Genomic DNA, 56,287 nt, shown 5'->3' on the forward strand with positions numbered 1-56,287 from the left:
ACCAGGTCACATCCCAAGGGCCGCGCGCCGTACCGGTCGCCGCCGCGCGTGATGCGGAACCCGCGACCGCCGGGCTGACGAAGGGGTGACGCCGGGGCGGTCTGGACCACGCGCGTGGTCCAGACCGCCGGGGAGCATCAGCGCGGGGCCATGCGCAGCGCGCCGTCCATGCGGACGACTTCGCCGTTGAGGTAGTCGTGGTCGATCAGCGAGAGGGCGAGCTGCGCGTACTCGTCCGGGCGCGCCAGGCGCTTCGGGAACGGCACGCCGGCGGCGAGGCCCGCGCGGAACTCGTCGCTGACCGTGGCGAGCATCGGGGTGTCGACGATGCCCGGCGCGATCGTCAGCACGCGGATGCCCTGCGACGCGAGGTCGCGCGCGGCCGGCAGCGTGAGGCCGACGACGCCGCCCTTCGACGACGAGTAGGCGACCTGGCCGATCTGGCCGTCGTAGGCCGCGACGGAGGCGGTGTTGATGATGACGCCGCGGGCGTCGTCGGTCAGCGGCTCGGTCTTGGCGATGGCCTCGGCGGCGATGGTGAGCACGTTGAAGGTGCCGATGAGGTTGATCTGCACGACCTTCGCGTAGAGCGCGAGGTCGTGGCGGCCCTTCTTCGACAGGATGCGGGCCGAGGGGCCGATGCCGGCGCAGTTCACCACCGTGCGCAGCGGCACGCCTGAGCCGGCCGCGGTGTCGACGGCGGCCTGGACCTGGTCGGGGTCGGTGACGTCGGCCTCGACGTAGGTGACGCCGTCGACCTGTTCCGCCTTCTCGATCGACGCGGCGAGGTCGAGCGCGAAGACGCGCGCGCCCTTGGCGGCCAGCGCCTTGGCGGTGGCGCCGCCGAGGCCGGAAGCACCACCCGTGACGAGCGCTGCGGTGTCGGTGATCTGCATCTTCAGCCTTTCTGCTGCTCGTGGTGCGGCCCTGCACCGTAGCGACAGGTTAACGCTCGTTCGCACCGGCGCCGGGTGTGCTGCCTCACGCGAGGCCGTTCTTCACTTCTCGCGTGGAGTATTCGGCCCCGCCGTTTTCCGTTAGCGCCCGCTTCAACTCCGAATGTCACCTTCGGCATCATGAGCGCAGCTCGGATCGTGGTGGTGGGGACGGGGTACGTCGGATTGACCACGGGGGCATGTCTCGCGAGCCTGGGGCATCGCGTCACCTGCGTGGACGTGGACGAGGCGAAGGTCTCTCGCCTCATCGCCGGCAGAGTGGACATTCTCGAACCGGGGCTGGCCGAACTGGTCACCGGTGGCATCGCGGGCGGGCGGCTGTCGTTCGTCGTCGGCGCGCGCAAAGCCGTGCAGGAGGCGGACGGTGTCTTCCTGTGCGTGCCGACGCCGATGGGCGCCGGCGGTTCCGCGGACCTGCGCGCGGTGGAGGCGGTGACCGCCGAGATCGGCGACGTGCTGCCCGCCGGCTGCGCGCTGATCACCAAGTCGACCGTGCCCGTGGGTACGTCGCGGCGCATCCGCGCGATGCTCGGCCGCGAAGACGTCCCGATCGTGTCCAATCCGGAGTTCCTGCGGGAAGGCACGGCGGTTTCGGACTTCCTCAACCCCGACCGCATCGTGGTCGGCTCCGACACCCCCGGCGCGGCACGCTGGGTCGGTGACCTCTACGCGGACCTCGGCGCCCCGGTCGTCGTCGCCGACGCGGCGAGCGCGGAGCTCGTGAAGTACGCGGCCAACTGCTTCCTGGCGCTGAAACTGTCCTATGTGAACTCGATCGCCGAGCTGTGCGAGCGCCTCGGCGCCGACATCGACTTGGTGACCGAAGGAATGGGCTACGACCGGCGCATCGGCCGCACGTTCCTCAAGCCCGGCCCGGGCTGGGGCGGCTCGTGCCTGCCCAAGGACACCAGCGCGCTGGTGAAGGTCGCGGAGTCGGTGAACTACGACTTCCGCATGCTCACCTCGGCCATCGACGAGAACATCGCCCAGCGCGACCGCATCGTCGCGAAGATCGCCGGCGCCTGCGGCGGCACCCTCGCCGGCGCGCGGATCGGCGTGCTGGGCCTGGCGTTCAAGGCCGGCACCAACGACCTGCGCGACTCGCCCGCCCTCGCCGTCTCCTCGGTGCTGGGCGCGCTGGGCGCGGAGATCACCGCCTACGACCCGGCCGTCGACGGCGCCATCGACGGCATGACCGTGGTCGACGACCCGTACCAGGTCGCGAAGGACGCCGACGTGATCGTCGTCCTCACCGAGTGGGCCGAGTTCAAGCACCTCGACTGGACCATCATGGCCGACGCCATGGAGGGCGACGACGTCGTCGACACCCGCAACCTCCTCGACCCGCGCACGGTCATCGACGCGGGCCTGTCGTGGCAGGGCGTCGGCCGCCCGCGCGCGGCGGGCCGAAAGCGCGTGACGGTTTCCTAGCCCCTGGTTTACGATCACGGACGCGGCATCGCGTGTCGGTCACCGGCCGGGTGAGACATGGAGGTGCCGGGATGCCTTCTGGAGGCATTGTTCGTGTCCGTTTCCGTTTCCGTTGAGCTCAACCATCTGATCGTGCCGTCCCGGAACAACCGGGAGTCCGCCGAGTTCCTCGCCCGCTTGCTGGGCCTCGAAGTGGGCGAGGAATGGGGACCGTTCATCCCCGTCGAAACCGCGAACGGCGTCCGCCTGGACTTCGCGACGATCCCGCCGCAGGACCTTCGCCTGCAGCACTACTGTTTCCTCATCCCGGAGGCCGACTTCGACGCGTTTTTCGCGCGGCTGAAGGAAACCGGCGTGCCCTACCACGCCGATCCGGCCGGCCGCCAGGCCGGCGAGATCAACCACAACCACGGCGGCCGCGGCGTCTACTTCCTCGACCCGGGCGGCAACGGCATGGAAGTGATCACGCAGCCCTACGAGCCGGACCGCCGCCGCCCCGCTAGCTGGTGACAGCTATTTAGATTGTTGACGTGTGAGCGGCGCGTCGGGTTGATCATGACGAATGTGCAGGATTCCTCCGCCGCGCCGCAACCGCCCTGGCCGAACCGGGCACATCGCTGGCGCCTATCGCTATCTGCGCGAAGCCACCACCGTCCTCGCCTGTGAGGATCCGGACCTGCACCAGGCCTTCTAGCAACGCCGGGCCAGCTGGGACACCCACGTGATCTGTCGGCGCCCTGACCGCCTCGGCGGGCCAGAGCGCACCGGCGTTGGCCGACCGGCCTTACCACGCTGCCGGGATCGGCATCTTCACTCCGTTCAAGAAATTCGCAGGCCAACCCTCACCTGCATTACCCGAATCAGCTGGTGACCGTCGCCGGATCCCGTACGTCTTCCGGGCTGCGGGATCCGGCCACCTGCACCAGCACCGCCCCCGCGAGCAACACCACCGCGCCCACCAGTTGGGTCGCGCCGAGGGTTTCGCCGAGCCACAGCCAGGCCAGGCCCGCGGCGACGAGGGGTTCCACCAGGGCCAGCACGCTCGCCAGGGCCGGGGGCAGATCGCGCAACGCGCGCAGCCCGGCCAGGTAGGGCAGCACCGTGCCGGCCACGGCCAGCACCAGCAGCGCCAGCCACACGGGCACGTGCAGGCTGCCGAGCGTGGCCGTCCGGGTGACCGCCGCCGGCGCGACCGTCCAAGGTGGACTCACCGCGCCGACCACCACGGCGCCGATCGCCAGCCCGACCGCCGTGAGGCCCACCGAGTCGTGGCGGCCGGCGCCGCGTTCGCCGAGGAGGAAGTAGCCCGCCGAGCACACGGCCGCGCCCACGCCGGCGGCGATGCCGAGTGCGTCGAGCCGGCCGCCCTGCCAGATCTGCGCGACGAGCGCGAGCCCGGCCACGCCGAGCGCGGTCCCGACCCACACCAGCGCCGGCAGCCGTTCGCGCCGCACCACGCGGACCCACAGGGCGACCAACGCGGGCGCGAGGTTCACCAGCACCATCGCCACCCCGACCGGTACGCGGTCCACGGCCACGAAGAAGCACAGCTGCACCCCGGCCACGCCGAGCACGCCGTAGCCGAGCACCAGCCACACGTCGGACCCGCGGAAGCGCAACGCCCACGGCCGTACCAGCGCGACGCCGGGCACGAGCACCACAGCCGCCAGCGCGATGCGCACCGCCGTGACCGCGGCCGGTGACCACCCTGTGCCCATCACGGCCTTCGCCACCGGCCCGGACCCGGCGAACAGCACCCACGAAGTGAGACTCAACCCTGTCGCTCTTCCTCGCCCGGTCATGACCGCAGTGTCGCCGCCCGCCGCGCCAGCCGACCAACGATTTTCCGGCGGCCCGAAATTCACCCGACGGAAAACGCCGCCACCGGACGACGATGTGGGTGTGACGGAACCGCGGGTGAGACCGGACCCGGCTTTCGCGCTGCTCGGGCTGTACGAGTCCGCGCTGCCGGAGGTCTACGGGTACCTGCTCGCGCGCTGCGGCGACCGCGTGCTGGCCGAGGAGCTGACGTCGGAGACGTTCCTAGGGGCCGTGGCCGCGTGCCGCAAAGGCGGCGCGCCGCCGGTGAGCACCGGGTGGCTGATCGGGGTGGCGCGGCACAAGCTGGCCGACCACTGGCGCCGCAAGGCCCGGGAGGAACGCGGGCTGCGGCTGGTGCACGAGCCCGACACCCACGATCCGTGGGACACCGAGCTCGACGCGTTGCGCGCACGCCAGGTGCTCGAGTCGCTCGGCGCGCACCACCGGGCCGTGCTCACGCTGCGGTACGTCGACGGCCTGCCGGTCGGCGACGTCGCCGCCTGCCTCGGCCGCACGCTCAATGCCACCGAAGCGTTGCTGACTCGCGCCAAGGCCGCGTTCCGCCACAGCTACGAGGAGAAAGGGGGCCGCGATGACTGAACCGTTCGACGCGCTTCGCCTGCCCCCGACGCCGGTCGACCCGGACCCGGCGTTCGCCAGGGAGCTGCGGGACAACCTGCGGCGCCTCATCCTGAACGGAGCCGAGATGACCACCACCGAAACCCCTGCCGACGCCGCCGTGCGCGCGCTCGCGCCCTACCTCGTCGTCACCGATGCCCGGGCCGCGCTGGACTTCTACGTCGAGGTCTTCGGCGCGCGGCGGCGCTCCGATCCGATCGTGATGGACGACGGCCGCGTCGGGCACGCTGAGCTGGCCATCGGCGACAGCGTGCTGATGCTCGCGGAGGAGTTCCCCGAGCTGGGCAACGTCGTCGCGCCCGAGGGCGGGCCGTTGATCCGCGTGGAGGTGCCCGACGTCCGCGAGTCGGCCCGCCGCGCCGTGGAGCTGGGCGGTGAGCTGCTTCGTCCGGTCGAGGACCGCGGCTACGGGCTCGCCGGCACGATCAAGGACCCGTACGGACAGCGCTGGCTCGTCGCGCAGGCCGGGCAGACGACCAAGCACGCCGCGAAGCCCACCCGCCACGGTGCGGCCATGTACTTCACGTTCCAGGTGCCCGACGACGAACGGGCGAAGGCGTTCTACGGCGGCGTCGTCGGCTGGCAGTTCGCGCCGGGCTCCGTGCCGGGTGCCTGGCGCTTCGAAGGGCCCGGCCTCGAAGGTGGGCTGTGGGGCGGCCCGGGCCGGCAGGTCGGCTGGAAGCTGATGTACGCCGTGGACGACCTCGAAGCGGCCCTGGCCCGCGTCCGCGACCACGGCGGCACGGCCGGTGAGGTGGAGCACCACCCGTACGGCACGACCGCCGACTGCATCGACGACCAGGGCATCGAGTTCTGGCTCTGGGAACAGCCTGCCGAGTGAGAAACCCCATGACCCCGGCGGCTCCCGCGCCCCCGGGCGCACACTCGAACCATGGCCGGGCACTGGACTCCGTGCAACGAAGCTGAGCTGACCGCGGGCTGGCGGCTGTGGCTGGAGCTGGGCTCCTGCACGTGGCCAGGGCCGGACTGGGACGGCACGCCCGCCGAGGCCGTCACCGGGCTGACGCGGCTGTTCGCCACGTGCAACGAGATCCTCGAGGCCTACCGCCGCAGCGGCGGCCCCGACAGCGCCGGGATCATCGGCCTGGTGCGCTCGATGTTCCTCGCCGCCAACTGGACCCTCGAACTCTGGCGCGACGACACGGTCCCGCTGGACGCCGAGCGCGCCGCGTTGCTCCACGGCGACCTCGCGAGCTTCGCCGAACACGCCGAGGCGGTCCGAACGCTGCTCGCCCGGGGCGGCGGCTGGTCGTCGCTCCCGGGCTGAGCGTTCACCGCGGGTCCGGCAGCTTCCGCGCCAGCACCACCACGAGCAACGCGACCGCGGCCAGCAGCGCCATGACCAGCACGAACGCCCCCTCGTAGCCCATCGACCCCGTGCTCAAGCCCGCGAACAGGCTGCCGAACACGGCCACCCCGAGGGCCAGCGCCGTCTGCTGCGTCGTGGTCATGACGCCGCCACCGATGCCGGCGAGGTCGTGGGGTACGCGCGACAGCACGATGCGGAACAGCGTGGTCATCGCCAGGCCGTTGCCGATCCCGATGAGGACCATGGCGGGCGCCAGCTCCCACAGCGTGAGGTCCGGCCACGCCCACAGCGCCGAGCCCGCGAGCACGAGCAGGCCGACCGCCGCGATCACGCCACCGGCGAGCACCACCTTCTGACCGAAGCGCGCGACGAGGTGGCTGCTGACCAGCGACGTCACGAAGTACGCCACGGCCATCGGCGTCAGCACGAGCCCCGAGCCGAGCGGGCCGAGGTGCAGGCCGTCCTGCAGGGTCACGGCGTAGACGAACATGAAGGACCCGAAGCCGCAGAAGAACGGCACCGCCACAACCAGGCCGTGGCGCACGTTGGCCGTGCGCAGCAGCGCCGGTGGCAGCAGCGGCATCCCGCCGCGCGACTCCAGCCGGGTCTCGACGCGGGCGAAGGCCAGCACGGCGAACGGGAACAGCACCAGCAGCACGATCGTCCACCACGGCCAGCCGAGCGCGCCGCCTTCCATCAGCGGCACGAGCAGCGTAAGGAGCGACGCGGCGAGCAGGGCCGTGCCCCAGCGGTCGACGCCGAGCGGGTTCTCCGCGCGGCTGTCGGGCACCGTGCGGCGCGCGACCACCAGCCCGATGAGGCCGATCGGCACGTTGACCAGGAAGATCGGCCGCCAGCTCGTGCCCCACAGGTCGGCGGCCACCAAAGCGCCGCCCAGCAGCTGGCCGACGACGGTGGCGATGCCGCCCGTCGCGCCGTAGAAGCCGAGCGCGCGGGAGCGGTGTTCGCCGGTCGTGCCGGCCTGGATGATCGAGAGCACCTGCGGCAGCAGCATCGCGGACGCCGCGCCCTGCGCCGCGCGCGCCAGCACGAGCGTCGTCGCGTTCGGGGCGAGGCCGCAGACCAGCGACGTCAGCGTGAACAGCGTGAGCCCCAGCAGGAACAGCCGGCGGCGGCCGAACGCGTCGCCGAGCCGGCCGCCGAGGACCAGCAGCACGGCGTAGGCGATGCCGTACGCGGCCACCACCAGTTCCAGGGTCGCGGTCGAGGCGTGCAGGTCGGCATCGATGGTGGGGAGGGCGACGTTGACGATGAAGAAGTCGATGATCGGCAGTGCCGCCCCCAGCAGCACGGTGACCAGGCCGGCGGAGGTGAGTGCCGGTCTCGTCGGCACGCCGGTGGTGTGCACCGGCGTGGTGGTTGTCGTCGTCATGACTACCACGCTCCGACGCTTTTGAAACTGGTACCAGGTGCGCTCTTATCCTGGTAGTGGGACTACCTGGTACCAGGCAACGCGCTGTGCTGAACTGGGAGCATGACCACCGCTGTCGAAGAACGCCTCCGCCGCGGCGAGCTCGGCGCGTTCCTGCGCAGCCGCCGCGCCCGCATCACGCCGGAGCAGGTCGGCCTGCCCCTTGGCGGCCGCCGTCGCACGCCCGGCCTGCGGCGCGAAGAGGTCGCGCAGCTCGCCGGTGTCGGGGTCACCTGGTACACGTGGCTGGAGCAGGGCCGCGACATCAACGCGTCAGAGCAGGTGCTCGGCGCGATTTCGCGGACGCTGCGCCTCGATCCGCACGAGCACTCGCATCTGTTCACCCTCGCGGGCGCGCCCGAACCGCCGGCCGCCAACGAGTGCAACGCCATCACGGCCTCGATGCGCAAGATGATGACGCAGCTCGAGCCCTTCCCCGTCGCGATCCGCAACGCGCGCTGCGACCTGCTCGGCTACAACCGCGCGTACGCGTGGCTCATGGGCGACGTCGACTCGATCCCGTTCGAAGACCGCAACACGCTCGTCCAGTGCCTCCTCAACCCGGACTGGCGCAGCCGGATGCTCGACTGGGAGCAGAACACCCCGCGCGTGGTCGCGTCGTTCCGCGCGGCGATGGCCGAGCACGTGGCCGAACCGTCATGGAAAGCGCTGGTCAAGCGGCTGAAGGCGGAGTCGCCGCTGTTCGAGCAGCTGTGGAACCGCCACGACGTGAACCCGGAGCCGATCCGCACGAAGTGCTACGACCACCCCGACGTCGGACTGCTCAAGTTCAACTTCACGTACCTGTACTCGGGCCGCCGCTCCGAGATCACCGTGTCCACCTACACCCCGGCCGACGAGCAGACGGCCGCGAAGCTGCCGACTTCGTTCGACTAGAAGCGGACCAGCACCCGTCCGTCGTTGTCCTTGTCGGTTTCCACCCGGCGGTAGAGCTTCTTGAGGTGCGGCTGGTTCAGCGTGGCGAGAACGCGCTTCTTCAGCTTGCCGGAGCCTTTTCCGGTGATGATTTCCACGACCTCGACCTTTTCCCGCGCCGCGCGGAAGATCGCGGTTCGCACGGCTGCGTCGATGTCGCGGTCACTCCGAAAGATCGGGTGCAGGTCGACGGTCAGCATGTCCGGCATGTCAGCTCCTCGGGGCGTCGTACGGCACCAAACGTAGCCGGAGTGCCGCTTCCGGACGGACGCGCGAAGGCGCCGTGAACGGTAGTTTTCTGCACCATGCAGGACTGGTGGCGGGCGCGGAACCCGTGGTTCGGACGCGTGTTTCGGACCGTCGTGGTGCTCGTGTTCACGCTCGGAGCCACGAGCGCGGCCGGCCGCTGGCAGCCGGGCGCTCACCTGCTGACCGCGGCGGGTGCCGCGTGGCTGGTCGCGACCGTGCTGACGCTGCTGGTCGTCCACCGTTACCCGCTGCCGGTATTCGTGCTCACGGCCGCGTCGGCGTATGCGTTCTACGCCTCGGCCGAGCCCGGCGGACCGATCATCCTGGTACCGACGATCGCGTTGTTCATGCTCACCCGGCGCAGCGGCCCGGTGGTCGCGGGCTGGACCGGCGCCGGAGTGCTCGTCGCCGGGTACGCGGCACACGTGATCACCACGCGGTCGTTCGCGATCGCGCCTTCGGCCGGGGTGTTCGTGGTGTGGCTGGCGGCGGTGATCGGCATCGGCACCGCCGTGCGCTACCAGTTCGCGGCCCTGGCGGCGCGGCGTGAGCAAGCGGTGGAGCACCGCCACCGCCTGGCCGAGCAGGAGCGGCTGCAGATCGCGCGCGAGGTGCACGACGTCGTGGCGCACAGCCTGGCGATGATCAACGTGCAGGCCGGCGTCGCCGCGCACGTCGCCGATCGGCGGCCTGAGCAGGCGAAAGAGGCGTTGCTGAACATCAAGGCGGCCAGCGCGTCGGCGCTCAACGATCTGCGCGCGACCCTCGCCGTGCTGCGTTCGGGCGAGGACAAGGCACCCGCGCCGAGCCTCTCGCAGCTGGGAGAGCTGCTCGACCACGCTCGATCCGCGGGGCTCGAGGTGCGGCTGCACGGCGACGCCGGCGACGTGCCGGCGCCCGTGGCCGGGGCGGCCTACCGGATCCTGCAGGAGTCGCTCACCAACGTCGTCCGTCACGCCGACGGGGCGCAGCACGTCGACGTCCACCTCGAACGGCGCCCGGGAGCCCTCACGCTCACCGTCCGCGACGACGGTCGCACCACCACGGCCCCCACACCCGGCCACGGGCTGCGGGGCATGAACGAACGCGCGGCCGCCCTCGGTGGGACGGTCCAGGCCGGCTTGGTCAGTGCCGCCGAGGGCGGTTTCGAAGTCCGTGCCGAACTGCCCGTGAAGGGGGAAGCATGACGATCACGGTGGTGCTGGCCGACGACCAGGCCCTGGTCCGCGCGGGATTCCGCGTACTGCTGGAGACCGAAGACGGCTTCGACGTCGTCGGCGAAGCAGGCGACGGCGCGCAAGCTGTGGCGCTCGCGGCCGAGCACAAACCGGACATCGTGGTGATGGACGTCCGCATGCCCGGCACCGACGGCCTCGAAGCCACCCGCCGCATCACCGCCGACCCGGCGCTGGCCGGCGTGAAGGTGCTGGTCCTGACCACGTTCGACGTCGACGAGTACGTCTACGAGGCCCTGCGCTCGGGGGCGAGCGGCTTCCTGCTCAAGGACACCGAGCCGGTGGAGATGCTGCGCGCGTTGCGCGTGGTCGCCGCCGGCGAGGCGCTGCTGGCCCCGACCGTGACGCGCCGGCTGATCTCGGAGTTCGTCGGCCGCCCCGAGCACCGCCGCATCGACACGGCCGCGGTCAAGGAGATCACCGACCGCGAACGCGAGGTGCTCGGCCTCGTCGCCGGCGGCCTGTCCAACGACGAAATCGCCGCTCACCTGGTCATTTCCACCGCCACGGCCCGCACCCACGTCAGCCGGATCATGACGAAGATCGGTGCCCGCGACCGTGCGCAGCTGGTGGTCCTGGCCTACGAATCCGGCCTCGTGACCCCGCGACGCAACTAGCCCGAAGGTGTGAGTTACGCCGTGTCGGTGAACGTCGTCCCACGTTCGGACGCCTTACCGGCAGAGCATCGCCTCACTCAGCGATGTGTTCGGCGGAAGGAGCTCCCATGGCGTGGGAGATCGTCGTGGTCGCCGCGCTGGCCGTGGTCTTCCTGGTCAGACTGGTGCTGCAGCTCAAGCGGGGCTGAGGGCCGCCGCCGCGGCGTGCTGTGGCGGGCGCGGGGCTCGGCCGTGCGGTCGGAGCCCGACTCCTGCGCGAGCGGGGGCCGAGGCTGCGGCTGCGGTTGGGGCTGCGGCCGGCGAGCCGGGGCCGCCCGCGGCGTGATCACGGTCTGCTCCGCGTCGGTCGGCGGAGGCGGCTTCGGAGCACGTTGCGGCGGAGTCGGCGGCGGCTTGGGCACACCCCTGGTCGGCAGGGGCGGCAAGCTGCCGTTCAACGAGCCGGAGACGGAGCCCACCGGCGCGTCACCCGCCCGGTGCCGAGGACGGTCCACCTTCGGGATCTCGATCGTGATCTCGCTGGTGACCTGGATCGGCGTCGGCTTCTCACGCCGGTACGAGAGCTTGCGCGCCAGCGCGTGGCTCGGCCGCTCGACGAACCGGTAGCTCACCTCGACCACGCCGAACACCGCCGGGATCACGATCAGCAACGCGATCGGCAGCGGCACCGCCGGGCGCAGCAGCTGCAGCAGCACGAACGAGACCAGCATGTGCAACAGGTAGATCGAGTAGCTGCGCTCGGACACGATCGTCCAGAACTTCCGCTGCTTGAGCTTCGGTTCCGCCATCATGCCCAGCAGGAACAGCACCACTGCGAACGCCATCGACAGGTTGTAGGCCGTGTCCACCCGGCCGACGTTGATGATGTCGCCGAGCACGTACAGGCTCCACGCCAGACCACCGAACACGCCACCGGCCCACAGCGGAATCTTCTTCGACGTGGTGGCCCAGATGACCTGGCCGATGATCATGATCGGCAGGTAGGACACGTTCACCGCGAACAGGAAGTACTCGGCGGTGAGCTGCCTGCCGCTCAGCATCACCACGAAGATGAACGTGATCTCGATGGCGATGGCCAGCCACACCCACCGGCGCAGCACCGGGAGCAACAGCATCAGGATGACGTAGAACAGGACCTCGACGATCATCGTCCACGCCACCGGCACCAGGACGACCTGCGGGTTGATCAGGTAGTTGACCAGCAGGGAGTTGGTGAGCACCGTCAGCGGCGTCAGCTGCTGCGACTGTCCCGGCGTCGCGGGCGGATGCAGGTGTACCAAGATCAGCAGCGCGGTCAGCAGCACCACGAACACCATCGGCGCGTACACCCGGATCAGCCGGTTCACGGCGAACCGCCGGCTGCCCTGCCGCAGCGCGATCGGGGTGACCACGAAACCGCTGACCAGGAAGAAGAACGGAACTGCGATCTCCCCGATGCCCTGTGTCGACATGTGCATCGGGTCGCTGGTGAGCGCCTCGATGAAGTCGATGTACGGCGCGTGCTCGCCCTTGGCCTTCACCCAAGGATGCGCGATGTGGCTGTAGAAGACCAGCAGCGCACCGAGCCCGCGGCCGATGTCGATGAAGACGATCCGGGTCTTCTTCGCCGGTTCGGTGGGCGTGACTGCGGTCAACGCCCACCCCCCAGCTGGTCGAACCGACTTAGTCCGTAAGGAGTGTAACTAAGAAGCACCGAGTGGTTTCCACGGATGGAAATTTACCCAGCTGAGGCGGGTTCGGGTCGGAGCCACAGCGTCACGAATTCCTTTTCGTTACGCCGGGCGGTGCGAATCAGCTCCCGGTCACCCTGTGGGTAGGTGACGGGCCCTTCGTCGCCGACCTCGATCGGCTGGTAGCCCAGCTCGCGGTAGCGGGCGAGCACCGCATGCGGATCGTCCCCGAGTTCCTCGATGGCGCCCGGGCAGAACTCGCACACGATGTGCGGGCGGTCGCGGCGCAGCACGTCGTCCAGCCCGGCCAGCGCCCGGTGATCGCGGCCCTGCAGGTCGACCTTGATCAGGGTGATCTGCTGCTCGCGCACCTCGGGCACCTCGCCGAGCCGGACCGCGGGCACCTCGATGCCCGGCCCGTCCTCGCTGACCCGGTTGTCGCCGCTGTTGTCGGCTTCCGGATGGGTGAGTCGCACGGTGCCGGCGTGGTCCCAGGCGGCCACCGGCAGGACCGTGGTCAGCTCTACCGCGGCGGCGGGCAGGTTCACCGCGAGGTTGCGGCGCAGGTATTGGGCGTTGAGGGGATCGGCCTCGACGGCGATCACCCGGGCGACGTCCGGGCAGGATCGCATCAGCCGCAGCGTGTGGTAGCCGACGTGCGCGCCGATGTCGAGGATGGCGCCGGGATGCCGGGTCACCAACTCGCACATGAGCTCGGCCTCGCTGTTCTCCCAGGACCGGTGGAACTGGATCCACGGGAGCATGACCTCGTCGATCGGCATCAGCAGCGCGCCCACGTCGCTGACCACGACCTCGGCGCCGCGCGGGATCGGAACATGCGAGAGCCGGGCGGCGTCGCGCAGCGCACCCAGGTCGACCGAAACGCGCTGAATTGCCTCTTCGTCCTGGTCGAGCCGTTGGTCGCGGGCCGAGAAGTCGGCGTGCACGCTCGCCGTGACCGACTCCAGCTCGCCGGTGAAGCTCTCCGACATCTTGCTGACGTCGGCCTCGATGTTGCGCACGGCCAGATCGAGGCCCGGCGTCTGGTCGCGCAGCTCCTCGACGAACGTCTCCAGCGCCCGCAGCCGGCCCTCGACCGAGGTCTTGACGGTTTCCAGCTTGTCGTCGAAACGGCGGCTCAGCTCTGCGGCTCGCTGCGCGTCGTCGAGGCGCGCCTCCACGGACTCCAAGCGGGCCAGCAACCTGCTGGTGGTCTCCTCCGTGGCGTCGCGGAGCTCGCCCATGACCCGGCGTTGATGCACGTCGTAGTGGTCGATGGCACGCAGCACGGCCTTGCGCATCGCGGGCGCGAGCGGCGTCCTCGAGGGCGCGGCCGGCTCCGGCCGCCAGTGCAGCGCCTCTGCGGCCTTGCGCACCGGGGTCAGCGGGTGCTCGGGCTCCTGCGGCCGGTACGCCTGGCGCGAACGCCAGATTTCGTAGGCGCCGCGCAGCTCGCGGTGCATCCACTCGGCGGCGGCCGCCATGGACCGCGTGCGCAGCACCTGCTGGCGCGCCTTCCGGCCGCGCCGCTCGGCCTCGTCCGGATTGTCGGCGACCTCGCGCATGGCGGCCGCGGCCGCCTCGACGTCCGGATCCGCCCACAGGGTGCCCGGCTCGTACGGGTCGTTGCCCTTGCCCACCGGGACCAGCCGGTAGGCCACCGGCCAGCCGGTGGTCGAGTCGAGGAACTCGGTGGTGCTGGAGTAGTCCGTCGAGATGACCGGCATGGCGCGCGCCATCGCCTCGGCCACCGTCAGCCCGAAGCCCTCGCCCCGGTGCAGCGACACGTAGCACGTGCTGCGGTCGTAGAGGTCGTGCAGTTCGGCCACCGACAGGTAACGCTCGATCAGCTCGATCCTCGGATCGCCCACAGCTGCCGCGCGCAGCCGTTCCGCCTCGAACGGGCGCTGCTTGGCGTTGATCGTCTTGATGGTCAGCCGCACGTCGTCGCGGCCGGGGAAGGCTTGCTGGAACGCCTTGATCGTGCCCCACGGGTTCTTGCGCTGCGCGATGCTGTTGAAGTCGAACGCGAACAGGAACCGGACCGGCTCACCGGCCTCGCGGGCGGGGCGGGAGGGTTCACCGGGATCGCGCACCGGAACCGGCACGGTCTTGACCGGGATCGGAGAGTGCTTGGCGATCGCGGTGCGGCAGAAGTCGCTGACCGTCCACACCTCGTCGACCAGACCGAACGCCTCGTGCATCGAGGCGGGGAAATCCTCGGTCTCCCACGCCCACAGGCCGATCCGGTAGCGGTCGTGCCCGACCTCGGGATGCGTGCCGAGCAGCACCCTCGTCTGGTCGGCGTTGACGGCGAGCACGCTCACCGGGAACCGCGGGTCACCGAGGCTCTCGGGTTGATCGAGACCGGTACGGTTGAGGATGCGTTCCTCGACCACCGACGCGATCGGCACCTCGGCGACCTCGATCGCCTCGTGCACGATCCGGCCCATCTCGCCGACACCCAGCTCGGCGGTCAGATAACCGAGCAGGTTGACGCCGAACTCGTCCACCGGCGCGCGGGCGGCCACCGGATGACCGGGCAGCGCCCACTCGGCGAGTTCGCCCTCGCTGATGCCGGAGGTCACGCACCACGCACGGAACTGTTCGGAGTCTTCACCGGTCGGATGCGGGAAGGCGATTCGAAGATCGACACGGGAATCCCAGACGGCGAGCGCCGCCCGGTTCAGCCCGGACGCCGCTTGCGCCGAGTCCTCCGCGCCGGCCAGCCACTCGCGCAGGGCGCGGCCGCCGTCTTCGCCGTAGGCGTGCGGTGGGAGGCGCTTGTTCTTGCGCTCGGCCTTGATCCAGGCCTCGCGGAACACGCGCCGGGCCAGCCTGGGCAGCGGCGTGCCGTCACCGAAACCGGCGAAACCGTAGGGCACCGCTTCCAGCGTCTCGGCGTAACCCGCGTCGCGCAGCGCCGCACCGTAGGCGTCGCACAGTTCGCGCAGTTCAGGGTTGGCCGAGAGCAGCACGCGCGGTTCGCGTGCGCAGTAGTAGGTCAGCAGCCACGGCGTCTCCGGCCGGTAACCGCTGAAGTGGAAGAACCGCAGTTTCGCTCCGCCCGCGGTCAGCTCGCCGTTCTCCTCACGGTTGACCGGGCGGTCGTGCAGGTTCCAGTACGCGACGTTGAAACCAGGGTCGACGAGCACGTGGTGGCCGAAGAGCGCAGGCACGTTGTCCACCCAGCGCTGGTCGGTGAACAGCTGCTGCTCCGGCGCCACGATCGCGTCGTGCCGCAGCCGCTGTGCCCAGAAATCGAGGAAGTCCCCGGAGCCGGGACCGACCCCGATGAAGCCCAGGTTGAAGATCCCGGCGCCCATGATGACGGCCTCGTCGGGCTCCATCCCATCGCGTGGCAGCGGGGACAGCACGTGCGGGGTGAGCACGATGCCGTGCTCCATCGCGAGCTCCGCGATCTCCGGCATCGGCGCGAAGACCCTGATGTCCGGATCGAGGTAGATCGCCACGTCGTACTCGCGGCGCAGCTCGCGCAGCAGGTAGGGCTTGACCGAGGTGGCCAGCTCGGTGACCGAGTACGCCGTGGCCATGCGCAGGTAGTCGTCCCGGTCGATGCCGAACGCGTCCTGCCCCACTACCCGGTACCCGTCGCGCTCGTCCTCGTGGCCGTCGATGACCGCGATGACGAAGTCGTTTTCGGGGTGCTGCGCCAGGTAGGACCTGGCCAGGACGCGGGCCGCGGGCAGGTAGTTGCGCGCGACGATCGTGCACGCGGTGACTGTGCGCGCGTCACCCATTGCTCGGCAGCACCTTCAGCTGAGCAGCGAGGATCGTGTCGAAGTTCGTCCTCGCGGTCTGCAGGCTCCCCGGAGCGGTCACCTCGATCCGGATCACCACGTTGCCGTGCGAGTAGTGGCCACGGATCTGCGCGGGGGAGCTGTCCTTCGCGTCGACCGAGGTGACGAACACGCCGTCCGGGGCGTCGGTGACGCGGGTGGCGTCGTTGCGGATCTGCGTGGCCAGCAGCTTGCTCGCTGCGTTCTGCGCCGCGGCCGGGCTGCTCACCTTGGTCAACATGAGGATCGCCCGGGCCCCGCCGCCGAGGTCGTGCACCACGAACTTCACGTCGCCGGCCTGTGCGGCCTCGTACGTCGACAGCTCGTCGGAGGTGAGGTAATTCAGCGCCGGGATCTGCGAGAAGTTCTTGATGGTGTCGTACTTCTCCGCGGAGCCCGGAATGTCGGCGACCGCCATCCCGTCCGGCGGCTTCGGCGCGCTGGACGACGCCTGCTGCGTCGGCTGGGCGGTGGGCTGCTCGTTGCCGCCGCCGCTGTCGCGGCCCCAGAGCCAGTAGGCGCCGAAGGCGATCGCGGCCAGCACGACCACGGCGCCGACGATCGCGCCGATCTTCTTGCCGTTGCCCGACTTGGGCTTCTCGGCGAAGAACTCGGGGCCCTGGCGGAAGGAGTCGTTGCCGGTGGGGCCGAGCGGAGGCAGCTCGCCACCACCCCACGGCGGGCTCTGGTCGCCCTCGGGCGCGTTCCACGGCTGCTGCTGCGGGAAACCGCCGGCCGGGGAGGCGGGCTGCTGGAACCCGCCGGGCGGGGAGTACTGCGCCTGCGGCGGCTGCTGCGACGGCTGCACGTACTCGGTGCGCGCGGGGTCGGCCTGCTGCATCTGCCAGGACTGCACGGCCTGGGTGCGCTCGGCGCTCGGGTCACCGGCGGGCTGCTGCGGCGCCTGCTGCTGGACCGGCGGCTGCTGCGGCGGGGCCGGCTGCTGCTGGGGCATCCCCTGCGGCGGGCTGACCGGCGTGATGATCTGCGTCGAGTCCGCGCTCGGGGCGGCCTGCTGCGGCGCCGGCTGGTCCTGCTGGCCGACGGCCGAGGACAGCACCTGGTCGCGCCGGATCCGGTAGTCGTCCGCGGACAGCCGCCCTGACGCGAGCTCCTCGTCCAGCCGCCGCAGCTCCTCCTGCCAGGACACCAGGGCCCCCCTTATCTGTCGGCATGGCGACGATCAGTGCGCCACCGCGACCCGATGTGTGTGACGACGTGGACATTGTGCACGGCTGTGACCCCGCGCGACCCCGCGGGTCGACTTCCGTGGCCGGGGCTCGCGTCAGCGGGCGGGCAGGGCCGCCGCGACCTTCGTGCGGATCTGTTCGATCCGCGACCGGAGCACCACCGCGTCGTCCGTGAGCGGCTGCGACACGCCGATGCCGATGGCCACCGGACCGGAGGTGTACCAGAACGCGAGCACGCGCCCGGCCGGGCTGCTGCCCGAGTAGAGGAGGTCCGTCGGCGCCGGTCCGAGCGGCGTGCTGCCGAAGCCGCCCGCCGTGAGGTTCTGCTTCAGCCCCTTCACGAGCTGCGCGGCCTGCGCGGGCGAGGGCGTCGGCACGGCCAGCAGGATCGTGCCGTTGTCGGTGTGCGTGGTGTCGGCGTACGCGTGGTAGACGAGCTCGGACGCGGTGGCGGCCTTCATCAGGTCCGCGTCGGCCTGCGACACGACCTTGAGCTGCACGGCCTTGTCGAGCGACATCGTCGAGTTGTCGGGGTTGGGCGTGCCCGCCAGCTCCGGGAGCTTGTCCTCGAGCGAGGCCTCCTGGCCGCCGGAGGCCGTGGGCACCGGCGGCGGCGAGACCGTGTCGGCGTTGTCGCTCTGGTTCGGCCGGTTGCCGATGTACCAGATCCCGCCGACGACCAGCGCCAGCACGACCAGCACCCCGAGCGACAGGAACAGCCACGTCGGCTTCTTCTTGCGCGGCGGCGCTTCCTCCCAGAGGCGGCGCAGCTCGGGCGTTTGCTGCCGGCCCAGGTCACCCGTGTCGCCGGTGACGGGCAGGTAGCCGGTCGGCCTCGTGTCGGCCGGGCTCGGCGCGGTCGCGAACGACGGCTCACCGTCCTTCGGGCTCCACCGCGGCTTCCGGGTCAGCGACGACCGCGGCGGCCGCGGCGGCTTGGCCTTCTTCTTGTCCTGCTTGTCCGGCTCGGGCTGCGGCTCTGCGGGGACGGGCTCGGTGACCTGCTGCTGGACGGGGTGCCACACCGGCTGGGGCTGGGCTTGCTGCGGCTGGCTCGCCGGGTTGGCGCTGGCCCAGGTGTTCGCGGTGCTCGGAGTGGCCGGCGCCATCGGCGTGGTCTGCGTGGTCGGCGTGGTCGGCGCCCAGCCCTGCTGCGACTGGTTCCACGACACCGGCTCGGCATTCCAGGTCCCCGCGGCCGGGCTCGGCTCCGTCACCTGGGCGGGGAGCTCGCTCGCGCCCGCCCGCAACGGCGAAGCCACCGGCGAGGCCGCAGCCCCACCCGACGCTTCCGCGAGCAGCTCCTCGCGCTTGTGCCGGTGCTCGGCGTGCCCGATCCGGCCCGCGGCCAGATCGGAGTCCAGCCGCCGAAGCTCTTCCTGCCAGCTCATCGCCATCCTCTGCCACTGGTCGGGGCCGTAGTTTTTCATGCACCCGGACCTGCGGGGGTACCGGTTTGTCGACTCGTGATCGATTCGTCGGCGAGATCATTCCGCGCCAGTCGCGTGGCGTCCAGGGTCCAGGGCCGTCCGTAGGATCGGTGTATGTCCTCCGCCCGCGGTGAACTGGCCGCCCTGGCCGTGGACCGGCTCGCCGGCCGAACCGTTCTTCCCGATGACCTGGTCGCCGCGGCGGTGCGGGCGGTCGTCGCGGGGCTCGACTCGCCGACGCTGCCAGAACTCGCTGGGCTCGGGCACGACGACGCGACCGCGCCCGACCTGTTCGCGCAGGTCGTGGCCGAGCTGGGCATCGAGGTGCCCGCCGACGCGGCGGCGGCCCGCTGGCAGCTGCTCGGCGAAGCGCTGGCCGTCCTAGCACGTGGCGACGTGTCGGTGAAGGAGGGTGCCACTGTCGTCTGGGAGCTCGATTCGCGGCTCGACCACCCCGGCGGGCTTGCCGAGATGCGGCGGTGGATCGCGATGCTCGACTCCTGGATCCCCACCGACGTCACGCCCGTCAGCTTCTGCGAGGACCAGATCCTCCAGCAGGCCCGTGAACTTCTCGCCGGAACCTGGCCGCCGATCACCCGTTGAGCGGCAAAAACTGTCGTACACATGTTCTAAAATTGGCCGTGTCCAGGGGAGATGCCGCTCGCACACTGTTCACCAAGTGTGCAGCGCGGGCGGCATCGGCGAAGAGTTCGGACCGGAAGGCGGCTGTCCCATGGCCTACATCACCCTGCCCTCGTTCGTCGGCTACAGCGCGAGCACGGGTCCCACGCGGTCGTCGTTCGTGCGGCGCCAGCGGCGGCTGTACGAGGACCCGGCGCGCGCGGCGTTCAACTACTACCGGCGGGCGGCCAACGCGGTGCGGGCCGGGCGCGCGGCTCGGCAGGACGAGGTGGCGATGCGGTCGCTCGTCCACCACGCGGACGACCGGACGCGGCCGCACTACTCGGCCATCGCGGAGGGCTGGCTGCGCTACCTGGGCCGGCGCGACCCGAAGCTGATCGAGGTCGGCCGGGCGCGCGTGCCGCTGGGGGAGCTTGAGGTGGGCCTCAGCCCGCAGCTCGGCCTGCGCAAGAGCAACGGCGGCCGCTACGCGACTTGGCTCTACTTCAAGGAGGAACCGCTCACGCGTGACGCCGCGCAGCTCGCGCTGTGGCTGCTCACCCAGGGCATGTCCGACATCCTGCCGGGCGGCGAGGCGCTGGTCGTCGACGTGCGGCGCGCGAAGGAGTTCGCGCTCACGGCGCGCGACCGCGAGCGGCTGCGGCCGTGGGCGTTCAGCGAGGCGTCAGCGTTCATGACCCTGTGGGATGCTGCGTGAGGTGACGTTCGGTGACCGGGCGCCCCGGCTGCGCTCGGTCACCGAACCCCAGGCCACGGACACGAGACGCACCCACTCGGGTGACGCTTTTTGCACTGGGCGGCTGTGGACTGGACAATCTCGCCCCCGGACACGAAGCTTTCGACAGTTTTGAGCCGGCCGATGACTTCGAGGTCGATAAGTGAACGCAGCAGCCTGGGAACCGCTCTCAAGAGTGGCCGACGAGCCCGCTTGGTACTGGGTCTACAACAAGCTCGGCTTCTGGCCGAGCACTTTCGCGCACGACTGGCCCGGCTTCCGCGAGCCCACGCCGTCGCGGACGTGGGACCTGTCGGCGGGTGACTTCGACCGCGCGTCGGCGGAGTTCCGGCTCGGGCCGTACGCGGTGGAGGAGCCCGACGTCGCGCGGATCGTGCTGGCGGCGCTGAAGGAGAGCGTGCGCGAGGACGAGTGGCTGTGGGTGCTGCACTGGCAGCACCAGTCGTTCAAGTTCTGGCCGCACCGCATGGCCGAGGGCGCGGCGTGGCCGGTGCCCGTGTTCCCGCGCGGCGACTACCACCTGTTCCTCGCCGAGGACTTCAGCTTCGGCACGCTCGGGCACCCATGGGAGCGCACGCTGTGCGCGTTCGGCGAGCGGCTGCTGCCCGCCGTGGAGAAGCACGGCGAGGGCGTGCTGACCAAGGTCCTGCGCCGCGACGGCCGCCCCAGCGCCCTGGCTCGCTGACCGCCCGTCCCGCCTGGAGAACCGCCCGTCGCGGCGGGCCGACCGGCGCATCGGCGCAGCTTGTGGCGCTGCTACCGTTCGCGACGTGTACGAATACCACGGCTGGGTGACCATCGCGGCGACCACGAGCGGCGACGACAACGCTGCTCTGCTGGAGCGCCTGGTCGATCGCGTCCACCGAGCCGTGCGGGACGCCGGCACGCTGGACCTCGTCGACCTCCGCTGGAGCGCGGGCATGCCGATGCTGCACCTCGGCGGCCTCGACAAGCACGGCGGCGCGATCGCGCCCGAGCTGCTGGAGACGTTCACGCGCGTCGGCGAGCTGGCGCCGGGTTCCTACGGGCTGCTGCACGTCTGGGACGACCAGGATCCCGACCACGACAACGAGTTCCGCGTGTTCCGCATGGCGCGCGGGGTCGTCTGCGAGCACCGCGACGAACACTTGACGCCCGTCGCCCCGACCGTGCTGGACGTCTACGAGCTGTAGGACTGTGCGGTAGCCAAAACGGCACGAACGGCCCCTTCGCGCTTGTGGCACGAAGGGGCCGTTCGCTTCTTCTGCCCGCGGGAGGGCGTTCTGGGTGGGACGCCGTCAGTGGTGGTGGTTCGGCGTCTGCGGGCGGCTGCCCGGCTCCTGGCGCGGCGGCTTCTGGTCCGTGCCCGGGAACACGGGGGCGGGCAGGTTCGCGGCCTCGTAGCGCGACAGCGTGAGCGGGCCGGAGGTGTCGGGCAGCGTCGGCGGCTGCGCCTTGTGGTCGTTGAAGCGGAAGGCCGAGGTCATGTCACCGAAGGTCTTGCGGCGCCAGTCGGAGATGTTCGTCTCGCGCACACCGGTGACCTGCTCGAGGAACTGCAGCGTCGACGTGTGGTCGAACGGCTCGCTGCACACCCAGCCACCCGCGGTCCACGGCGAGATGATGATCGCCGGCACGCGGTAGCCCGCGCCGACCGAGAGGCCGTTGCCCTTGGTGCCGCCCGGCGAGGTCTTGGTGACGAACTCGTGCGGGGTGCCGGCGGGCGGCATCGGCGGGACGACGTGGTCGAACAGGCCGTCGTTCTCGTCGTAGTTGAGGATGAACACGGTCTTGGCCCACACGTCCGGGTTGGACGCGATGGCGTCGATCTTCGAGGCGACGAACGCCGCGCCCTCGGCGGGCGTGTAGTTCGGGTGCTCCGAAGCCGTGGAGGTGCAGATGATCCACGAGACGGTGGGCAGCTTGTCGTTGCGCGCGTCGTACTCGAACTGGCCCTCGGGGCGGTGGGTCAGGCCGTTGACGGCGAGCGGCGAGTCGGCCGGCGCGTTCTTGAAGTTGGCGAAGTTCTCGAGCATGTTGCAGCCGTAGGTGTCGCTCTGCTCGTAGACCTTCCAGCTCACGCCCGCGGCCTGGAGGCGCTCCGCGTACGTGGTCCAGGTGTAGCCGCCGGCGGGGGCGTTGTTGTCGAGGATGGGGCCGCCGTTCTCACCGTCGGGGTCGACGGTGCCGGTCATCCACATCATGCGGTTGGGCCACGTCGGGCCGAGCACCGAGCAGAAGTAGGAGTCGCACACGGTGAACGACTCGGCCAGCGCGAACTGGAACGGCAGGTCGGCGCGCGTGTGGTAGCCCATCACGTACGGGCCGTTCTTGCCGTCGGCCTTGCGGTGGGCCGGCAGCCAGCTGTCCATCTTGCCGCCGTTGAGGGCGTCGTGCTGGACCTGCCAGGCGTGGGAGGTCGAGGGGATCTTCTGGGCGTTGGTGGCGTGCGTGTCGAGGTGGAACGGCAGCGCGTAGCCGGCGGGGTTCTCGGCGTCGGGCTGGTAGAACACGGACTTGCCGTTCGGCAGCTTCTTGGCGTGCGGGTCGCCGAACCCGCGGACGCCGCGCATGGTGCCGAAGTAGTGGTCGAACGACCGGTTTTCCTGCATCAGCAGCACGACGTGCTCGATGTCCTTGATCGAGCCGTGCTTGGGCGCGCCCTGGGCGAGCGCCTTCTGCACGCTCGGCGGAAGGAGCGTGGCCGCGGCGGCGGCAGCGGCGGCCCCGGCGGTGGATCCGAGAAGACGGCGACGAGTCAGTTCGGTCATGGCTGACACCCTGCAGCCACGCCGTCACCCAAAAAGGTGGTTATCTCGGAACGAGTGACTAACACATGATGAAAACAACTGCCGAACTACCCAACAACCCCCAACCACCCTGTTTCCGCTGGTAGAGGCATTACGCCACTCGGCGGTTCCCTTCGGGCCGTTGCTCCGCCTTGCCTCGCGCTGGTGGTCTTCTAACCGTCCGCTTGCCTTCTGCTCTGGTGCCTTGGCCGTCGTCGGGTCACCTCTGCAGGTGGTTTCCGGGTGCCGCTGGACGCACCCCGATCATCGATTGTCACGACGGTCTGAATCGGCTTGTCAAGGCGGGAAAGCGTGCCTTGACAAGCCGATTCAGACCGTGTGGGGGCTGCGGATCGAGGCGCAGGGAGGGGTCAGGGTGTTCCCGCTACTGCGCTGCCGCCCTGCGGTTGGGTGCATGGCAGCCACCGCCGGTTGGGAGCACGCTCGGCCACCGCGCTCAGCCCGAGCGCCTGGCCCGCCGGCCCCGCGCTCCCTTAGCGCCCAGCCCCGCACCGCACCGCACCAACGCAGCCGTCTCACCACTCAACCCGGCCACTGCGCGAAGGTCAGCCACCCGCAACTTGCTCCGGGTACTCGTCTCACCAGCGCGCCTCAACCGCGCAGCGCCTCCGCCCCGCAACTCGCCAGCGCAGGTCTCTCACCACTCACCTCGGCCGCGCAGCGCCTCCCGGCCGCACCTCACCAGCGCAGGTCTCTCACCACTCACCTCGGCCGCGCAGCGCCTCCCGGCCGCACCTCAACAACGCGTCCGTCCCACCACGAGCACTGCGCTCCGCGCAGTAGCTCCCCCCACCCAGCCACGCAGGATCCGTCACCGATGGCACCGCGGGGGTCCGGGGGCTCGGCCCCCGGGAGACATGGCGAGGGCCACCCGGCTCGCGCTTTCCGCGAGCAGAGTGGCCCCTGGACCGAGCGGATGACGGGATTCGAACCCGCGACCCTCACCTTGGCAAGGTGATGCGCTACCAGCTGCGCTACATCCGCGTTGACCGCTTGTTGCTCGGTGTTGGGGTAACTCTATACCGAGGGGTGAGAGCCACTTTCGGGGGGTCCGCCTTGGGCCTTCGCGCGCTGTGACGTGCTTCGACTCGGTGCTTCGGTGTCACATCGGGCGTACAAGGGGTGACGACGGGCTTTTCGCTCCGTATGGTGTCCCCATTCGACCGAGTGGTGAGTCCTTCGGGGGAGGAGGTGCCTTGCCGGATGACCGAGCTGGGCACGGCGCCGCCACCAGCGGCCTCGGAATCCGACGAGCAGGCACTTCTTCAGCGGCTCCGCAATGGGGAAGACGCGGCGTTCGGGCAGCTGTTCGAGCTCCACGCGACGGCGGTGCGGAGATTGGCGCAGAGCCTGGCGTCGGACAGTTCCGAGGCCGAGGACATCACGGCCGAGACGTTCTTCCGGGTGCTGCAGGCGCTGCGGCGCGGCGCGGGCCCGCGTGACTACGTCCGCGCGTATCTGCTGACAGTCGCGCGCCGGGTGTCGTGGGAGTGGCACGGGGCGCGCCGCGACGTGCCGGTGACCGATGACGAGCTGACGTTCCGCGCCGGCGCCGGTGCCGATACCAATGCGCGCACCGCCGAGCACACGTTGATCACCACGGCGTTCACGAGCTTGCCCGAGCGCTGGCGCACGGTGTTGTGGCAGACCGAGGTCGAGGGTGAGCAGCCCGCCATGGTCGCGCCGCACTTCGGGCTTTCGGCCAACGCGACGGCGGCGCTCGCCCGCCGCGCGCGTCAGGGCCTGCGGGCGGCCTACTTGCAGGCGCACCTTTCGGTGAACCGCGGGCCGGAGACGTGCCGTTCGGTCGTCGAGAAGATGGGCGGCTTCACGGCCGGCAGCGTCACAGGTGCCGAAGCCGAGCGGATCAAGGCGCACCTGCTGGGGTGCGCCTCGTGCCGCGCGACGCAGGACGAGCTGCGCGACGTGTGTTCCTCGCTGCGGGCGCACGCCGAGGTGATCGTGGTCGCGGTGCCCGCGCTGGTGGGCATCGGCAAAGCGACGGGCGTCGTCACCACCGTGAAGAGCGTGCTGTTCGGCTCGAAGGTCAAGGTGGGCCTCGCGCTCGCGTCGACGGCCGCCGCGGGTGTCGCCGGGTTCACGACCGGTCCGCTCGTGTTCGGTACGCACCCGATGCAGGACGTCGGGCTCCAGGGCGGCGCGCCGGAGCTGGCATTGCAGCCGCCCGCGCCGCCGGCTCAGCAGCCGCCGCCGCAGGTGCAGCACGGTCCGCGCGTGGCGACCGGCCAGTTGCACGGCGCCGCGCGGCCGCAGCGCTCGTCGGCCCACACCATCGCCTCGCACCTGGGCGTCAACGACGTGCCGAAGATCCCGGGCCGGCCCGTCGCCGGAACCGGTGCCGGGCAGCCGTCCGACAGTTCGCCCCGCGACGACCTCCCCGGCGGCAGCCCGTCGCACTCCCCGATGTCGAGCGAGAACTCCACGGACTCCCGCGCCGACACCGAGCCGGACCTGACGTCGGGCGACCCGTGCGACGACCCGACGATCGACGGCCCCTACAGCACCACGCGGACCTCGTACCCGCCGTCGTTCGTGCCGCCGCCGTCGTTCACGTACGTGCCCCCGCCGGAGACCTACCTCCCGCCGACGGTCACGACCACGCCGACGCCGGGCGACACCGTCCCGGAGAAGCCCGGATCATCCTCGAAGTCCGCTCCGACCAAATCCACGCAGTCCGAGACTCGGTCCGAGACGGACACGACGTCCCAGGACTCGGGAGACGTGACCCCCTCGGATGTCACCGGTTCGGCCGAACCCGATTCACCGTCGGCTCCCTGAGCAGCGAAAACCGGGCAAACCTCGCGCCACGCTCCGTGACCACCTCGCGCTGACGGGCGCCGTCACGGTAGCGTTGAGCGACTCGAGCGTCGCCCGGGAGGCAACAGGATGAACCGGCTGGTGCGCGGCGAAGACGGCCGCGACTGGGTGGTCCGAGCCCAGATGGAGTGGCGTGCGCCCGCCACCGCGGACGATTTCGAACACGACGTGGCCGGCAGCTACACGCCGGGCATCGCCATGCTCCTGGTCACGGCGTTCCTGGCCGTGGTGCTCGTGATCTGGACACCGGACCAGGTGCGCGTGCCGGCGTGGGTGTTCCTCGCGATCCTGCTGGTGCTGCTGTTCTTCCCGTTGCGCTGGATCCTGCGCCGGCCGTGGACGGTCGTCGCCGAGACCGAGGGCGACGTCACGGGCGACCGGCCGTCGGAGCGCTGGGTCGGCACGATCCGGGGCATGTTCACGGTGTCGGGCGAGGTCAAGCGGATCACGAAGACGATCCAGAAGCACTCGCTGCCTGATTTCGACGGACCTCTGCACCCGGTCGAATAGGGCTGTCGAACAGGGCTGCCGGCCAACGGCACCTGGCCGATTCGGGCATCACGAGCAAGACTGGTGCCATGCCCGAGCTGCCCGAGGTCGAAGCACTGGCCCACCACCTGCGTGAACACGCCGTGGGCTCCACGGTGTTCCGGATCGACGTCGCCTCGCTCAGCGTCCTGAAGACGGCCGTGCCGCCCTACACCGAGCTGCACGGTCGCGAAATCACCGGTGCCACGCGCCACGGCAAGCACCTCGACGTGGTCCTCGGCGACCTGCACCTCGTCGTGCACCTCGCGCGCGCCGGCTGGCTGCGCTGGTCCGACCAGCTTTCGCCCACCCCGTTGAAGCCCGGCAAGGGCCCGATCTCGCTGCGCGTGCACCTCAACGCGGCGGCCGGCCCCGGCTTCGACCTGACCGAGGCCGGCACGAAGAAGGGCCTCGCCGTCTGGATCGTCCACGACCCGAACGAGATCCCGAGCGTCGCGCGCCTGGGACCCGACGCGTTGTCGCTCGACGCGTCGCAGCTGCGCGAGCTGTTCGCCGGCAAGGGCACGCGGCTGAAGTGGGCGCTCACCGACCAGTCGCTCATCGCCGGCATCGGCAACGCCTACTCCGACGAGATCATGCACAAGGCCAAGCTCTCCCCGTACGCCACCGTCGGCAAGCTCGACGAGGGCGCGCTGGAGACGCTGGCCGCCGCCATCCACGACATCGAGAGCGACGCCGTGCAGCGCTCCGTCGGCCAGAAAGCCGCGATGCTCAAGGGCGAGAAGCGCTCGGGCCTGCGCGTGCACGCCCGCACCGGCCTGCCCTGCCCGGTCTGCGGCGACACCATCCGCGAGATCTCCTTCGCCGACAAGTCGTTCCAGTACTGCCCCACCTGCCAGACGGGCGGCAAACCCCTGGCCGACCGCCGGATGTCGCGCCTGCTCAAGTAACGCCGGGCCCGGGCTCCGCGAACCGTCCGCACGACGGGTCCGTTCGCGCCGTGGGAGCGCTGGGCCAAACGGACGAAAGCCGGCCCGATGGCCGTCGCAGGGAGTGACCGTGCGGCCCTGGCCCGCCGCTCGGTAGGGTTCAGCCACCCTCGGTCGTCACAACTGGACAGAAAGTGGGGAGCAAGCCTTGCACCCGGTCGGTCGAGCGCAGAGCATGGACGTCGTGTCCGCCTTCCCCCTCGCGCAGGTCGTTCCGTGGGCGCTGGCCGGTGTGCTCGCGGTCATCGTGCTCGTGCTGCTCTTCAAGGTGCGCCGGCCCAAGGGCGTGATCCAGGACGCCGTGCTGCAGGCCGTGCACCGGATGTCGAAGGCCACGCCGAACCTGCGGGCCGGGCTCGACGAAGAGGCCGCCAACCGCATGACAGCCGAGCTGCTCGAAGTGCTCGACTGCCTCGCCGTGGGGATCACCGACAGTGAGGGCACGCTCCTGTCGTGGGCCGGTGAGGCGACCGACCACTACCTCGACCTCGTCGACGACATCGGCACCGCGCTGCGCAAGCACCGCCGCGCCGTCGCCGACCACAACCGGATGCCGTGCAACCACCGCGGTACCTGCAAGATGAAGACCGCCGCCATCGTGCCGATCCTGGTCGAGGGCACGGCGGAGGCGACGCTGATCGTCGTCGGGCGCACGCGCGGCAAGCTCGTGCAGATGGCCGAAGCCGTGGCGCAGTTCGTCTGCACGCAGTTCGAGCTGGCCCGGCTCGAGGAATCGCGCAACCAGCTGCAGCAGGCGGAGATCAAGGCCCTGCGCGCGCAGATCTCGCCGCACTTCGTCTACAACGCGCTGAACACGATCTCCGCGCTCATCCGCACGGATCCCGAAGAGGCGCGCGAGCTGCTTCAGGACTTCGCGGACTTCACGCGCTACTCGTTCCGCACCTCCGGCATGTACACCACGCTGGCCGAGGAGCTGCGCAACATCGACCGCTACCTCACGATCGAGAACGCGCGCTTCGGCGGCCGCCTCGAGGTGCGCATGAAGATCGCGCCCGAGGTGCTGAGCGTGGTCGTGCCGTTCCTGATCATCCAGCCGCTGGTGGAGAACGCGGTGAAACACGGCCTGGCCAGCAAGCCCAGCGGCGGCTGCGTCACCGTGATCGCGCAGGACTACGGCACCGAGGCCCTGATCAGCGTCGAGGACGACGGCATCGGCATGGACCCGCGCGCGCTCACCGACCTGAAGAACGCGCACCGCACCGGCGCCCACGTCGGCCTCGGCAACATCAACCAGCGCATGCGCCAGGTGTTCGGCGAGGACTACGCGCTCACCGTCGACACCGCGCCCGGCGCCGGCATGAAGGTGACGCTGCGCGTGCCGAAGTTCAAGCTCGGCGTGCGCCCGAACATGCCCGACTACTCGGCCGACGTGCCGGCCCAGGGCGGGCCCGAGGACGACGAGGTCGAGCACAACGGTGTGAACGGATCGCGTTCGGGAATGCTGCCTGCCCTCTGACATGGCTAGCCTGGCGGCATGAGCGTTACCGAGAAGCTGACGTCCCGCCTGCCCGTGCTCGGCGACCGTGTCGAGCGCAAGGACGTGGTCGCGGTGGTGAAGCTGCACGGCGTGATCACGCCTTCGCCTTCGCCGCTGGCGCGTGGCTCGATCAACCTGGCGACCGTCGAGTCGGTGCTGACCAGGGCATTCGGCCACGACCGGCTCAAGGCGGTGGCGCTGCTGATCAACTCGCCGGGCGGCGCGCCGACGCAGTCGGGCCTGGTCGCGGAGCGCATCCGCCAGCTGGCCGACGAGAAGAAGGTGCCTGTGCTGGCCTTCGCCGAGGACGTCGCGGCGTCCGGCGGCTACTGGCTCGCGTGCGCCGCCGACGAGATCTTCGCCCACCGCACGTCGATGGTCGGTTCCATCGGCGTGATCAGCGGCGGCTTCGGGTTCACGGGCCTGCTGGAGCGCTTCGGTATCGAGCGCCGGCTGCACACGGCGGGCGCGAACAAGTCGCGGCTCGACCCGTTCAGCCCGGAGAAGCCCGAGGACGTCGAGTGGCTGAAGAAGATGCACACGCAGCTCCATGAGCTGTTCGTCGACTGGGTCAAGGAGCGCCGCGGCGGTCGGCTCACCGACACCGAGGATCTGTTCACCGGCGACGTCTGGCTCGGGCAGAAGGCGCTCGACCTCGGCTTGATCGACGGCCTCGGCTCGCTGCGCCAGATCGTCACCGAGCGGTACCCGGACGCGGAGATCTCCGTCGCCGAGCCGAAGAAGCCATTGCTCGCGCGCCTCGGCATCGGTGCGCCCGCGGCGGCGAGCGCGGTGCTCGACGCGGTGACCACCAAGGCGGCGTGGGCCCGCTTCGGTTTGTGACCTCCGGACACCCGTGCGCGTCCAGTACTAGCCCGGTTGGCCGCAACCGTCGCACGGCACTGTGCCGCGCCCGTGACCAGGAATGGGGCAAAGGGGGCGTCGCCTTTCCCCGACGGGCGGATGAGCCGGACGGGGCTGGACATTGCACTCGGCAATGGGCAGGATGCGACTCACTGTGAGTGCTCATGAAGACACCCGGAAGCTCATCGTCCTGGCGGTGGACGACGAGCTCAACGGGCTTGACGAACTGACCCACGGCCTGAGGAACAACCCGCACATCCACCGCGTCTTCAAGGCGTCGGACGCCTCCGACGCGCTGCGGTTGTTCTCCCACGACGACCCCGAGCTCGTCGCCCGGCGCGCACAGGGCCTGCCGACGGTCGACGCCGTGTTCGCCGACATCGACATGCCCGGCCTGTCCGGCATGGAGATGTCGCGCGTGATCGCGGCGATGAACCCGTCGCCGATCCTGGTGTTCGTCACGGGCCACGCCGAGGAAGCCGTGAACGCGTTCGACCTCGGTGCCGTCGACTACGTGCTCAAGCCGTTCCAGCAGGACCGCCTCGACCGGTCCGTCTCGCGCGTGCGCGAGAAGCTGGCCGCGGCCGCGTCGCCGCCGCCCGGGCAGCGCGCGGGGGAGCCGGTGAAGAACGACGACGAGGTCATCCCCGTCGAGCTCGCCGGCACCACCAAGCTCATCCCGCGTTCGTCGGTGCGGTGGGTGGAGGCCCAGGGCGACTACGCCCGGCTGTTCACCACCGAAGGCAGCCACCTGGTGCGCATCCCGCTGGCCCAGCTCGAGGAACGCTGGGAGAAGGCCGGGTTCGTGCGCATCCACCGGTCGTTCCTGGTCGCGTTGCCGCTGATCACGGAGCTGCGGATGGGCCAGGGCGGCTACCAGGTCGTGATCGGCAACGAGGAGAAGGTGCTGCCGGTCAGCCGTCGGCACACGCGAGCGCTGAAGGACCGGCTCGTCGGCTCCGGCCGCGGCGGCTGAGCCCGTGTCCGCGCCCGACGACCCGTACCACCGCCTGGCCAACGGGGTCCGCGAACCGGACCCCACGCTGGGTCGCGTGCCCGAGGACAGCGCGGTCGTGGAGCCGGTGCCACCGGCGCCCGAGCCGCTGCGCCCGGCCGAGCCCGCGCACGAGAAGCCGAAGCGCCAGCGCGTGGTGCTGGCCGACCCGCGCCAGTCGGCGGGCCGGATGCGGGCGCGCGTGGAGCTGGAGGAGCAGACCAGCTGGGGAAAGCTGCTGGTCCGCGACCTGGTGAAGGTGCAGCTGCGCACGGCCGTGCTGCTCGCGTTGCTAGTGCTGCTGGTGCTCGGCGCGATGCCGGTGCTGTTCTACCTGCTGCCCGCCGTCGCGCGGTTCACGGTGATCGGTATCCCGATCCCGTGGCTCGTGCTCGGGCTGCTGCCGTTCCCGTTCCTGTTCGCGGTGGGCCTTTGGTACAACCGGCTCGCCGAGCGCCACGAGCGCGACTTCGTGGACATGATCGAAAACTGACCGCCGCGGACGGGAAAGCCCCGGTGGCGGGGCATCACCGGCCTGCGGGCTCGTGCGAGGATTCCAGCCGTGCAGCTGAACCCGTGGGCGTTGACCGGCGTCGTGCTGGTCGCCCTCGCGACGTACTACCTCGGGTACCGCTCGTCGCGTTCGGCCACCAGCACACACGATTTCCTCGTCGCCAGGCGAACGGTCCGTTCGCGCCGCAACGCCGCGGCGATCTCGGGTGAGTACCTGTCGGCGGCGTCGTTCCTGGGCGTCGCGGGCATCGTGCTCAAGGAAGGCGCCGACGCCACCTGGTACCCGATCGGTTTCACCGCCGGCTACCTCGCGCTGATGCTCTTCGTCGCCGCGCCGCTGCGCCGCTCGGGCGCGTACACGCTGCCGGACTTCGTGGAGATGCGCCTCGGTTCGCTGGGGCTGCGCCGCTTCGCGACGGCGTTCGTCGTGTTCATCGGCATCCTCTACATGGTCCCGCAGCTGCAGGGCGCGGGGCTCACACTCGCGTCGATCCTGCCCGTGCCCGCGTGGGTGGGCGCGGTCGTGGTCACGATTCTGGTGGGGATCAACGTGATCGCCGGCGGCATGCGCGCGATCACGGTGGTCCAGGCCTTCCAGTACTGGCTCAAGCTGTTCGCGATCTCCGTGCCGACTTTCGTGCTGTGCATGGTGTTCTTCAGCGGCGGCGGCCCCGGCGGCGTGCGCTCGCTCGGCTCGCCGGCCCCGCCCGTGTTCACCCAGGACACCACGGTTTCGGTGCAGACCGACGTGACGGTGAAGGTCTCGACCGAGACCTACTTCTACGCCGACGGCCGCATCGACGACGGCCCCGCGCGCGGCGTGGCGCGCTGGTCGCCGCTGGTCCCGCACACGGTCGAGAAGGGCACCACGCTCAAGTTCGCCGCGGGCACGCCGGTGCCGGTGATCAGCGACGCGCCGGCGTCCAACGACGCGTGGCTGCACCCCGCGTCCGGCAAGATCACCGACCTGCTGCAGACGTACTCGCTGATCTTCGCGCTGTTCCTCGGCACCATGGGCCTGCCCCACGTGCTGGTGCGCTTCTACACCAATCCCGACGGCAAGGCCGCACGCCGCACGACCGTCCACGTGCTGCTGCTGCTCGGGCTGTTCTACCTGTTCCCGACGATGCTGGGCGCGCTGTCGCGGATGTACGTGCCGCAGCTGCTCGTCACGGGCAACACCGACGCGGCCGTGCTGATGCTGCCGTCGGCGATGGTGCCGGGCGTGGCGGGCCAGATCCTCGCGGCGATCGTGGCGGCGGGCGCGTTCGCGGCGTTCCTGTCGAGCTCGTCGGGGCTGCTGGTGAGCGTGGCCGGCGTGGTGTCCACGGACCTGCTTCCGGGGCGCGTCAAGGACTTCAAGGTGGGCACGGCCATCGTCGCGCTGTGTCCCCTCGGCCTGGCGTTCCTGCTGCGCACGGAAGACATCTCGCTGTCGATCGGCCTGACGTTCGCGTTGGCGGCCTCGACGTTCAGCCCGCTGCTGCTGCTCGGCATCTGGTGGCGCAAGCTCAGCTGGCCCGGCGCGCTGGCAGGCATGCTCGTCGGCGGCGGGCTGGTGCTGGCCGCGCTGGGCGTCGACATCGCGGCCGGCTACGCGAGCTTCGAAGCGCCTTGGTACACGAGCCAGCCGGGCCTGATCTCGGTGCCGGCGGCGTTCATCACGACGTACGTGGTCAGCCGCCTGACCCGCTACGGGCGGCCGGAGCTGGTCAACGACATCATGCTGCGCCTGCACGCCCCCGACCCGCTCGGCCTCATGCGGGACCGGGCCGTCGCGCGGTTCGGCCAGGCGGAGGACAAGGCACGCGCCGGGCGGGGCCGGCACCGCAAGTAGGTCACTCGGGGTCACTCGGAGTTGCTCCTCAATCACCCGATCGACGAGGTCGCGTCAGCCTTTCCGGGGCGCAAGATCTTCGTATTGGTCGTGGTGGTGTCGTTGTCGGGAGGGGCGCCGTGGAACGCACCGAAGCGGACGTCGACTGGGAGCACGTGCAGGCGACGCCCGAGTTCCAGCAGCTGCGCCGACGCCGGCGCGGGTTCGTGTTCCCGATGTCGGCGGCGTTCCTGGCCTGGTACCTGCTCTACGTGCTCCTCGCGGACTACGCGCACGCATTCATGAGCGCGCGCCTGTGGGGCAACATCACCGTGGGTCTGGTGCTGGGCTTGGCGCAGTTCCTGACGACATTCGTCATCACCGCGTTGTACGTGCGCTTCGCGAACCGCAAGCTGGATCCCCTGGCCGCGGAGCTGCGCGCCGAGTACGGGGGCTAGCGTCTGGTTCCTCACACGCGTACAACGCCTGGACATGGGAGCATGGAACTGTGGTGAGCCCCGCTGAACTGCCGACCGCCGAGGTCCGTGACCTGCCGACGGACGGCGTCGCCCTGCTGGACGTCCGCGAGGACGACGAGTGGGCCGCCGGCCACGCGCCCGGCGCCGTCCACATCCCCCTCGGCGAGCTGCCCGCGCGCGTCGACGAGCTCTCCGAGCTCCCCGACGACCAGCCCGTCTACGTCATCTGCCGCAGCGGCGGCCGCTCGGCCCGCGCCACCGCCTGGCTCAACGCCAGCGGCTGGGACGCCGTCAACGTCGCCGGCGGCATGGGCTCCTGGGCCCGCGAGGGCCGCCCCATGGTGAGCGAAACCGCGGGCGCCGAACCCGAGGTCATCTGACGGATGCCACCGGCCCAGCCCCCCGTCCCCCCGGGACCCGCCCACCCCGCGGGCCCTCAGGGCGGCGCGGGCTGGCCGCAGTACCCGCCTTGGCAGGGCGAGTCTTCTCCTGACGGCTGGGTGCCGGGGTTCGGTGCGCCGGCCGGCGGCTCAGACCCGCAGACGGGGGTGCCACAGTCCGGGCAGGGCTTTGGTGGGTCGGCTGATGGCGCTGGCTCGCCGGGCGCCTCGGGCCAGGCCGCTGTGCCGGGCTTTGGTGCGCCAGCTGGCCCCAACTCATCTGCGGGCGCTTCGGATCCGTACGCCGGGGTGCCTCAGTCCGGGCAGGGTTTTGGTGCTCAGGCGGCTGGTAGTCCTGGCTCACCTGCTGGCGTCTCGGACTCGCCCTCGGGGGCGCCTTACGGCGCGCCGGTCGATGGTGCCGGCTCGGCCGCGGGCGCTTCGAATACGTACGCCGCGGTGCCCAAGCCCGGGGAGGGTTTTGGTCCGCCGCCGGTCGGTGGTCCTGGTTCACCCGGCGCCTCGGGCCAGGCCGCAGTGCCGGGCTTTGGTGTGCCGGCTGGTGGCCCTAACTCACCCGCGGGCGCTTCGGATCCGTACGCCGGGGTGCCTCACTCTGCGCCGGGGTTTGGTGCTCAGGCGGCTGGTGGTCCTGGTTCACCTGCAGGCGCTTCGGATCCGTACGCCAGGGCGCCTCACTCCGCGAGCGGCGCTGGGCCGGCTGGCCCGAGCCATGCCGGCGGGTACTCGCAGGCTGGCAGCTACCCGGCGCCCGGCGCAGGCGCCTACCCGGCCGAGGCCGGCCATCACCCGGGATTCGCAGCCCCCGCTCAGCAGCCCCAGTACCCGCCGTTGTCTGCCGCGGCCCGCCCGTTCACCGCGGCCCCGCAGGGCCAGGTGCACCGCACCGCGCCGGAGCATCCGTCGCCGCCGCGACAACGTCCGCGCCTGAAGTGGGTCGCCTCGCCCCCGCCCGGCTCGGTCACGCGCCGGCGCGCGGTGGCGGCCACGCCGTACACCGGCCCGCCGTCCTACCCGACCCCGCCGCGCTGGGGCTTCCCGAACCTCGTCTGGCGCCGCCCGACGACCGTGCCCGGCACCGCGTCCGGCGCGGTGCGTGCGATCGACCGCATCCCGGTCCTGGCGCAGAGCCTCAACACCATCCTGTGGACGTTCGTGGTCCTCGCGCTCGCCGCGGCGGGCTCGGAGATCTGGCGCTACGCCCTGCTGGTGCAGAGCCGCGACTCCGCGCTGAGCACGTCGGTGGTCGGCTTCTCCGACGCGTTCGTCGTCACCGCCGGCCTGCTCACCACCATTCTTTCGCTGCTCCCGGCCGGCCTGGCCGTGTGGTGGCTGCTCGTCGCCCGCCACGCCGCCGCCGACGAGGCCGGCGTCGAGCCCGCGCGCCCCGTGTGGCAGGTGCTCGTCGGTGTGCTCGTGCCGATCGCGAACCTGCCCATGGCGCTGTCCGTGGTGGGCGAACTGGAACACGCCGTCCTCCGCCGCCCCCGCGACGAACGCCCCAAGCCCTCCCGCCTCGTCCTGGTCTGGTGGGCCACCTGGCTCGCCAACTGGGTGCTCCTCGCGGTCACGATCATCTGGCGCCTGCGCCCCGGCGTCCAGGCGATGGCCGACAGCGTCGTCCTCGTCGCCCTCACCGACCTCACGGCCGCCGCACTGGCGATCACCACGGCCCTCGTCATCCGCCGCTTCTCCGACCTCCTGATGCCCATCGCCCCCGGCCGCCTGCGCACCCTCCGCGTCCTCAAGATCGACGGCGCCCCCGAACCGGAGCTGCACAACGCCCGCCCAGTCGGGGCTGCTCGCTGAGCGTCGCTGGGCCTTGGTCTCAGCGCGGGGTTCGGTGCTGCATCTGTTGTCAGGCCGACGGCAGTCGTTGAGCCTCAGCCGAGCGCTGGTTCGAGCTGCCCGAACGCCTTCGTTGCCGCGTCGCGCAGTTTGGAGACCAGGTTGTTGTCGCCGGCGTAGGTGAGGTCCCAGGTCTCGTCGAAGAGCAGCCGCAGCACCGAGGTCAGGTGGGCCGCCGTCGTGCGCGCGAGGATGGGGGACTCGGGCTCCGGCAGGACGGCGGCGAGCTGCTGTTCCCGGTCGAGGTGCATCTGCGCGAGCGCGGCCATCAGCGTCACGCTTCCGCGCACCATCCCGACGAACTCGATCCCCGCGAACCCCAGCAGCGCACTCCGCTCGTCGAGCGCCGCGAAATACCCGTCGCGCACTGCCGCGAACGGCGTGCTCGACGGCGCCTGCTGCACCAGCTTCGTCGGCCAGTCGACGAAGTCGTTGCGGATGTCGAAGACAAGGTCCTCCTTGCGCCCGAAGTGGTTGGTCACGGTCATCTTCGCGACGCGCGCCGCCTCCGCGACGTCGGCGATCGTCACCCCCTCGAACCCCCGCGCGATGAACAGCCGCGTCGCCGCGTGCGAGATGTTCTGCCTGGTCTCGAGTTTCTTCTGCTCCCTGAGGCTCACCCGGCCAGCATACTAGGTCCAACCTAAATTTGTGCTTGACCCAGTAAAGTGGCCCAACCTAATCTTAGGTCCGACCTAACTAACACCGAAGGGACACTGATGACCCTGCGCTTGCTCGCCGTTCACGCCCATCCCGACGACGAATCCAGCAAAGGCGCCGCCACCCTCGCCCGCTACGCCGCGGAAGGCGTCGACGTCCTCGTGGCCACCTGCACCGGCGGCGAGCGCGGCGATGTGCTCAACCCAGCGCTGGACACCCCGGCCATCCACAGGGACCTACCCGCCGTCCGTCGCCGCGAAATGGCCGCCGCTGCGGAGATTCTCGGTGTGCGTCAACAGTTCCTGGGCCACGTTGACTCAGGCCTCGACCAGCCGCTACCCGAAGGCTGCTTCGCGAAACTGTCCATTGAGGACGCCGCCAAGCCTCTCGAAGACCTGCTCCGCGAATTCCGTCCACAGGTCGTGATCACCTACGACGAGACCGGCGGTTATCCACACCCCGACCACATCCGCACCCACGAAGCCACCCGCGCCGCCTTCGCCGCCACCGACGACGGCACCCCGCGCAAGCTCTACTACCAAGCCACCCTCAGCCGCGCGTGGTTCCAGGCCATGCACGACGCCACCCTCGCCGCCGGCCTCGAGTCACAAATGGGCCCGGTCCTCGACGAGCTCCCGCCCGACCGCCTCCGCGCCACCACCAGAATCCGCTGCGAGCAGTACTTCGACACCCGCGACCGCGCCCTCAAAGCCCACGCCACCCAGGCCGACCCGGCCCACCCGTTCTTCCACCACTCCCGCGACGTCGAACGCGCCGCCTGGCCCTGGGAGGAGTACCACCTCGTCGGCAGCACCCCGGACACCCACGAAGACGACCTCTTCGCCGGCCTCCGCTGACCCGGCCGACCAGCTCCACCTGACCCCGACCAGCCGGCTGGCCGACCAGTCCACGCACCCGGCCGGCCCAGCTGACCGATCCGGCCGGGCGAATCAGACCATCTTGGCCCGGCCAGAGCATCTGGTCAGCCGCACCCGGCCGACCAGCCCACCTGACCCCGACCAGCCGGCTGGCCGACCTGACCGACCAACCTGCCTGGCTCGACCGACCGATCCGGCCGATCAGTCCACGCGCTCGGCCGGCCTAGCTGACCGATCCGGCCGGGCAAATCAGACCACCTTGGCCCGGCCAGAGCATCTGGTCAGCCGCACCCGACTCGCCGAATCACCCTGACCGCCCGACCAGCCAGAGCCGCCCGGCCAGCCAGACTCGCCCGACCAGCACGAGTCAAACCAGCACAACCGGCGCCCGGCCCGTCAAGATCCGATCAAACCGTCACCGGCAATGTCCTCAATCCCCTGATCACGAACTCCGGCCGCCGCTCCGGCTCGGCCGCCAGACGCAGCCCCGGCAGCCGGGTGGACAGCGCCGACAGCGCCGCCGCGATCTCCACCCGCGCGAGCGGCGCGCCCACGCAGTAGTGGATCCCCATCCCGAAACCGAGATGCGCGTTCGGCGAGCGCCCGATGTCCAGCACGTCCGGCGAATCGAACACCCGAGGATCCCGCGCCGCGGCACCCAGCAGCGCGCCGATCTTCGTGCCGCGCGCCACCCGGTACCCGGCGATGTCCACATCCTCCGTGGCCGTGCGCTCGAACAGCTGCAACGGTGCGTCGAACCGGATCAGTTCTTCCACAGCCGAGTCGAGCAAACTTGGGTCCGACCCAAGTCGTTCCCACTCCGACCGATGGGTCAGCAGCGCGAGCACCCCGTTGCCGATCACGTTCACCGTCGCCTCGTGGCCCGCCATCAGCAGGAGCACGGCCGTGGCCACGACCTCGTCCGGCGTGAGCTCACTGGCCACGAGGTCGGCGACGATCCCGCCCGGCGTCCCGCTGACCACCGAGCGCAGGTACGCGACGAAGTCGGCTGCGGCCTGCTCGGCGGCGTCGCGGCCGGCTTCGGGCAGGCCGAACTCGTACATCTTCACGATCGCGTTGCTCCACGCCACCAGCCGCGGCCCGTCCTCGACGGGGATGCCGAGCAGCTCCGCGATCACGGCCACCGGCAACGGCTGCGCGAGGTGTTCCAGCAGGTCAGCGCTACCGTCGGCCTCGATCTTGCCCGCCAGTGTGTCCACCATGGACGAAGCGAGCCGCGCGACCATCGGCCGCAGCCGCTGCACGTGGCCGCGCCCGAACTCGCCCGCGATCACGCGCCGCAGCCGCGTGTGGGCCGGCGGTTCGTTCTCCAGCAAGGAGTTGCGATGCAGCAGGTTGAACGACGCGAACCGCTCCAGCGGCTGCGCGTCCGTCCAGATCCGGCCCAGCCCGCGGTGGCGCAACACGGCGGCCGAAGCGGCGTGGGAAACGGTGATCGCCAGGTCGAGCCCATCGTGGTGGTGCACCTCGCCCTCGGCGCGCAGCGCGGCGAACGCGGGGTACGGGTCGGCGAGGAAGGCGGGATCGGAAGCGTCGAACACGAGCCGACTCTACTGCGCCGATCGTTACCAATCCGACCACAGCCACGGCCGAATGGCTTCGTAACAACAGTTACGTGCCTCGTGGGGGTCCGCCTGCTTTTGGCCGGATCAGTAACCCGGGCGCCCCTCACGGCCCCCGCTTCGATAGCGTCTGGCGTCGAGCTTTGAGGAGGCTGAAGTGGGTAAAGGCGCGCGGAAGAAGGGTCCCAAGCCGGACCGCAAACCGAAGGTGCGCGACGTTTTCGTCGGGCAGCCCTTCGAGGGTCTGGCCGCGGAGCCGGAGCTGATCGCGTTGCGCGAGTTCGTGCCGTCGGCCACGGCGAAGCTCACGCTCGCCGAAGGCGGCGACGTCACCCTCGGCACCGTGCTGCCCATGGCGGCCGCGGCGTTCGTCCGGTCCGACGGGCAGCGCTACCTCGGGCTGCAGGTGCAGACGCGGTCGTCGGACATCAGCCGCGACCTCGGGCGGTCGCTGCGCTGGGTGCTCGACGCGAAGCCGGGCGACGTCCTGTCCGTCCCCGACACGACCACCCCGACCGACCCGGACGAGCACAACCGTCTGCAGGACCTGCTCGCGCCCGCCGCCGAGCTCGAGCTCACGCTCCACAGCGACTTCGGCTGGTGGCTGCCCGAGGACGCGGACGCGAGCGGCGACGTCGCGGTGTCCCTCGAGCGCGCCAACGCCGCCATCATGCCCACCGAACGCCTCGGCGCCGGTGCGTACTGGGTGCTCGCCGGCGAGAAGGCGCACCTGCGCTGGGTCCGTCCCGAACCGGAGAACCTCCTGCTGCAAGCGCTTGCGCGCCTGTCCGCGGCCGGCACGTTGGGCCTCGGCGAGGGCACGCGGTACGCGGGTTCGTTCCGCGCCCACGGCCTGCTCGTCCCGGTGTGGGACCTCGACCCCGAGGCGCACGCGCGGGAATGGGCCGAACCCAAGGACCAGCTCGGCGCCCGGCTCGAGGAGGCGCTGAAGTCGCTCGAAGCAGAGCCGCTCAACGCCACCGAGCGCCGCGCACGCGACGGCCTCATCGGCCGCCAGCTCACGATTCGCTGATTCGACCGGACGCTGTGGAAGTTCGACGCCGAACTTCCACAGCGTTGATCGCAGCGCCGAAGTCACACCCGCTCACCGGGTAAACCCATACCTCGACACGCCCCTGCGGTGGCACGATCGTCGGGGTGATCCTGCACATCTGTTCCCGCGACGAGTGGGCCGCCGTGCCCGAGGCCGGCGGATACACCGCACCTTCGCTCGCCGAAATCGGGTTCATCCACTGCTCCGACCCCGGCACCGTCAGCCTGCCCGCGAACGCGATCTACCGCGGCCGCACCGACCTCCTGCTGCTCGAGATCGACCCCACGCGGGTCGACGCGCGCGTGGTCTGGGAGGAGGGCGCCCCGCCGCACCCCGACGGGATCCTCTTTCCGCACATCTACGGCCCGATCCCGCGAAACGCTGTGGTCGCGGTACACGATTTCCCATCAGGCGCGGACGGCTCGTTGAAGCTGCCCGAGTCGCTCTCCGTGCGCTGAAATCGCGTGAATATTCACGGAAAGTAGTCGCGAGAGCTGGACAACCTGCGGGGGCTGCCATGCGTGTGGGGGATGACGAGGACGCGGTGCGCGGCGATCTCATCCGGGGAGGGGGCGATTTGGTGACGGCAGCGGCACCTGTCATCTCGGGAGAACCGACGTGGGTCGCGGGCGCGCGGGCGGCGGCCGAGCCCAGGGTGTTCGCCGAGTTCGGCGACTTCGTCGAAGCCAGCCTGCCCGGCTTGCTGCGCTACGGCCACGCGCTCACCGGCAACCCGCACGACGCCGCGGACCTGGTGCAGACCGTGCTCGAGAAGATCGGTTCGCGCTGGTCCTACGTTCAGCAGAAGACAGGCGACCCGCTCGCGTACGTCCGGCGCTCGATGGCCAACGCGCACGTCAGCCGGTGGAGACGCACGCGTCGGGAGAACCTCGTCGCGGACCTGCCGGACACGAGCCCGTGCGCGCCGGACGACCCGTTCGAGCACGAGCCGCTGTGGCAGGCGCTGCGAAATCTGCCGCCGAGGCAACGTGCGGTGGTGGTGCTGCGTTACTACGAAGGACTGTCCGAGGCCGAGATCGCGGAAGCGCTCGGCGTCAGCCAGGGGACGGTGAAGAGCCAGGCCAGCAAGGCCATCGCTTCGTTGCGGACGAAGCTGAAGCACGGAGAAGGGAGCGAAGCGGGTTGAACGTCTCCGAAGACGAGCTCGAACAGCGACTGCGCGCGCTCTTTTCCGACGACCGGCTCGGCGTCGCACCTCCGGCCGACGCGGCCCCGGCGATCATGGCCGGCGCGCGACGACGTCGGCAGCGGCGCAAGGTGCTGATGTCGGCGTCCGGGGCGGTGTGCGCGCTCGCGCTGGTGTCGGGCGGGCTCGTGGTGTTCAAGTTCCAGGCCACGACGGGCGCGGCCGACCTGACGGCTTCGCGACTGACAGTGCCGAACGTGTCCGCTCCGCCGCCAGTCGCGCCGGTGGCCTCGGCCTCGCCGCCGGCGGCTGAAGATCCGCCCGTGGCCCCGCCTGCCGCGCCGTCGCACGTGTCGACTGCTCCGCCGAAGCGGCATTCACCGCCGGCGTCGACGCGAGGTGACGCACCGACGAAGGTGACGAAGGGACCGTTGCTGACGGCGGACGGTCTCGGAGCCTTGAAGCTCGGGATGACCGAGGAGCAGCTCGCCTCGTCGGGCCTGACGTTGACGGCGGTCAAGGAAGCGGCCGGCTGCACGTACTACGACGTCGCCGGCGAAGGCGTCCCCGCCGCGACAGCCGTGGTTTCGCCGGACGCCGGCGTGGTGGTCGTCAAGCCGGACGGCGCCGCCCACACACCGGAGGGCGTCGGCGAGGGCTCGGCGAAGGAAGACGTGACCGCCGCGTACCCGGGAACATCCCAGGCTTCCGACGAGTTGGTAGCACCGACCGGCGACGAGGGCGCCTACCACTTCACCCTCGCCGACGACGGCTCCGTCTCGAGCCTCGACGTCCGCTCCGCCAACCAAACCTGCGCCGGCTGAGCCCGGCGCCGACCGAGGAACCCGGGCTATCCACAGGGGCTAGAGCCCGGGTTCCTCTCTGTTCGGGGCCTTGTGGATGAGCGGACCCGACTGGGTGGGCTCGACCTAGCGAGCTGCTGGCGAGCCGCGTTTGTGGGCGGCCTGGGTAGGTCGAACCCAGTGAGTTCGCGATGGACCGCCGCACCTGTGGACGTTGGATCGGACCTACCGACCCTTAGCTCGCGACTCGAAGAGATGCTGCGGCTCGGGCTGTTGTTGATGACTGGCTATGCCTGACCCAACTAACCACCAGTCGCTCGCACGTACCTCTGGCGCGGGCTCTTTGGGCTCGGACGTTGTGGATGGAGTTGGCTGGGGCCAACCTAATGCGTCCTGGGCGCGGCGCCGTGGAGTTTGCGCGGCGGCTGTCGCGTGGGAGGCGCTGTGGGCAGTCGGGTAGGTCGGACCCAATAAGCTCCAGCGAGGCTGTGCACGGGACTACTGGTGCTGGCATGGGCCCAGCGTTGTGGATAACTGGCTGGGTCGGGCCCAACGACCTGCAGGTCGGCCGCGGAAGTGCTACTTGCGTTGATATGGGTCTGCCGCTGTGGATGCTTGAGTGGGTCGGACCTAGCGAGGGTCAGCTTGACCGCGGGCAGCGCTGCTGGTGTTGGCATGGGCCTGGGCTTGTGGATAGCTGGATGGGGCGGGCCCAACGATCTGCAGCTCGGCTGTGCACAGCGCTTGCGCTGGCGTGGGTCTGGTGTTGTGGGTGGCCGAGCAGGTCGGACCTAGCGAGCTTCAGCTTGGCTGCGGGCAGCGCTACTGGTGCTGGTTGGGGCTGGCGTTGTGGATGATTGAGTGGGCCGGACCTAGCGAATCAACCGCGCGGGCTGACTGCGAGCGGCACGAGCCGGCGCCGCGCGGCCGCGAACCCTACAAACGACGGAGCCCGGGTTGTCCACGTGGGGACAACCCGGGCTCCGCGATGGCTCGTCTGATCGTGACAAGGCGCCCGTTGGCTGGGCCGGTTGAGCCGGCAGCCTTACAGGGCGCCGCCCGCGACGGGGGGCATGGCGGCGTCGGAGGGGGACGTGCCGACGGACTCGCGGTGGAGGAACTTCTCGATCTCGTACACGTTGTCACCTGCGCGGCGCGCGACGGTGACCAGCGTGGACATCTGGGAGATCTCCTCGACCTGCTCCTTGAGGAACCACTGCGTGAACTGCTCGCTGATGTAGTCCTCTTCGGCGCGCGCGGCCTTCGCCAGCGCGGAGACGTCGGCGGCGACCTCCTTCTCCTGCTCCAGCGCGAGCTCGAGGAGCTCCAGCGGGGCGGAGAACTCGTTGCGGACGTCCTTCACGCCCGGCACCTCCACGTGGTGGTCGCGGTCGAGCATGTACTGCACGAGCGCCATCGCGTGGTTCCGCTCTTCCACCGACTGCTTGTAGAAGTGCTTCGCGAGCTGCGGCAGGTCCTCGTTGTCGAACCAGACCGCCAGCGCGATGTACTGCTGGGACGCGTGGAACTCGTTGTGGATCTGCGCCTGCAGCAGTTCGTAGAACTTCGAGCGCGGTTCTTTCTTCGTGAGGGCCATGCCAATGACGGTACGACAACTCTCGATTAATTTCCACTTTTAGCTGGTGATCTCCACCCTATTAGGGTTACCATTCCTAAAGAAATCCTCCCTTATTTTGGTTAGCCTTCCCTTAATTAATTCCACCATTTAGGGAAGGCTAACTTCGCTTTATATCGTGTCCCGGACGATCGGGCACGACATGCAGCGCGGGCCGCCGCGACCTGAGCCCAGCTCGGATCCGGCGATGGCCAGGACCTCGATCCCGGCGTCGGCCAGGCGTTCGTTGGTCTCGAAGTTGCGTTCGTACCCGACGACGACTCCGGGGGCCAGCGCGAGGGTGTTGTTGCCGTCGTCCCATTGCTCGCGTTCGGCGGTCACCGGATCGAGTCCCGTGTCGATCACGCGCAGGCGGTCGATGCCCATTGCCTCGGCGGCGGCGCTCAAGAACGGTGCCGGCCCCGCGACTTTCACCCCGCCGTCGCCGGTGGGACGCACGGTGAACGCGGTGAGCGAATCGCGCGCGAGCGGGTACATCACGACGGCGTCGGCCGCGACCATCGTGCACACCGTGTCCAGGTGCATCGTCGCGCGGGACTGCTCGATGGGCACGGCGAGCACTGTGTGCGCGAGGCCGTCGGCGAACACCGAGCGCGCGAGCGACTCCGCGCCCGCCGGCGTGGTGCGCTCGCCGACGCCGATGGCCAGCACGCCCGGGGCCAGCAGCATCACGTCGCCGCCCTCGATCGGCGCGGAGTGCGCGCCGTACGCGCGAGCCGCGTGGCGGAAGCGCGGGTGGTACGCGTAGACGAGGTCGAGCACAGCCGTTTCGCGCCGGCGCGCGGGCATGGTCAGCGACGAGATCGCCACGCGGTCGCCGATCCACGCCGACGAGTCGCGCGTGAACAGCAGATTCGGCAGCGGGTCGACGGCGAACTCGTGCGGGTCGCGCATCATCCGCACCAGCGAGGAGCCCTCCGACGTCGGCAGCTCTTCGAACGTCATGCCGGCCATGAGGACCTCGGCGAGCGTGTTCGCGTCGACGCCGCTCAAGTGCGAACGCAGCGAATCGGCGAGGTCGGCGCCGAGGCGCAGTTCATCCACAGCCGCGTGGACGCCCGCCGTGTGCGCGCGCGGGTCCACCAGCGCCGTGCGCAAGGTGTCCGCCAACAGGAGCACTTCGACGCCGCGGCCGCGGAGCACTTCCGCGAACGCGTCGTGTTCCTGCTGGGCCCGATCCACCCACGGGATGGAGTCGAAGAGGAGCTGGTCGTTGTTGCGGGGCGTCAGCCTTTTGAGCTCGTTTCCCGGCCGGTGCAGGAGAACTGCACGAAGGGGTCCGACTTCGCTGTCCACCCTGGGCGGTGCCGTCACGTCGTTCACGAGGTCGAGCCTAATGAGCGCACGTCAGGGGAGCCAGGAAAGATGGCCTTTCAGGAGTGAATAACCGACGAAAGACACCACGTCGAAAAGGGTGTGCGCGGCGACCAGCGGCCACAGCCGGTTGGTGCGCTGCCAGACGCGGCCGAACACCAGGCCCATCACGAAGTTGCCGACGAACCCGCCGAACCCCTGGTACAGGTGGTACGAGCCGCGCAGCGCCGCGGCGCCCACGAGCGAATTGTTCTCGCGCACGCCGAGCTGGCGCAGCCGCGTGAGCAGGTAACCGATCACGAGCACTTCTTCGGCGAACGCGTTGCCGAACGCCGAGAGCGTGAGCGCGATCGGCCGCCACCACGTGTCGCCCAATGTGGACGGTTGCACCGCGAGGCTGAAGCCGAGGTGGTAGGAGAGGAAGTACAGGCCCAGCCCCGGAATCCCGATCACGGCGGCGAGGCCCACGGTGATCAGTGCGTCGGACCCGGGGGAACGGCGGTCGAGGCCGATGTCACGGATCTTGAGGCCGGCGCGCCACAGCAGGTACAGGCCGAGCCCGCCCCAGCTGACGAGCTGCAGGGCGTTGAGCAGCTGCTGCAGCAGGTCGAGCAGGCTGGCGGCGGCCTGCGGGACGTTGAGCTGCACCTGTTGCTGCGCCAGCGGGACCGGACGCAAGAGCGAGTCCACAAGGGACAGCAGGCTGCGCGCGCCGGAGAGGCCGAGCGTGATGCCGAAGACGAGCACCAGCTCGAACTTGACGGCCCGGCGCTCCTTCTCGTCCACGATCGGGGCGGGCGAATCGGGCGGAAGGGGCAGCAGCCAGGACCTGATGCCCGATCGCTCTGTCGTGCTCATGAGCGCACGCTACCTTCGGGGTATGCCTCGGACTATCGCCACCAACACGAAGGTCGACCGCGACGCGCTGGTCGAGTTCCTCAAGCCCCGCCACCACGCGATCCTGGTCACCACCCGCGCCGACGGGCGGCCCCAGCTTTCGCCCAACACGTGCGGCGTCGACGCGGAGGGCCGGATCGTGATCGCGACCTACCCGAAGCGGGCGAAGGTCGCCAACCTGCGGCGCTCTTCCGCGGTTTCGGTTTGTGTCCTGTCCGACGAGTGGAACGGCCCCTGGGTCCAGGTCGACGGCACCGCCGAGGTCATCGACCTGCCCGACTCCGTCGAACCGCTCGTCGACTACTTCCGCAGCATCTCCGGCGAACACCCCGACTGGGACGAGTACCGCGAAGCCATGCGCAAGCAGGGCAAGAGCCTCATCCGCATCACCATCGACCGCTGGGGCCCCATCGCCACCGGCGGTTTCCCGCCGGAACTGGCGGACGACTGAGCGTCTGCCCCTCTGTCGAACGGGCCGGCTCCACTGAGGTGGGGCCGGCCTTTGTCGTGTACGGGGCCGGCTCAGAGCGCTCGACGGCTGGGATCTGTGGGGGCTGTGGATGGTTCGGTGGGCGCGACCCAACTTCGAGCGCTCGACGCTGTGCCCGGGCCTGAGTCGTTGGGTTTGGTCTAACGACCGCGCCGGCCGGCGCTGAGCCTGGGCAACGGTTTGTTGGGTCGGACCTAACTTCCTAGCGGTGGCCTGCACTGAGTGTGCTTCGCCGTGCAGTTGGGTTGAACCCAACGAGGTTCGGCGGGTCACACCCCCGGTCCCGGTGTCTCGGTCGTACCTGACTCGGACCGGCTCGGACCTGGCTTGGGCCGGCTTGGGCCGGCTCGGACCTGGCGCGGACTTCGGTCGGGCCTGTCTGTGCCGGGCGGCGCTCAATGCGCGGCTGATTGGGTCCGACCACCTTTAGCCGGTCAGCTCGGCATGCTGTGAATGGCCAGCTAGGTCGGACCTAGCAAAGGTGCCCGCGTTGTCCCCAGGGACAACTCATCCCCATGGGGACAGGTGCCGGGCTGTCCCCATGGGGATGGCCGCGAGTTGTCCACAGGTGGATCACTCGACATGCCCCCGCCCGTGGATGGCCGACGAACCATCCCCAGCCGGGAAAGCGCGTCAGTCGGACCGGTGCTGCCGGCGAAGGAACGGGCAGCCGACCAGCCGGCGAAGCTCGGCGGCCAGCTTGGGCGGGCTGTCAATCGACTGGGAGAACGCCAGCCGCACGTCGTGGTCGCCGGTGTCGGATTCGACGCGCAGGCGCAGGCCGTAGCGGTCGAGGCCGAGCGGGCGGATGCGCCCGTGCTGCAGGCCCGGCGGCAGGTGCTGCGCGAGCTGCTCGACGACGTCGGAGTGGTCACTCTCCAGGTGCCGCAGCCACTCGGCCTCGTAGCTGTGGAACGGGTCCGGCGGCGCCGCGCTGAACATGTGCGGACGCAGCGAGTGGGTGCCCTCCGCGTCGGCCAGGACGAGGGACGCGGGGGTGAGGCGCAGGAGCGTCAGGCCGTGGCCGACGTCCAGGAGCCGCTCGTCCGGCCGCTGCTCGGCGATGGACACGGCGCGGGCGCGCGCCGAGACCGCCGAGAGCGGCCGGAGCCACCCGGTTATCCACAGCAGGCCGCGGATGGGTTCCCGCAGCTCCACCGGGGCGTGGTCGGCGAGCTCGACCATGACGGCGAGCTCGCCGCGCTGAGTCTGCCGCGACGTGCGCACCATCGGGTGCTCGTCGGGCAGAAGGATGCTGACGCTGCCGCTGTGGTGCACGTGGTGCAGCACGGGCACCACGCGCTCGGCCTCGCAATCGGCGCGCTCGACGGTCGGCATGATCGTCGCCGGTCCGTTGCGCGTCGCGATCGTCTTGGCCCGCTCGGCGGGGTTCGGCGCGGGCGGGCGTCGGACGGATGTCGGGGCCTCGGTCACGGGTCACCTCCTACTTAGGTGAGCCTAACCTGAGTCTGGCCAAGAAAGGAAGACCCGATCCGTAACGCACCCCGCACGAGTGGCGAATAGCCGGTGATCCATACCGCCACCTGGGGAGAACATGACCGACAAAACGAACACAATCCCCGTCTGGGAACCGCAACCGGGGGTGCCGGCTGCTGCACTACCGCCATTCGGCGTCGTCTACGCGAAGGCCCGCCGCACCGCGGCGATCCAGGTGGCGATCGGGTCCGTGATCACGGCGGCCGGCCTTGCCCTGCTCTTCGCCGGCGCCAACGCACCTGCGTCGATCTTCGTCGCCTTCCTCGGCTGCCGGATCCTGCTCAGCTGGGTGCCGGCCGTCGTCTCGGGGATCGGGACGAAGCCGGGCCCCGCCGCCATGTTCGAGCTGGTGCTGGTGGATCCCGACGGTCTGGTCGCACGGCGCGGCCGCGTCGGTGTGCGGTTGCCCGACGGCCGCTGGCTGAACACCAGGCTGCCCGCCGGCGTCCGCCTCCAGCTCGCCGGGCAGCGTCGGTTGTGGCTGCTCAGGTGCGGCGACCGCGTTTCCGTGGTGGTGCCCGGGATCGTGCTGGTCTGGAAGGGCCGGCTGGCCGCCGCGCCGGTGAGAGGCGCAAAGCAGGTGCCGGTGATACCGCGTGACGTGGTCCCACCGAGCGAGGACCGGGTGCTCAACACGGACCGTCGCGCCAAGGTCCCGACGATGCTGATCGTGGTCCTGCTGAACGTGATCTCCGTCGGCTTGGCGATGTGGGCCGTGGTGGGCCTCAAGGCGGACGTGGTCGCCCGGACGGTCGACGTGGACTTCGCCGCGGCGACCGCCGCCGTGATCGCCGTCCTGGGTTTGCTGACCGCCTTGCACACGCTGGTCGGCGTCGTCACTCTGTGGAAGCTGCTCAGGCCGCGCTCGGAGAGCTCGTGGACCGAATTGCCCGTGCTGGACCGGCAGATCACGTTCAGCGGCAGCTTCCGCGCGGTGCTGAAGGGGCATGTCCGGCTTCCCGACGGCAGCGTGGCCGGCTTCCGCACGTCGAAGGTCTTCGCCTCCCTCGCGCTTGACGTCGCCGCCTCCGATCGCCTGTGGACGCTCGGTGCCGCTCGGCTCGGCGTCGTGACCATCGGCGTGCCCGGCTATCCCGTGATCGGCGTGGCGCGGTTCCGACCGGCCCCGGACCGGGCGCCGGCGGAACCCGCCGCCCAGCCGGCCGGCCAGTGAGCCACGAACGCCACCGAGCGGAGTGACGACGATGCCCACGTGGGAGCCCGATCCGACCGTCCCGGCCGGGCAGCTGCCGTTGTTCGACAAGATCTTTGCCGCGTCACCGCGCCACGCGACCGGTCGCTCGATCGCCGCCGTCGTCCTGGTGGCGTTCGTCGTCGCGGTCGTCGTGGTCGACTACCACCTCTCCGTCGCGGACGTCGTGCTGTTGGCGTACCTGCTCGGTGGCTACCTGCTGCTGCACGCGCGGTCGGTTCTCGCCCACTGGCAGCTCAAACCACTGCTCGCGGAGGCCTTCGTGCTGGTGGACGTCGACCCCGGCGGGATCGAGGTGAGCCGCCGCCGGGTCGCCGTGCGCCTGCCGGACGGCCACTGGCTCACGATCACCTCCAGGACCACGCAGCCCCCGCTGATCGCGCAACGGCGGCTCTGGGTGCTGCGGCACGGCGACCGGGCGCGGGTCCTGTTGCCTGGCGCCGGACTGCTCAAGGCCCGGATCCGCACCGAACCGCTCCGCAACGGCGCCCAGCCGCCCCCACCGCCCGCCGACGCCTGGGAAGCCGCCCGGAAGTCGGGGAACCTCCGCCTGATCCGGCACAGGATGGTGGTGTTCGGGGTGACGACGGCACTCCTGGTCTGGGCGCGGCTGGGTTATCCGCAGGACGACCGCTCCTTCTTCGCCATCGTGCTGACGATCGGCCCGGTGGTCACGGCGGTACTGACGCTGCAGTACGTCATCGGCGCGATCGCCGGGGGTGGCTCCCGACGGTGGTCCGAGTTCGCCGTCGACCCAGGCCCGGCCATCTCCTCCGTGCGGATGCGGCAGCGGCAGCTGCGCCTGCTGCGGGTCGAGGGTCGCGGCGTGCTTGCTGACGGCACGCGTGTCTCGTTCGTCGTCCCCGGTGCCGACCTCTTCCTCGCTCTCGAGTTCGCGTCGGCGGGACAGCTCTGGTTCAGCGGCAAACTCGTCCGGGCTCAGATCGGCGGCCGCCGGATCCACGTTCAGCGCCTCGACGAAGCCTGAGGAGCACGGATGCACTTCTGGGAGCCCGATCCCACCCTCCCCGCCGAGCGGTTGCCGTTGTTCGGAGACCTGACCAAAGCCGCCAGGCGAGTGGAAGGGCGACAGCTGGTGTTGGCCATCGTGCTCGTGATGGTCGCGGCGGGGTTCGTGGCCGGCGCGACGATGACGGTCGCCGAGGCGGTGCTGCTCGGCTACGTCTTCGTCGGGAGCGCGGTGGTGCGCGGGCTGACCATGGTTCGACAGCAGCGGGTGAAGCCGTTGCTGGGCAAGGCCTTCGAACAGGCCGAAGTCCGCGCCGTCGTGGCCGGACGGGTGATCGGTGCGCAGCTGGCCGACGGGCGCTGGGTGCGGTTCAGAGCCTCGCGGTACGCGGCGGAGGTGCTCGCACGGCGCCGACGGCTGTGGCTGCTCCGTGACGGCGACCGCGCCGCGGTGCTGGCCGCCGAAGCCGGCCTCGTCCCGGCGCGGATTCGCGACGAGTCGCCCGGCGGTAGCCGCGAAGTGGCTCCGGCGCAGCCCACGACGACACCTGACGCCGAGCCCCTCCGAGCGCTGCGCAAGCGCCGGGAGTGGGGCGAAGTCGCTGCGGTGGCGCTCCTCTCGGCGCTCTACGTGGCGGCGTGGCTGATTTTTCAGCAGAGAGACCGGTTGTTCTCCCCGTTGACGGTCGTTCTGGGGGCGCTCACGGTCCTGTCGACCGCACTCGCCGTGGTCCTGTGCCTACGGCCCTCCCGAGCCGCGGAGTGGACCGAGCTGGAGCTCGTGGCCGAACCGGCGATCGCGGTCACCCACGACCGGCTGACCGTCGAGAGCCGTGCTGTCCGGCCGGACGGCACCACGGCCGCCTTCCGGCTCCGCGGAGTTTCCCTCGCCGCGGCCCTCGACATCGCTGCCTCCAGGAAGCTCTGGATCAGCGGCTCACGAGTCGGCCTGCCCGGCCACGCCTGGATCGGCACCGTCCGGTTTCAGGATCCCGTCGGACCCCTCCCCGACCACGACCACGCGTAGCCCGGATCCTCCGATGCCGAAGCCGCCTCCCCGAGTTCCAGGGGCGCGAAGGTGTCCACCATCACCGCTGTCTCGTCGAAGAACTCCGCGCCGATGGACGCCTCCGCGGCGCCCGGCTGGGGGCCGTGGGTGAAGCCCGACGGGTGCAGGGACAGGGAGCCGATGGCGATGCCCGAGCCGCGGCGGGCTTCGTAGTTGCCGCGGACGTAGAACATGAGCTCGTCGGAGTCGACGTTCGCGTGGTTGTACGGCACGGGGATCGAGTCCTCGTGGTAGTCGACCTTGCGGGGGCAGAACGAGCACACGACGAAGTTCGGCCCCTCGAACGTCTGGTGCACGGGCGGTGGCTGGTGAACGCGGCCGGTGATGGGCTCGAAGTCGTCGATGTTGAACGCCCACGGGTACAGGCAGCCGTCCCAGCCGACGACGTCGAACGGGTGGGTCGCGTAGGTGTAGCGGGTCAGGCCGGCGCGGTGGCGCACGAGCACGTCGACATCGGAACCGTCCACCAGCAGCGGCTCGACCGGTCCCCGGAGGTCACGCTCGCAGTACGGCGAGTGCTCCAGGAACTGCCCCTTCGCCGACAGGTACCGCTTCGGCGGGCCGATGTGCCCGCGCGCCTCCAGCACGTACAGGCGCACCTCGCCCTGCGGCACCACGCGGTAGGTGCACGACGTCGGGATCACCACGTAGTCGCCGTCCGAGGCCTCCAGTGTGCCGTAGATCGTCTCGAAGACAGCCGAACCGCCCTGGACGTAGAACAGCTCGTCGCCCGCCGCGTTGCGGTACAGGGGCGAAGGAGCGGTGGCGACGACGAAGCCGATGGTCACGTCGGCGTTGCCGAACAGGCGGCGCCGGTCGGTCACGGCGTCGGCGGAGGCGCCGAACTTCAGCTCCGGCGTCTTGAAGTGCCGCGGCTTCAGCGGGTGATTGGGCACGAGGGCGCCGCGGTCGTCGGGCACGGCCACGGCGTCGACGATCGCCGTCGGCAGGCCGCGGTGGTACAGCAGCGCCGAGTCGGCGGAGAAGCCCTCGACGCCCATCAGCTCCTCGGCGTAGAGGCCGCCGTCGGGCTTGCGGAAGGCGGTGTGCCGCTTGTGGGGGACCTCGCCTACTCGCCGGTAGAAGGGCATGGCTGACTCCTCCGGAGGTGTCCGCAGAACGAACGATTTTGTCCTGTTGTCGTACGCTACTAGCGTGTCATTCGTGTCAAGCGCTGTGGAACTCACGCCCCCCGGCCCCCGTGGAATTCCTCCCCTGTTCGCGCGGCTCGTCGACGACTCGGCGCTCTTTCCGCCCGCGGACGCGGCCATGCCCGAAGCGCTGCGAGCGCACTACGAGTCGCGGGCGGGTGAACACGCCGGTGTACTGGGTGTTTTTCTCTGCCAGGCCTCGCGGCTGCCGGAGCTGATCACCGAGTTGATCAAGATCAAGCCGAAGGAGCCGCTGCCGCTGTCACTGATCATCGACACCGGGCTCGGCGGCGTGCCCAAGGCCATCTCGATCGTCGAGTCGCGCAGCGAGCTGCTGTCGCTGCGGATGGTCGAGATGCCGGCGCCGTCGGACGTCGACGAGGTGTGGCTGGAGCGCGTCTCGGAGTTCGTGCCCGAGGACGTGATCCGCGTGGTCGAGCCGCGCCGCGGAGTCGGCTGGCTCGACGGCGTGCGCAAGGTGATCGAGCACGGCAGCTGGCCGAAGATCCGCTGCGGCGGCCCGGCGGGGGAGAACTTCCCCAGCGTCGACGAGGTCGCCGACTTCATGTCGGTGGTCAGCGGCGCGCCCGGCGCGTCGTTCAAGGCCACCAACAGCCTGCACCGCGCCGTCCGCCACACCGATGCGGAGACGGGCTTCACGCACCACGGTTTCCTGAACCTGATCGTCGCGTCGGCCCGCTGCCTCTCGGGCGGCGACGTCCGCGAGGCGCTGGAGTCCACCGACGGCAAGGCGCTGGCCGACGAGGCCCGCGCGTTGTCGGAGCCGGCCGCGAAGGCCGTGCGAGAGCTCTTCGCGTCGTACGCGGCGGCGTCGTTCGCCGAGCCGGTGGCCGACCTGGGTGAGCTCGAGCTGCTGTGAGCAGGGAGGGGTCGCTGACCCTCGACCGCGGCCTGGCGCTGCTGCAGGCGGTGGCCGACGCGGGCGAGGAGGCGGCGACCATCTCCGAGCTGGCCGTGACGATCGGCGCGAGCCGCGCGGCCGTCTACCGGCTGCTGGTGCCGTTGTCGGAGCGCGGCCTGATCTGGCGCGACGGCACGAAGGTGCGCCTCGGCGTCGGCCTGCTCCGGCTGGCCGGGCAGGTGCTGCCGCAGCTGCGCGAAGCGGCGCGGCCGGTGCTGCGGGAGCTGGCGGAGAAGGTCGGCGCCACGGCCCACCTCACCGTGGCCCAGGGCGATCAGGCGCAGGCCGTGGCGGTGGTGGAGCCGTCGTGGACGAGCTACCACGTCGCGTACCGCGTGGGCAGCCGTCATCCGCTGAGCGCGGGCGCGGCGGGCCGGGCGATGGCGCTGCGGCCCGGAGGCGACGGCTGGGTCGCGTCCACGGGCGAGCTGGAGGCCGGTGCGTCCGGTGTGGCCGCGCCGGTGCGCGGGGTGCCGGGGCTGCGGGCGAGCGTCGGCGTGGTGTCGCTGGAGCCGTTGGACGCGGCCGCGGTCGGCCCCCAGGTCATCGCGGCGGCCGGAAAGCTGACCGAGGTGCTCAGAACCGACGCGTAGTGCGGCGTGGCGTGCTGGAATATGGTCTCGTGGAACAAAGGGGACGGCTTGCCGAGGAGCCGTCGCGGAGGTGCCCAGGTGAACGTTCCGAGTGAGCTCGTCGGTTGCGAGGTGCGCCGGACGTCGTTCGACTACCAGGTGCGCCTCGCGCTGGTCGACCAGCCGGACCCGGCCGACGAGCCGCGGGTGGACGCCGAGCTGGTGCTCGAGACGTCGTTCGTGCTGCGTGACGTCGAGGGCGTGAGCCACGAGCTGGAGCCCGGCAGCGGCGCGGCCCTGGCGCCGGTGCTGGCGCTGTTCGGGCAACGCGTCACCGAGGTGGCGGTGCCCGAGCAGGGCACGCTGACGGTGGTCTTCGACGGCGGCGCCGAGCTGCGCGTGGGGCCGGACCGGCAGTACGAGTCGTGGTGGCTGACCGGCCACGGCGTCGAGCCGATCCTGGTGGGCCCGGACGCCTAGCGGCGCGCGGCCGCCAGCAGCGGTCGCACCATGGTGAGCAGCAGCGCCAGGTCGACGCAGAACAGCAGCCGCTCGAACAACCCCAGCGTCACTTCCTGCTGCGCGGGGCCGGTGATCAGCTCGAAGACGAACCCGCCGAGCACAATCAGCACGCTCGCCAGGCTCGCGACGGCCAGGCCGCGGATGGTGGTACGGCGCGGTTCCCACGGGCACTTCGGCGTGCCGCGGCGTGTGAGCAGCCAAGCGGCGGCCGGCAGGGCGAGGAACGCGGTGATGGCGGCGGCGTTGTGGAGCTGGCCGTCGAACGTGCGGGCCTGGCCGTCGGGGTCGACGGGGACGGTCGCGCAGATCGTGAGGCCCGCGCACCACACGCCGAGCAGCACGACGACCGCGGGCGAGCGGCGGGCCTTCACCAGCCCGGCCAGCAGCGCGACCGAACCGAGCGCCAGCGCCAGGCACATCGCGCTGAACAGGGGCGCGGCCGAGCGGCTGCCGAGGTGGCCATAGACGTACTCCGAGAGCGTCTGCCACACCGGGCTGACCTGCGCCGACAGCCGCAGGTGCAGGTCAGCCGCGATGGCCACCGCGAGCGCCATGCCGGCCAGCGCGAGCCGGCCGTGCACGGGGGACACGGCGGCGGGCGCGGCCTTCGGCATGGGGGCACTCCTCGGTGGTCATGGCGAAGGGCAAGGCTTCCCGCGTCATCGCGGGTTCACCTTGCCCTCATCCACTGGATTCGAAGAGGCTACCCGGTGTTCCTGTGAAGTCTCTGTGGTCAACTCGCTCAGAAGGCGAGCTGGACCAGCGCGAACGCGGCGAATCCGGCGAACAGGAACCCCGCCGTGCGCTGGATGAGCTTCGGCCGGATGCGGCTGCGGATCTTCGCGCCGATGAACACCGCGAGCCCCGCGACGGAGACCAGCGCCACGAACGCGCCGAGCCCGACCGCGAACGGGTTGCCGAGCCGCGCGACGAGCCCTGCCGTCGCCAGCTGCGACGCGTCGCCCCACTCGGCGGCGAAGAGCACGCCGAACGACGTCAGCGCGGAGCGCAGGAAGGACTTCGGCGCCGCGCCGAGGCGTGCGGCGTCGTCGGCCGCTTCGTCGGCTTCGCTGAATCCTTCGCGCAGGAGCATGAAGGCGCCGATACCGAACATCGCGGCCACGACCAGGGAAACCGCGGTTTCCGGAAGAAGGGTGAGTACGCTGCCGAACGCGACGGCTATAACACACTGGATAGCGAATGCCACGCACACCCCGGCGAATACCGGCCACGCGCGGAAACGCGTGGTCAGCACCAGTGTTGCGACCAGGGTCTTGTCGGGCAGTTCCACTGCCAGGACCAGGCCGAACGCGCTGATGAGAGCGATGAGTGCGGGAGACATGAGCTGGTGGACACCCCTTTCACTTCAACGATAAAGGAGGTGTTCAGAACGCGGCAAGTTGATCGGGTTTGCGAATTGCCCCATGAGGTTTGTTGAATAGCTTTCGCCGGGTCCCCTGAATATAGTTTTCGGTGCGCCGAATTCTGTTTTGCGGATGCGGTACGGTGCGGGTCATGCCTGCTGACCACGTGGTTGTGTCCACCACTGTCGACCAAGAAGCGACCGCTCGGAACATCGCCACGAGCGCCGTCGAGGCGCGGCTCGCCGCCTGCGCCCAGATTGTGGGGCCGATCACGAGCGTGTACCGCTGGGAGGGCAAGGTGCGCACCGACTCCGAGTGGCGCGTGGAGTGCAAGACGGCGGCCGACCGCGCGGGTGCGCTGGAGGAGTTCCTGAACGTGCGCCACACGTACGCCCTGCCCGAGATCGTGGCGACGCCGATCGTCGGCGGGAGCCCGCGGTACCTGTCGTGGGTGGTGGAGCAGACCCGGTAGATCCCTTTCGGGTACACAATGGACGGATGGGCTCGGGACGCCTGACGTGGGCGTTTCCCGGGTTCAGGACGTTGGTCCCTCGTTTTTCGGGACGTGTTGAACTGGTTGGCGCCGCGTCGGCGGAGTTAGCTCGGGTACGTGGATGTCCTTGAGCTCGCGCGGTGGCAGTTCGGCATCACCACCGTGTACCACTTCTTGATGGTCCCGCTGACCATCGGACTTTCGGTGCTCGTCGCGGGGATGCAGACCGCCTGGGTGCGTACGGGCAACGAGCGCTACTTCAAGATGACCAAGTTCTGGGGGAAGCTCCTCTTGGTCAACTTCGCCATGGGCGTGGTGACCGGGATCGTGCAGGAGTTCCAGTTCGGGATGTCCTGGAGCGCCTACTCCCGCTTCGTCGGCGACGTGTTCGGCGCGCCGCTGGCGATGGAGGGGCTCGTCG

General features: G+C 70.4%; 55 protein-coding genes and 1 tRNA gene (1 of these 56 cut by a window edge). 37 read left to right on the forward strand and 19 right to left on the reverse strand.

The annotated features are described in order from the left end of the window. Window positions 1–137: 137 nt before the first annotated feature. Window positions 138–896 carry an SDR family NAD(P)-dependent oxidoreductase gene (locus AB0878_RS06110; RefSeq protein WP_360598662.1) on the reverse strand — a complete coding sequence of 253 codons (759 nt, stop codon included), beginning with the start codon at window positions 894–896 and terminating at the stop codon, window positions 138–140. Window positions 897–1,076: 180 nt separating this feature from the next. Between AB0878_RS06110 and AB0878_RS06115 the strand changes: the two genes are divergently transcribed. Together AB0878_RS06115 and AB0878_RS06120 are read left to right on the forward strand one after the other, a co-directional pair. Beyond that, window positions 1,077–2,387, forward strand: coding sequence for a UDP-glucose/GDP-mannose dehydrogenase family protein (locus AB0878_RS06115; RefSeq protein ID WP_366577018.1), 1,311 nt, complete (start codon window positions 1,077–1,079; stop codon window positions 2,385–2,387). Between the two features lie 57 nt (window positions 2,388–2,444). After that, entirely contained in the window at window positions 2,445–2,897 is a 453-nt protein-coding gene (locus AB0878_RS06120) for a VOC family protein (RefSeq protein ID WP_366577019.1), read from the forward strand. 350 nt (window positions 2,898–3,247) lie between these two features. On the opposite strand, the gene AB0878_RS06125 is transcribed toward AB0878_RS06120, so the two are convergent. After that, on the reverse strand, window positions 3,248–4,162 hold the full coding sequence (locus tag AB0878_RS06125) for an EamA family transporter (RefSeq protein WP_366577020.1): 915 nt from the start codon (window positions 4,160–4,162) through the stop codon (window positions 3,248–3,250). A 127-nt stretch (window positions 4,163–4,289) separates the two neighbouring features. On the opposite strand from AB0878_RS06125, the gene AB0878_RS06130 reads away from it, so the two are divergent. From AB0878_RS06130 to AB0878_RS06140, 3 genes are read left to right on the forward strand one after another with little or no spacing between them, the layout of a single operon-like run. Further along, entirely contained in the window at window positions 4,290–4,808 is a 519-nt protein-coding gene (locus AB0878_RS06130; protein WP_366577022.1) for a sigma-70 family RNA polymerase sigma factor, read from the forward strand. After that, a complete protein-coding gene (locus AB0878_RS06135) occupies window positions 4,801–5,688 on the forward strand; it encodes a VOC family protein (RefSeq protein WP_366577024.1) in 888 nt (295 codons plus the stop codon). Before AB0878_RS06130 ends, AB0878_RS06135 begins: the two co-directional genes overlap by 8 nt. Window positions 5,689–5,739: 51 nt before the next feature. Beyond that, window positions 5,740–6,135, forward strand: a complete 396-nt coding sequence (locus AB0878_RS06140) for a hypothetical protein (RefSeq protein WP_366577026.1) — start codon at window positions 5,740–5,742, stop codon at window positions 6,133–6,135. 4 nt (window positions 6,136–6,139) lie between these two features. Here AB0878_RS06140 and AB0878_RS06145 read toward each other — a convergent pair whose 3' ends face one another. Further along, entirely contained in the window at window positions 6,140–7,570 is a 1,431-nt protein-coding gene (locus tag AB0878_RS06145; protein WP_366577027.1) for an MFS transporter, read from the reverse strand. Between the two features lie 102 nt (window positions 7,571–7,672). On the opposite strand from AB0878_RS06145, the gene AB0878_RS06150 reads away from it, so the two are divergent. Beyond that, the gene (locus tag AB0878_RS06150; protein WP_366577028.1) at window positions 7,673–8,506 is read left to right on the forward strand and encodes a helix-turn-helix transcriptional regulator; all 834 of its coding nucleotides are present in this window, start codon (window positions 7,673–7,675) and stop codon (window positions 8,504–8,506) included. On the opposite strand, the gene AB0878_RS06155 is transcribed toward AB0878_RS06150, so the two are convergent. Then, window positions 8,503–8,754, reverse strand: coding sequence for a Smr/MutS family protein (locus AB0878_RS06155; RefSeq protein ID WP_366577030.1), 252 nt, complete (start codon window positions 8,752–8,754; stop codon window positions 8,503–8,505). The genes AB0878_RS06150 and AB0878_RS06155 overlap by 4 nt on opposite strands. A gap of 96 nt (window positions 8,755–8,850) precedes the next feature. Here AB0878_RS06155 and AB0878_RS06160 point away from each other — a divergent pair, with 96 nt between their 5' ends. Together AB0878_RS06160 and AB0878_RS06165 are read left to right on the forward strand one after the other, a co-directional pair. After that, window positions 8,851–9,981 (forward strand): sensor histidine kinase, encoded by a 1,131-nt coding sequence (locus AB0878_RS06160; protein ID WP_366577032.1) that lies wholly within the window; start codon window positions 8,851–8,853, stop codon window positions 9,979–9,981. Continuing rightward, complete coding sequence (locus tag AB0878_RS06165; RefSeq protein WP_366577034.1) at window positions 9,978–10,646, forward strand: response regulator transcription factor; 669 nt, start codon at window positions 9,978–9,980, stop codon at window positions 10,644–10,646. Before AB0878_RS06160 ends, AB0878_RS06165 begins: the two co-directional genes overlap by 4 nt. Before the next feature lie 77 nt (window positions 10,647–10,723). On the opposite strand, the gene AB0878_RS06170 is transcribed toward AB0878_RS06165, so the two are convergent. From AB0878_RS06170 to AB0878_RS06185, 4 genes are all read right to left on the reverse strand, one after another. Beyond that, on the reverse strand, window positions 10,724–12,280 hold the full coding sequence (locus AB0878_RS06170; RefSeq protein WP_366577035.1) for an acyltransferase: 1,557 nt from the start codon (window positions 12,278–12,280) through the stop codon (window positions 10,724–10,726). 83 nt (window positions 12,281–12,363) lie between these two features. After that, window positions 12,364–16,077, reverse strand: coding sequence for an FkbM family methyltransferase (locus AB0878_RS06175; RefSeq protein WP_366577037.1), 3,714 nt, complete (start codon window positions 16,075–16,077; stop codon window positions 12,364–12,366). Further along, the gene (locus AB0878_RS06180) at window positions 16,070–17,266 is read right to left on the reverse strand and encodes a hypothetical protein (protein WP_366577039.1); all 1,197 of its coding nucleotides are present in this window, start codon (window positions 17,264–17,266) and stop codon (window positions 16,070–16,072) included. Before AB0878_RS06180 ends, AB0878_RS06175 begins: the two co-directional genes overlap by 8 nt. Before the next feature lie 135 nt (window positions 17,267–17,401). Further along, complete coding sequence (locus tag AB0878_RS06185) at window positions 17,402–18,736, reverse strand: hypothetical protein (protein WP_366577040.1); 1,335 nt, start codon at window positions 18,734–18,736, stop codon at window positions 17,402–17,404. Window positions 18,737–18,850: 114 nt separating this feature from the next. On the opposite strand from AB0878_RS06185, the gene AB0878_RS06190 reads away from it, so the two are divergent. From AB0878_RS06190 to AB0878_RS06205, 4 genes are all read left to right on the forward strand, one after another. Beyond that, window positions 18,851–19,339, forward strand: coding sequence for a hypothetical protein (locus AB0878_RS06190; RefSeq protein ID WP_366577042.1), 489 nt, complete (start codon window positions 18,851–18,853; stop codon window positions 19,337–19,339). A 130-nt stretch (window positions 19,340–19,469) separates the two neighbouring features. Next, window positions 19,470–20,075, forward strand: a complete 606-nt coding sequence (locus AB0878_RS06195; RefSeq protein ID WP_366577044.1) for a hypothetical protein — start codon at window positions 19,470–19,472, stop codon at window positions 20,073–20,075. Between the two features lie 214 nt (window positions 20,076–20,289). Beyond that, window positions 20,290–20,799 carry a DUF2716 domain-containing protein gene (locus AB0878_RS06200; protein WP_366577046.1) on the forward strand — a complete coding sequence of 170 codons (510 nt, stop codon included), beginning with the start codon at window positions 20,290–20,292 and terminating at the stop codon, window positions 20,797–20,799. Window positions 20,800–20,884: 85 nt separating this feature from the next. Then, window positions 20,885–21,286: an immunity 7 family protein gene (locus tag AB0878_RS06205; protein ID WP_366577047.1), complete on the forward strand. Its 402-nt coding sequence runs from the start codon at window positions 20,885–20,887 to the stop codon at window positions 21,284–21,286. Between the two features lie 105 nt (window positions 21,287–21,391). On the opposite strand, the gene AB0878_RS06210 is transcribed toward AB0878_RS06205, so the two are convergent. Continuing rightward, window positions 21,392–22,864, reverse strand: coding sequence for a phosphocholine-specific phospholipase C (locus AB0878_RS06210; protein ID WP_366577049.1), 1,473 nt, complete (start codon window positions 22,862–22,864; stop codon window positions 21,392–21,394). A gap of 950 nt (window positions 22,865–23,814) precedes the next feature. Continuing rightward, window positions 23,815–23,887: transfer RNA gene (locus AB0878_RS06215), tRNA-Gly, on the reverse strand. Window positions 23,888–24,106: 219 nt separating this feature from the next. On the opposite strand from AB0878_RS06215, the gene AB0878_RS06220 reads away from it, so the two are divergent. From AB0878_RS06220 to AB0878_RS06270, 11 genes are all read left to right on the forward strand, one after another. After that, complete coding sequence (locus tag AB0878_RS06220; RefSeq protein ID WP_366577051.1) at window positions 24,107–25,702, forward strand: sigma-70 family RNA polymerase sigma factor; 1,596 nt, start codon at window positions 24,107–24,109, stop codon at window positions 25,700–25,702. Window positions 25,703–25,810: 108 nt separating this feature from the next. After that, entirely contained in the window at window positions 25,811–26,251 is a 441-nt protein-coding gene (locus AB0878_RS06225) for a DUF983 domain-containing protein (RefSeq protein ID WP_360598683.1), read from the forward strand. A gap of 68 nt (window positions 26,252–26,319) precedes the next feature. Next, window positions 26,320–27,180, forward strand: a complete 861-nt coding sequence (locus tag AB0878_RS06230) for a DNA-formamidopyrimidine glycosylase family protein (RefSeq protein ID WP_366577053.1) — start codon at window positions 26,320–26,322, stop codon at window positions 27,178–27,180. Between the two features lie 214 nt (window positions 27,181–27,394). Next, window positions 27,395–28,696 carry a histidine kinase gene (locus AB0878_RS06235; protein WP_366577055.1) on the forward strand — a complete coding sequence of 434 codons (1,302 nt, stop codon included), beginning with the start codon at window positions 27,395–27,397 and terminating at the stop codon, window positions 28,694–28,696. Between the two features lie 18 nt (window positions 28,697–28,714). Continuing rightward, complete coding sequence (locus AB0878_RS06240; RefSeq protein WP_366577057.1) at window positions 28,715–29,560, forward strand: S49 family peptidase; 846 nt, start codon at window positions 28,715–28,717, stop codon at window positions 29,558–29,560. Window positions 29,561–29,723: 163 nt separating this feature from the next. Beyond that, entirely contained in the window at window positions 29,724–30,557 is an 834-nt protein-coding gene (locus tag AB0878_RS06245) for a LytTR family DNA-binding domain-containing protein (RefSeq protein WP_366577059.1), read from the forward strand. 4 nt (window positions 30,558–30,561) lie between these two features. Beyond that, window positions 30,562–31,068, forward strand: a complete 507-nt coding sequence (locus AB0878_RS06250) for a hypothetical protein (protein WP_364043725.1) — start codon at window positions 30,562–30,564, stop codon at window positions 31,066–31,068. Window positions 31,069–31,137: 69 nt separating this feature from the next. Then, the gene (locus tag AB0878_RS06255; RefSeq protein WP_366577061.1) at window positions 31,138–32,925 is read left to right on the forward strand and encodes a cation acetate symporter; all 1,788 of its coding nucleotides are present in this window, start codon (window positions 31,138–31,140) and stop codon (window positions 32,923–32,925) included. Window positions 32,926–33,044: 119 nt separating this feature from the next. Then, window positions 33,045–33,362, forward strand: coding sequence for a DUF485 domain-containing protein (locus tag AB0878_RS06260; RefSeq protein ID WP_364043731.1), 318 nt, complete (start codon window positions 33,045–33,047; stop codon window positions 33,360–33,362). 50 nt (window positions 33,363–33,412) lie between these two features. After that, a complete protein-coding gene (locus AB0878_RS06265) occupies window positions 33,413–33,763 on the forward strand; it encodes a rhodanese-like domain-containing protein (protein WP_366577063.1) in 351 nt (116 codons plus the stop codon). A gap of 852 nt (window positions 33,764–34,615) precedes the next feature. Beyond that, on the forward strand, window positions 34,616–35,593 hold the full coding sequence (locus tag AB0878_RS06270) for a DUF4328 domain-containing protein (RefSeq protein WP_366577065.1): 978 nt from the start codon (window positions 34,616–34,618) through the stop codon (window positions 35,591–35,593). Window positions 35,594–35,667: 74 nt separating this feature from the next. Here the strand turns inward: AB0878_RS06270 and AB0878_RS06275 are convergent, their stop codons facing one another. Further along, entirely contained in the window at window positions 35,668–36,252 is a 585-nt protein-coding gene (locus tag AB0878_RS06275) for a TetR/AcrR family transcriptional regulator (protein ID WP_366577067.1), read from the reverse strand. Between the two features lie 99 nt (window positions 36,253–36,351). Between AB0878_RS06275 and mca the strand changes: the two genes are divergently transcribed. After that, window positions 36,352–37,149, forward strand: a complete 798-nt coding sequence (mca, locus tag AB0878_RS06280) for a mycothiol conjugate amidase Mca (RefSeq protein WP_366577068.1) — start codon at window positions 36,352–36,354, stop codon at window positions 37,147–37,149. A 428-nt stretch (window positions 37,150–37,577) separates the two neighbouring features. On the opposite strand, the gene AB0878_RS06285 is transcribed toward mca, so the two are convergent. After that, the gene (locus AB0878_RS06285; protein ID WP_366577070.1) at window positions 37,578–38,732 is read right to left on the reverse strand and encodes a cytochrome P450; all 1,155 of its coding nucleotides are present in this window, start codon (window positions 38,730–38,732) and stop codon (window positions 37,578–37,580) included. Between the two features lie 178 nt (window positions 38,733–38,910). On the opposite strand from AB0878_RS06285, the gene AB0878_RS06290 reads away from it, so the two are divergent. The 4 genes from AB0878_RS06290 (at window position 38,911) to AB0878_RS06305 (ending at window position 41,778) form a co-directional block, all read left to right on the forward strand. Further along, entirely contained in the window at window positions 38,911–39,786 is an 876-nt protein-coding gene (locus tag AB0878_RS06290) for a DUF5926 family protein (protein ID WP_366577071.1), read from the forward strand. Between the two features lie 125 nt (window positions 39,787–39,911). Further along, a complete protein-coding gene (locus AB0878_RS06295; RefSeq protein ID WP_366577073.1) occupies window positions 39,912–40,265 on the forward strand; it encodes a DUF952 domain-containing protein in 354 nt (117 codons plus the stop codon). Window positions 40,266–40,324: 59 nt separating this feature from the next. Further along, complete coding sequence (locus AB0878_RS06300) at window positions 40,325–40,954, forward strand: SigE family RNA polymerase sigma factor (RefSeq protein WP_366577074.1); 630 nt, start codon at window positions 40,325–40,327, stop codon at window positions 40,952–40,954. Continuing rightward, window positions 40,951–41,778 (forward strand): hypothetical protein, encoded by an 828-nt coding sequence (locus tag AB0878_RS06305; protein ID WP_366577076.1) that lies wholly within the window; start codon window positions 40,951–40,953, stop codon window positions 41,776–41,778. The genes AB0878_RS06300 and AB0878_RS06305 overlap by 4 nt, the downstream gene beginning before the upstream one ends. Window positions 41,779–42,802: 1,024 nt before the next feature. Here the strand turns inward: AB0878_RS06305 and AB0878_RS06310 are convergent. The 3 genes from AB0878_RS06310 to AB0878_RS06320 all read right to left on the reverse strand — a co-directional run bounded on the left by AB0878_RS06310 (window position 42,803) and on the right by AB0878_RS06320 (window position 45,565). Then, window positions 42,803–43,354, reverse strand: a complete 552-nt coding sequence (locus AB0878_RS06310) for a ferritin (RefSeq protein WP_366577078.1) — start codon at window positions 43,352–43,354, stop codon at window positions 42,803–42,805. Between the two features lie 150 nt (window positions 43,355–43,504). Next, window positions 43,505–44,689, reverse strand: coding sequence for an arginine deiminase (locus AB0878_RS06315; protein ID WP_366577883.1), 1,185 nt, complete (start codon window positions 44,687–44,689; stop codon window positions 43,505–43,507). A 51-nt stretch (window positions 44,690–44,740) separates the two neighbouring features. Next, complete coding sequence (locus tag AB0878_RS06320) at window positions 44,741–45,565, reverse strand: CPBP family intramembrane glutamic endopeptidase (RefSeq protein ID WP_366577079.1); 825 nt, start codon at window positions 45,563–45,565, stop codon at window positions 44,741–44,743. A 22-nt stretch (window positions 45,566–45,587) separates the two neighbouring features. On the opposite strand from AB0878_RS06320, the gene AB0878_RS06325 reads away from it, so the two are divergent. Further along, on the forward strand, window positions 45,588–46,055 hold the full coding sequence (locus AB0878_RS06325; protein ID WP_366577081.1) for a PPOX class F420-dependent oxidoreductase: 468 nt from the start codon (window positions 45,588–45,590) through the stop codon (window positions 46,053–46,055). A gap of 672 nt (window positions 46,056–46,727) precedes the next feature. On the opposite strand, the gene AB0878_RS06330 is transcribed toward AB0878_RS06325, so the two are convergent. After that, the gene (locus tag AB0878_RS06330; RefSeq protein WP_366577083.1) at window positions 46,728–47,528 is read right to left on the reverse strand and encodes a DUF2470 domain-containing protein; all 801 of its coding nucleotides are present in this window, start codon (window positions 47,526–47,528) and stop codon (window positions 46,728–46,730) included. 121 nt (window positions 47,529–47,649) lie between these two features. Between AB0878_RS06330 and AB0878_RS06335 the strand changes: the two genes are divergently transcribed. Genes AB0878_RS06335 through AB0878_RS06345 form a run of 3 tightly spaced genes read left to right on the forward strand, consistent with a single transcriptional unit; the run spans window position 47,650 to window position 50,800 of the window. After that, window positions 47,650–48,765: a hypothetical protein gene (locus AB0878_RS06335; protein ID WP_366577084.1), complete on the forward strand. Its 1,116-nt coding sequence runs from the start codon at window positions 47,650–47,652 to the stop codon at window positions 48,763–48,765. Window positions 48,766–48,796: 31 nt separating this feature from the next. After that, on the forward strand, window positions 48,797–49,792 hold the full coding sequence (locus AB0878_RS06340; protein ID WP_366577086.1) for a hypothetical protein: 996 nt from the start codon (window positions 48,797–48,799) through the stop codon (window positions 49,790–49,792). A gap of 9 nt (window positions 49,793–49,801) precedes the next feature. After that, complete coding sequence (locus AB0878_RS06345; protein ID WP_366577088.1) at window positions 49,802–50,800, forward strand: hypothetical protein; 999 nt, start codon at window positions 49,802–49,804, stop codon at window positions 50,798–50,800. Here AB0878_RS06345 and AB0878_RS06350 read toward each other — a convergent pair. Continuing rightward, complete coding sequence (locus AB0878_RS06350; protein WP_366577089.1) at window positions 50,758–51,933, reverse strand: homogentisate 1,2-dioxygenase; 1,176 nt, start codon at window positions 51,931–51,933, stop codon at window positions 50,758–50,760. The genes AB0878_RS06345 and AB0878_RS06350 overlap by 43 nt on opposite strands. A gap of 85 nt (window positions 51,934–52,018) precedes the next feature. On the opposite strand from AB0878_RS06350, the gene AB0878_RS06355 reads away from it, so the two are divergent. From AB0878_RS06355 to AB0878_RS06365, 3 genes are all read left to right on the forward strand, one after another. Further along, window positions 52,019–52,873, forward strand: a complete 855-nt coding sequence (locus tag AB0878_RS06355) for a hypothetical protein (protein ID WP_366577885.1) — start codon at window positions 52,019–52,021, stop codon at window positions 52,871–52,873. Then, window positions 52,870–53,508, forward strand: a complete 639-nt coding sequence (locus AB0878_RS06360; RefSeq protein WP_366577090.1) for a helix-turn-helix domain-containing protein — start codon at window positions 52,870–52,872, stop codon at window positions 53,506–53,508. Before AB0878_RS06355 ends, AB0878_RS06360 begins: the two co-directional genes overlap by 4 nt. Before the next feature lie 78 nt (window positions 53,509–53,586). Then, window positions 53,587–53,967 (forward strand): DUF6188 family protein, encoded by a 381-nt coding sequence (locus AB0878_RS06365; protein WP_366577091.1) that lies wholly within the window; start codon window positions 53,587–53,589, stop codon window positions 53,965–53,967. On the opposite strand, the gene AB0878_RS06370 is transcribed toward AB0878_RS06365, so the two are convergent. Then, complete coding sequence (locus AB0878_RS06370; RefSeq protein WP_366577093.1) at window positions 53,964–54,623, reverse strand: DUF998 domain-containing protein; 660 nt, start codon at window positions 54,621–54,623, stop codon at window positions 53,964–53,966. The two genes, AB0878_RS06365 and AB0878_RS06370, sit on opposite strands and share 4 nt — an antisense overlap. 128 nt (window positions 54,624–54,751) lie before the next feature. Then, complete coding sequence (locus AB0878_RS06375) at window positions 54,752–55,351, reverse strand: TMEM165/GDT1 family protein (protein ID WP_366577095.1); 600 nt, start codon at window positions 55,349–55,351, stop codon at window positions 54,752–54,754. Between the two features lie 173 nt (window positions 55,352–55,524). Here AB0878_RS06375 and cutA point away from each other — a divergent pair, with 173 nt between their 5' ends. After that, complete coding sequence (cutA, locus tag AB0878_RS06380; RefSeq protein ID WP_366577097.1) at window positions 55,525–55,845, forward strand: divalent-cation tolerance protein CutA; 321 nt, start codon at window positions 55,525–55,527, stop codon at window positions 55,843–55,845. A 138-nt stretch (window positions 55,846–55,983) separates the two neighbouring features. Then, on the forward strand, window positions 55,984–56,287 hold the 5' end (the start) of the coding sequence (locus AB0878_RS06385) for a cytochrome ubiquinol oxidase subunit I (RefSeq protein WP_366577098.1). It continues 1,193 nt past the right edge of the window; only the first 304 of its 1,497 coding nucleotides appear in the window; its start codon is at window positions 55,984–55,986; its stop codon lies off the right edge, out of view.

This window comes from Amycolatopsis sp. NPDC047767 (genome assembly GCF_040704195.1).
Classification (GTDB): domain Bacteria; phylum Actinomycetota; class Actinomycetes; order Mycobacteriales; family Pseudonocardiaceae; genus Amycolatopsis.

Excerpts from the sequence above, each read along its gene's own strand:
- AB0878_RS06110 (WP_360598662.1), bottom strand. The coding sequence starts at position 896 with ATGCAGATCACCGACACCGCAGCGCTCGTCACGGGTGGTGCTTCCGGC.
- AB0878_RS06115 (WP_366577018.1), top strand. The coding sequence starts at position 1,077 with ATGAGCGCAGCTCGGATCGTGGTGGTGGGGACGGGGTACGTCGGATTG.
- AB0878_RS06120 (WP_366577019.1), top strand. The coding sequence starts at position 2,445 with ATGGAGGTGCCGGGATGCCTTCTGGAGGCATTGTTCGTGTCCGTTTCC.
- AB0878_RS06135 (WP_366577024.1), top strand. The coding sequence starts at position 4,801 with ATGACTGAACCGTTCGACGCGCTTCGCCTGCCCCCGACGCCGGTCGAC.
- AB0878_RS06140 (WP_366577026.1), top strand. The coding sequence starts at position 5,740 with ATGGCCGGGCACTGGACTCCGTGCAACGAAGCTGAGCTGACCGCGGGC.
- AB0878_RS06145 (WP_366577027.1), bottom strand. The coding sequence starts at position 7,570 with ATGACGACGACAACCACCACGCCGGTGCACACCACCGGCGTGCCGACG.
- AB0878_RS06150 (WP_366577028.1), top strand. The coding sequence starts at position 7,673 with ATGACCACCGCTGTCGAAGAACGCCTCCGCCGCGGCGAGCTCGGCGCG.
- AB0878_RS06155 (WP_366577030.1), bottom strand. The coding sequence starts at position 8,754 with ATGCCGGACATGCTGACCGTCGACCTGCACCCGATCTTTCGGAGTGAC.
- AB0878_RS06160 (WP_366577032.1), top strand. The coding sequence starts at position 8,851 with ATGCAGGACTGGTGGCGGGCGCGGAACCCGTGGTTCGGACGCGTGTTT.
- AB0878_RS06165 (WP_366577034.1), top strand. The coding sequence starts at position 9,978 with ATGACGATCACGGTGGTGCTGGCCGACGACCAGGCCCTGGTCCGCGCG.
- AB0878_RS06175 (WP_366577037.1), bottom strand. The coding sequence starts at position 16,077 with ATGGGTGACGCGCGCACAGTCACCGCGTGCACGATCGTCGCGCGCAAC.
- AB0878_RS06185 (WP_366577040.1), bottom strand. The coding sequence starts at position 18,736 with ATGAAAAACTACGGCCCCGACCAGTGGCAGAGGATGGCGATGAGCTGG.
- AB0878_RS06190 (WP_366577042.1), top strand. The coding sequence starts at position 18,851 with ATGTCCTCCGCCCGCGGTGAACTGGCCGCCCTGGCCGTGGACCGGCTC.
- AB0878_RS06195 (WP_366577044.1), top strand. The coding sequence starts at position 19,470 with ATGGCCTACATCACCCTGCCCTCGTTCGTCGGCTACAGCGCGAGCACG.
- AB0878_RS06210 (WP_366577049.1), bottom strand. The coding sequence starts at position 22,864 with ATGACCGAACTGACTCGTCGCCGTCTTCTCGGATCCACCGCCGGGGCC.
- AB0878_RS06220 (WP_366577051.1), top strand. The coding sequence starts at position 24,107 with ATGACCGAGCTGGGCACGGCGCCGCCACCAGCGGCCTCGGAATCCGAC.
- AB0878_RS06225 (WP_360598683.1), top strand. The coding sequence starts at position 25,811 with ATGAACCGGCTGGTGCGCGGCGAAGACGGCCGCGACTGGGTGGTCCGA.
- AB0878_RS06230 (WP_366577053.1), top strand. The coding sequence starts at position 26,320 with ATGCCCGAGCTGCCCGAGGTCGAAGCACTGGCCCACCACCTGCGTGAA.
- AB0878_RS06235 (WP_366577055.1), top strand. The coding sequence starts at position 27,395 with ATGGACGTCGTGTCCGCCTTCCCCCTCGCGCAGGTCGTTCCGTGGGCG.
- AB0878_RS06240 (WP_366577057.1), top strand. The coding sequence starts at position 28,715 with ATGAGCGTTACCGAGAAGCTGACGTCCCGCCTGCCCGTGCTCGGCGAC.
- AB0878_RS06245 (WP_366577059.1), top strand. The coding sequence starts at position 29,724 with ATGCGACTCACTGTGAGTGCTCATGAAGACACCCGGAAGCTCATCGTC.
- mca (WP_366577068.1), top strand. The coding sequence starts at position 36,352 with ATGACCCTGCGCTTGCTCGCCGTTCACGCCCATCCCGACGACGAATCC.
- AB0878_RS06300 (WP_366577074.1), top strand. The coding sequence starts at position 40,325 with ATGCGTGTGGGGGATGACGAGGACGCGGTGCGCGGCGATCTCATCCGG.
- AB0878_RS06310 (WP_366577078.1), bottom strand. The coding sequence starts at position 43,354 with ATGGCCCTCACGAAGAAAGAACCGCGCTCGAAGTTCTACGAACTGCTG.
- AB0878_RS06320 (WP_366577079.1), bottom strand. The coding sequence starts at position 45,565 with ATGAGCACGACAGAGCGATCGGGCATCAGGTCCTGGCTGCTGCCCCTT.
- AB0878_RS06325 (WP_366577081.1), top strand. The coding sequence starts at position 45,588 with ATGCCTCGGACTATCGCCACCAACACGAAGGTCGACCGCGACGCGCTG.
- AB0878_RS06335 (WP_366577084.1), top strand. The coding sequence starts at position 47,650 with ATGACCGACAAAACGAACACAATCCCCGTCTGGGAACCGCAACCGGGG.
- AB0878_RS06340 (WP_366577086.1), top strand. The coding sequence starts at position 48,797 with ATGCCCACGTGGGAGCCCGATCCGACCGTCCCGGCCGGGCAGCTGCCG.
- AB0878_RS06345 (WP_366577088.1), top strand. The coding sequence starts at position 49,802 with ATGCACTTCTGGGAGCCCGATCCCACCCTCCCCGCCGAGCGGTTGCCG.
- AB0878_RS06350 (WP_366577089.1), bottom strand. The coding sequence starts at position 51,933 with ATGCCCTTCTACCGGCGAGTAGGCGAGGTCCCCCACAAGCGGCACACC.
- AB0878_RS06370 (WP_366577093.1), bottom strand. The coding sequence starts at position 54,623 with ATGCCGAAGGCCGCGCCCGCCGCCGTGTCCCCCGTGCACGGCCGGCTC.
- AB0878_RS06375 (WP_366577095.1), bottom strand. The coding sequence starts at position 55,351 with ATGTCTCCCGCACTCATCGCTCTCATCAGCGCGTTCGGCCTGGTCCTG.
- cutA (WP_366577097.1), top strand. The coding sequence starts at position 55,525 with ATGCCTGCTGACCACGTGGTTGTGTCCACCACTGTCGACCAAGAAGCG.